54 protein-coding genes, 1 tRNA gene and 2 riboswitches (2 of these 57 running past the window's edge) are annotated in these 55,734 nt (G+C 66.9%); of the genes, 18 read left to right on the top strand and 37 right to left on the bottom strand.

What is annotated here, in order from left to right:
- The 13 genes from AC4EEO_RS14820 to AC4EEO_RS14880 all read right to left on the bottom strand — a co-directional run.
- Positions 1-52, bottom strand: partial view of a ribose-5-phosphate isomerase gene (locus AC4EEO_RS14820; protein WP_018762183.1) — the start only. The gene continues 443 nt to the left of window position 1, outside the view; the window shows 52 of its 495 coding nt (coding positions 1-52); the start codon lies at positions 50-52; its stop codon lies beyond the left edge, outside the window.
- A gap of 12 nt (positions 53-64) precedes the next feature.
- Positions 65-1,786, bottom strand: coding sequence for a dihydroxyacetone kinase family protein (locus AC4EEO_RS14825; RefSeq protein WP_491339175.1), 1,722 nt, complete (start codon positions 1,784-1,786; stop codon positions 65-67).
- Positions 1,787-1,828: 42 nt separating this feature from the next.
- Positions 1,829-2,827 carry a sugar phosphate isomerase/epimerase family protein gene (locus AC4EEO_RS14830; RefSeq protein WP_491339176.1) on the bottom strand — a complete coding sequence of 333 codons (999 nt, stop codon included), beginning with the start codon at positions 2,825-2,827 and terminating at the stop codon, positions 1,829-1,831.
- 141 nt (positions 2,828-2,968) lie between these two features.
- On the bottom strand, positions 2,969-3,658 hold the full coding sequence (locus AC4EEO_RS14835) for a GntR family transcriptional regulator (protein WP_491329370.1): 690 nt from the start codon (positions 3,656-3,658) through the stop codon (positions 2,969-2,971).
- A gap of 118 nt (positions 3,659-3,776) precedes the next feature.
- The gene (locus tag AC4EEO_RS14840; protein WP_491339177.1) at positions 3,777-4,553 is read right to left on the bottom strand and encodes an SDR family NAD(P)-dependent oxidoreductase; all 777 of its coding nucleotides are present in this window, start codon (positions 4,551-4,553) and stop codon (positions 3,777-3,779) included.
- Between the two features lie 9 nt (positions 4,554-4,562).
- A complete protein-coding gene (locus AC4EEO_RS14845; RefSeq protein ID WP_491339178.1) occupies positions 4,563-5,912 on the bottom strand; it encodes an MFS transporter in 1,350 nt (449 codons plus the stop codon).
- Positions 5,913-6,128: 216 nt separating this feature from the next.
- A complete protein-coding gene (locus AC4EEO_RS14850) occupies positions 6,129-6,860 on the bottom strand; it encodes a FadR/GntR family transcriptional regulator (protein WP_018762177.1) in 732 nt (243 codons plus the stop codon).
- 172 nt (positions 6,861-7,032) lie between these two features.
- A complete protein-coding gene (gene sucD / locus AC4EEO_RS14855) occupies positions 7,033-7,935 on the bottom strand; it encodes a succinate--CoA ligase subunit alpha (protein WP_491339179.1) in 903 nt (300 codons plus the stop codon).
- A gap of 10 nt (positions 7,936-7,945) precedes the next feature.
- Positions 7,946-9,115 (bottom strand): ADP-forming succinate--CoA ligase subunit beta, encoded by a 1,170-nt coding sequence (sucC, locus tag AC4EEO_RS14860; RefSeq protein WP_018762175.1) that lies wholly within the window; start codon positions 9,113-9,115, stop codon positions 7,946-7,948.
- A 224-nt stretch (positions 9,116-9,339) separates the two neighbouring features.
- Entirely contained in the window at positions 9,340-10,017 is a 678-nt protein-coding gene (locus tag AC4EEO_RS14865; RefSeq protein ID WP_491340430.1) for a hypothetical protein, read from the bottom strand.
- 60 nt (positions 10,018-10,077) lie between these two features.
- The gene (locus tag AC4EEO_RS14870) at positions 10,078-10,626 is read right to left on the bottom strand and encodes an NAD(P)H-dependent oxidoreductase (RefSeq protein ID WP_018762173.1); all 549 of its coding nucleotides are present in this window, start codon (positions 10,624-10,626) and stop codon (positions 10,078-10,080) included.
- A 51-nt stretch (positions 10,627-10,677) separates the two neighbouring features.
- On the bottom strand, positions 10,678-11,679 hold the full coding sequence (locus AC4EEO_RS14875) for an alcohol dehydrogenase catalytic domain-containing protein (protein WP_133832513.1): 1,002 nt from the start codon (positions 11,677-11,679) through the stop codon (positions 10,678-10,680).
- 13 nt (positions 11,680-11,692) lie between these two features.
- Complete coding sequence (locus AC4EEO_RS14880; RefSeq protein WP_491339180.1) at positions 11,693-12,370, bottom strand: NADPH-dependent F420 reductase; 678 nt, start codon at positions 12,368-12,370, stop codon at positions 11,693-11,695.
- 121 nt (positions 12,371-12,491) lie between these two features.
- Between AC4EEO_RS14880 and AC4EEO_RS14885 the strand changes: the two genes are divergently transcribed.
- Complete coding sequence (locus AC4EEO_RS14885) at positions 12,492-13,073, top strand: TetR/AcrR family transcriptional regulator (RefSeq protein ID WP_043424075.1); 582 nt, start codon at positions 12,492-12,494, stop codon at positions 13,071-13,073.
- A gap of 57 nt (positions 13,074-13,130) precedes the next feature.
- On the opposite strand, the gene pcrA is transcribed toward AC4EEO_RS14885, so the two are convergent.
- Together pcrA and AC4EEO_RS14895 are read right to left on the bottom strand one after the other, a co-directional pair.
- Positions 13,131-15,617, bottom strand: coding sequence for a DNA helicase PcrA (pcrA, locus tag AC4EEO_RS14890; protein WP_491340431.1), 2,487 nt, complete (start codon positions 15,615-15,617; stop codon positions 13,131-13,133).
- Positions 15,618-15,700: 83 nt separating this feature from the next.
- Positions 15,701-16,531, bottom strand: a complete 831-nt coding sequence (locus tag AC4EEO_RS14895; protein ID WP_133832515.1) for an inositol monophosphatase family protein — start codon at positions 16,529-16,531, stop codon at positions 15,701-15,703.
- Between the two features lie 32 nt (positions 16,532-16,563).
- Between AC4EEO_RS14895 and AC4EEO_RS14900 the strand changes: the two genes are divergently transcribed.
- Positions 16,564-17,190: a hypothetical protein gene (locus AC4EEO_RS14900; RefSeq protein WP_133832516.1), complete on the top strand. Its 627-nt coding sequence runs from the start codon at positions 16,564-16,566 to the stop codon at positions 17,188-17,190.
- Here the strand turns inward: AC4EEO_RS14900 and AC4EEO_RS14905 are convergent.
- The gene (locus tag AC4EEO_RS14905; protein WP_491339181.1) at positions 17,187-17,954 is read right to left on the bottom strand and encodes a DUF998 domain-containing protein; all 768 of its coding nucleotides are present in this window, start codon (positions 17,952-17,954) and stop codon (positions 17,187-17,189) included. The genes AC4EEO_RS14900 and AC4EEO_RS14905 overlap by 4 nt on opposite strands.
- A gap of 82 nt (positions 17,955-18,036) precedes the next feature.
- Between AC4EEO_RS14905 and AC4EEO_RS14910 the strand changes: the two genes are divergently transcribed.
- From AC4EEO_RS14910 to AC4EEO_RS14920, 3 genes are all read left to right on the top strand, one after another.
- Positions 18,037-18,109: transfer RNA gene (locus tag AC4EEO_RS14910), tRNA-Arg, on the top strand.
- Position 18,110: 1 nt separating this feature from the next.
- Entirely contained in the window at positions 18,111-18,596 is a 486-nt protein-coding gene (locus AC4EEO_RS14915; RefSeq protein ID WP_491339182.1) for a DUF6314 family protein, read from the top strand.
- Positions 18,593-19,015 (top strand): NUDIX hydrolase, encoded by a 423-nt coding sequence (locus AC4EEO_RS14920; protein ID WP_491339183.1) that lies wholly within the window; start codon positions 18,593-18,595, stop codon positions 19,013-19,015. The genes AC4EEO_RS14915 and AC4EEO_RS14920 overlap by 4 nt, the downstream gene beginning before the upstream one ends.
- Here the strand turns inward: AC4EEO_RS14920 and AC4EEO_RS14925 are convergent.
- Both AC4EEO_RS14925 and AC4EEO_RS14930 read right to left on the bottom strand, forming a co-directional pair.
- Complete coding sequence (locus tag AC4EEO_RS14925; protein ID WP_491329362.1) at positions 19,012-20,925, bottom strand: ABC transporter ATP-binding protein; 1,914 nt, start codon at positions 20,923-20,925, stop codon at positions 19,012-19,014. The genes AC4EEO_RS14920 and AC4EEO_RS14925 overlap by 4 nt on opposite strands.
- 2 nt (positions 20,926-20,927) lie before the next feature.
- The gene (locus AC4EEO_RS14930) at positions 20,928-22,589 is read right to left on the bottom strand and encodes an ABC-F family ATP-binding cassette domain-containing protein (RefSeq protein WP_491339184.1); all 1,662 of its coding nucleotides are present in this window, start codon (positions 22,587-22,589) and stop codon (positions 20,928-20,930) included.
- Positions 22,590-22,841: 252 nt separating this feature from the next.
- Between AC4EEO_RS14930 and AC4EEO_RS14935 the strand changes: the two genes are divergently transcribed.
- Positions 22,842-23,573 carry a hypothetical protein gene (locus tag AC4EEO_RS14935; RefSeq protein WP_018762161.1) on the top strand — a complete coding sequence of 244 codons (732 nt, stop codon included), beginning with the start codon at positions 22,842-22,844 and terminating at the stop codon, positions 23,571-23,573.
- Complete coding sequence (locus tag AC4EEO_RS14940; protein ID WP_018762160.1) at positions 23,570-24,304, top strand: hypothetical protein; 735 nt, start codon at positions 23,570-23,572, stop codon at positions 24,302-24,304. Before AC4EEO_RS14935 ends, AC4EEO_RS14940 begins: the two co-directional genes overlap by 4 nt.
- A 210-nt stretch (positions 24,305-24,514) precedes the next feature.
- Here AC4EEO_RS14940 and AC4EEO_RS14945 read toward each other — a convergent pair whose 3' ends face one another.
- The 9 genes from AC4EEO_RS14945 to AC4EEO_RS14985 all read right to left on the bottom strand — a co-directional run bounded on the left by AC4EEO_RS14945 (position 24,515) and on the right by AC4EEO_RS14985 (position 35,717).
- Entirely contained in the window at positions 24,515-27,547 is a 3,033-nt protein-coding gene (locus tag AC4EEO_RS14945; protein ID WP_491339185.1) for an alpha-mannosidase, read from the bottom strand.
- A 98-nt stretch (positions 27,548-27,645) separates the two neighbouring features.
- Positions 27,646-28,530 carry a formate dehydrogenase accessory sulfurtransferase FdhD gene (gene fdhD / locus AC4EEO_RS14950; protein ID WP_285318437.1) on the bottom strand — a complete coding sequence of 295 codons (885 nt, stop codon included), beginning with the start codon at positions 28,528-28,530 and terminating at the stop codon, positions 27,646-27,648.
- 50 nt (positions 28,531-28,580) lie between these two features.
- Entirely contained in the window at positions 28,581-30,032 is a 1,452-nt protein-coding gene (locus AC4EEO_RS14955) for a molybdopterin molybdotransferase MoeA (protein ID WP_491339186.1), read from the bottom strand.
- A complete protein-coding gene (locus AC4EEO_RS14960; RefSeq protein ID WP_491339187.1) occupies positions 30,029-31,033 on the bottom strand; it encodes an NTP transferase domain-containing protein in 1,005 nt (334 codons plus the stop codon). The genes AC4EEO_RS14955 and AC4EEO_RS14960 overlap by 4 nt, the downstream gene beginning before the upstream one ends.
- A 42-nt stretch (positions 31,034-31,075) precedes the next feature.
- Positions 31,076-31,576, bottom strand: a complete 501-nt coding sequence (locus tag AC4EEO_RS14965; protein ID WP_018762155.1) for an HNH endonuclease — start codon at positions 31,574-31,576, stop codon at positions 31,076-31,078.
- Between the two features lie 268 nt (positions 31,577-31,844).
- Entirely contained in the window at positions 31,845-32,612 is a 768-nt protein-coding gene (locus AC4EEO_RS14970) for an NlpC/P60 family protein (protein WP_018762154.1), read from the bottom strand.
- Positions 32,613-32,774: 162 nt separating this feature from the next.
- Entirely contained in the window at positions 32,775-33,452 is a 678-nt protein-coding gene (locus AC4EEO_RS14975) for a C40 family peptidase (protein ID WP_491340432.1), read from the bottom strand.
- A gap of 70 nt (positions 33,453-33,522) precedes the next feature.
- Positions 33,523-33,704, bottom strand: a riboswitch (cyclic di-AMP (ydaO/yuaA leader).
- A 128-nt stretch (positions 33,705-33,832) separates the two neighbouring features.
- Entirely contained in the window at positions 33,833-34,654 is an 822-nt protein-coding gene (locus AC4EEO_RS14980) for a M23 family metallopeptidase (protein ID WP_491340433.1), read from the bottom strand.
- 12 nt (positions 34,655-34,666) lie between these two features.
- Positions 34,667-34,897: riboswitch (cyclic di-AMP (ydaO/yuaA leader) on the bottom strand.
- A 118-nt stretch (positions 34,898-35,015) separates the two neighbouring features.
- Positions 35,016-35,717 (bottom strand): iron-dependent transcriptional repressor DtxR, encoded by a 702-nt coding sequence (locus tag AC4EEO_RS14985; protein ID WP_018762151.1) that lies wholly within the window; start codon positions 35,715-35,717, stop codon positions 35,016-35,018.
- Positions 35,718-35,989: 272 nt separating this feature from the next.
- Between AC4EEO_RS14985 and serC the strand changes: the two genes are divergently transcribed.
- Positions 35,990-37,120, top strand: a complete 1,131-nt coding sequence (serC, locus tag AC4EEO_RS14990; RefSeq protein ID WP_491339188.1) for a phosphoserine transaminase — start codon at positions 35,990-35,992, stop codon at positions 37,118-37,120.
- A gap of 75 nt (positions 37,121-37,195) precedes the next feature.
- Here the strand turns inward: serC and AC4EEO_RS14995 are convergent, their stop codons facing one another.
- Positions 37,196-37,720 carry a DUF3027 domain-containing protein gene (locus tag AC4EEO_RS14995; RefSeq protein WP_491339189.1) on the bottom strand — a complete coding sequence of 175 codons (525 nt, stop codon included), beginning with the start codon at positions 37,718-37,720 and terminating at the stop codon, positions 37,196-37,198.
- Between the two features lie 6 nt (positions 37,721-37,726).
- Entirely contained in the window at positions 37,727-38,110 is a 384-nt protein-coding gene (locus tag AC4EEO_RS15000; RefSeq protein WP_018762148.1) for a cold-shock protein, read from the bottom strand.
- Between the two features lie 222 nt (positions 38,111-38,332).
- On the opposite strand from AC4EEO_RS15000, the gene AC4EEO_RS15005 reads away from it, so the two are divergent.
- The 3 genes from AC4EEO_RS15005 to AC4EEO_RS15015 are packed head-to-tail and all read left to right on the top strand — an operon-like array spanning position 38,333 to position 42,714.
- Positions 38,333-38,566, top strand: coding sequence for a hypothetical protein (locus AC4EEO_RS15005; RefSeq protein WP_026264694.1), 234 nt, complete (start codon positions 38,333-38,335; stop codon positions 38,564-38,566).
- Between the two features lie 10 nt (positions 38,567-38,576).
- A complete protein-coding gene (locus tag AC4EEO_RS15010) occupies positions 38,577-41,054 on the top strand; it encodes a helicase-associated domain-containing protein (RefSeq protein ID WP_491339190.1) in 2,478 nt (825 codons plus the stop codon).
- A 13-nt stretch (positions 41,055-41,067) separates the two neighbouring features.
- Positions 41,068-42,714: a DNA repair helicase XPB gene (locus AC4EEO_RS15015; RefSeq protein WP_018762145.1), complete on the top strand. Its 1,647-nt coding sequence runs from the start codon at positions 41,068-41,070 to the stop codon at positions 42,712-42,714.
- A gap of 21 nt (positions 42,715-42,735) precedes the next feature.
- Here AC4EEO_RS15015 and AC4EEO_RS15020 read toward each other — a convergent pair whose 3' ends face one another.
- Both AC4EEO_RS15020 and AC4EEO_RS15025 read right to left on the bottom strand, forming a co-directional pair.
- The gene (locus tag AC4EEO_RS15020; RefSeq protein WP_109863863.1) at positions 42,736-43,605 is read right to left on the bottom strand and encodes an FHA domain-containing protein; all 870 of its coding nucleotides are present in this window, start codon (positions 43,603-43,605) and stop codon (positions 42,736-42,738) included.
- Positions 43,606-43,610: 5 nt separating this feature from the next.
- Positions 43,611-43,868 (bottom strand): hypothetical protein, encoded by a 258-nt coding sequence (locus AC4EEO_RS15025; RefSeq protein WP_026264693.1) that lies wholly within the window; start codon positions 43,866-43,868, stop codon positions 43,611-43,613.
- Positions 43,869-44,033: 165 nt separating this feature from the next.
- On the opposite strand from AC4EEO_RS15025, the gene AC4EEO_RS15030 reads away from it, so the two are divergent.
- The 4 genes from AC4EEO_RS15030 to AC4EEO_RS15045 all read left to right on the top strand — a co-directional run bounded on the left by AC4EEO_RS15030 (position 44,034) and on the right by AC4EEO_RS15045 (position 47,225).
- Positions 44,034-44,534 carry a DUF427 domain-containing protein gene (locus AC4EEO_RS15030; RefSeq protein WP_491339191.1) on the top strand — a complete coding sequence of 167 codons (501 nt, stop codon included), beginning with the start codon at positions 44,034-44,036 and terminating at the stop codon, positions 44,532-44,534.
- Between the two features lie 73 nt (positions 44,535-44,607).
- Entirely contained in the window at positions 44,608-45,318 is a 711-nt protein-coding gene (locus tag AC4EEO_RS15035; protein WP_018762141.1) for a response regulator transcription factor, read from the top strand.
- A 2-nt stretch (positions 45,319-45,320) separates the two neighbouring features.
- On the top strand, positions 45,321-46,835 hold the full coding sequence (locus tag AC4EEO_RS15040) for a sensor histidine kinase (RefSeq protein ID WP_026264691.1): 1,515 nt from the start codon (positions 45,321-45,323) through the stop codon (positions 46,833-46,835).
- Positions 46,836-46,937: 102 nt separating this feature from the next.
- The gene (locus tag AC4EEO_RS15045) at positions 46,938-47,225 is read left to right on the top strand and encodes a WXG100 family type VII secretion target (protein WP_018762139.1); all 288 of its coding nucleotides are present in this window, start codon (positions 46,938-46,940) and stop codon (positions 47,223-47,225) included.
- 4 nt (positions 47,226-47,229) lie between these two features.
- Here AC4EEO_RS15045 and AC4EEO_RS15050 read toward each other — a convergent pair whose 3' ends face one another.
- Complete coding sequence (locus AC4EEO_RS15050) at positions 47,230-48,345, bottom strand: ribonuclease HI family protein (RefSeq protein ID WP_133832527.1); 1,116 nt, start codon at positions 48,343-48,345, stop codon at positions 47,230-47,232.
- Between the two features lie 273 nt (positions 48,346-48,618).
- Here AC4EEO_RS15050 and AC4EEO_RS15055 point away from each other — a divergent pair, with 273 nt between their 5' ends.
- On the top strand, positions 48,619-49,929 hold the full coding sequence (locus AC4EEO_RS15055) for an ABC transporter substrate-binding protein (RefSeq protein WP_491339192.1): 1,311 nt from the start codon (positions 48,619-48,621) through the stop codon (positions 49,927-49,929).
- Between the two features lie 80 nt (positions 49,930-50,009).
- On the opposite strand, the gene groL is transcribed toward AC4EEO_RS15055, so the two are convergent.
- From groL to AC4EEO_RS15080, 5 genes are all read right to left on the bottom strand, one after another.
- Positions 50,010-51,644, bottom strand: a complete 1,635-nt coding sequence (gene groL / locus AC4EEO_RS15060) for a chaperonin GroEL (protein ID WP_018762136.1) — start codon at positions 51,642-51,644, stop codon at positions 50,010-50,012.
- Between the two features lie 289 nt (positions 51,645-51,933).
- Positions 51,934-53,196: an ABC transporter substrate-binding protein gene (locus AC4EEO_RS15065; protein WP_491339193.1), complete on the bottom strand. Its 1,263-nt coding sequence runs from the start codon at positions 53,194-53,196 to the stop codon at positions 51,934-51,936.
- The gene (locus AC4EEO_RS15070; protein WP_123059240.1) at positions 53,193-53,399 is read right to left on the bottom strand and encodes a cold-shock protein; all 207 of its coding nucleotides are present in this window, start codon (positions 53,397-53,399) and stop codon (positions 53,193-53,195) included. Before AC4EEO_RS15070 ends, AC4EEO_RS15065 begins: the two co-directional genes overlap by 4 nt.
- 162 nt (positions 53,400-53,561) lie before the next feature.
- Positions 53,562-54,194, bottom strand: coding sequence for a LytR C-terminal domain-containing protein (locus tag AC4EEO_RS15075; protein WP_491339194.1), 633 nt, complete (start codon positions 54,192-54,194; stop codon positions 53,562-53,564).
- 51 nt (positions 54,195-54,245) lie between these two features.
- On the bottom strand, positions 54,246-54,575 hold the full coding sequence (locus AC4EEO_RS15080; protein WP_018762132.1) for a DUF3263 domain-containing protein: 330 nt from the start codon (positions 54,573-54,575) through the stop codon (positions 54,246-54,248).
- 129 nt (positions 54,576-54,704) lie between these two features.
- Here AC4EEO_RS15080 and AC4EEO_RS15085 point away from each other — a divergent pair, with 129 nt between their 5' ends.
- Both AC4EEO_RS15085 and AC4EEO_RS15090 read left to right on the top strand, forming a co-directional pair.
- Positions 54,705-55,481 (top strand): uracil-DNA glycosylase, encoded by a 777-nt coding sequence (locus AC4EEO_RS15085; RefSeq protein ID WP_491339195.1) that lies wholly within the window; start codon positions 54,705-54,707, stop codon positions 55,479-55,481.
- 9 nt (positions 55,482-55,490) lie between these two features.
- A protein-coding gene (locus AC4EEO_RS15090) for a siderophore-interacting protein (protein WP_018762130.1) crosses the window boundary here: on the top strand, positions 55,491-55,734 show its start. It continues 596 nt past the right edge of the window; the window shows 244 of its 840 coding nt (coding positions 1-244); it begins with the start codon at positions 55,491-55,493; its stop codon lies beyond the right edge, outside the window.

Below are 55,734 nucleotides of genomic sequence, written 5' to 3' on the forward strand. Positions count from 1 at the left end.
CTTCGTCATTGCCGACGACGATGCGCCAGCCGGTTGGGGATTGCTCAGTCATAACGGTTCTCCTTCAGTGGCTTTCGATGGTGGCGGCGTAATCGGCCACCCTGCGGGCGATGAGGCCAAAGGACACAGCACCGGGGTCCGGGTGGCCCAGGCTCTTTTCGGCCAGCGGACGGGCCCTGCCCTTCTTCGGGCTGAGGCCGGCTGTCTCATCAGCGGCTTTTGCTGCCGCCTCCGCTGCCGCACTGAGGCTTGCAGCCAGGCTGCCGCCGTCGTCTATTGCCTTGGCGAAGGTTTCGGCGAACGGAAGCAGCGCATCCACCATGGTCTTGTCCCCGGCTTCCGCCTTGCCCAGGGTGACAATGGCGTCGCGGAGGGCGTTGACGGCCGCGGTCGCGTCGGCGGCCGTGTAGGCGTCCTTGCTGCCCAGCGTCCTGCCGACGGCGGTGACGGCCGCGCCCCAGAGGGCCCCGGAGGTACCCCCGGCCCGCTCGGCCCACTGCTCCCCTGCCGCCGCAAGGACTTCCTCCAGGCCGGCGCCGCCGGCGTGGGATTGCTCCGCGGCGGCTACGGCAGCGTCCACGCCGCGCCGCATGCCGATGCCGTGGTCGCCGTCCCCGGCGATGGCGTCCAGCTTTCCCAGGGCGTCTTCGTGTTCGACGACGACGGCGCGGGCCTCCTTCAGCGCGTCAACCGCGGTGGCTGCCAGGGCGGTTGAGGCCGGGGTGGCGGCCAGCGAAGTGATGGCTGCCGCCTCGGCCAGGGATTCGACGGCCCGGGCCCGGCGGCGTGCCAGGTTGCCCTTCCGGAAGGCCGGCGTGTCAGCGGGGGCGGCCCAGAACTTCTCCAGCTCGGCGTCAAGCCAGAACAGCGTGAGGGACAGGCCGGACATGTCCAGGCTGGTGACCAGCTCACCGCACTCGGGCTCGACGATCTCCAGTCCGGCCTCGGTGAGCAGGGCTTCGATCCTGCCGAACAGCAGGAAGAGTTCGTCGTACTTGACGGTCCCCAGGCCGTTAAGGATGGGTACTACCCGCTGGCTTGCGGTTTCGGGCTTGTCCTTCAGCAGGCCGTCCACCAGCAGCTTGGCCAGTTCACTGGCGGTGGGAAGCGGCTGCTCGGAGATGCCCGGTTCGCCGTGGATACCCAGCCCCACCGACATCATGCCTTCGGGCACGGTGAAGAGGGGCTCTGCTGCTCCGGGAAGGGTGCACCCCGCGAACGCCACGCCCAAGGAGCGGGTGTGGTGGTTCGCCTTGGTGGCAAGCCGCTCCACCTCGTCCAGGTCCAGTCCGGCTTCTGCCGCCGCGCCGGCAACTTTGAAGACCGTGAGGTCGCCGGCGATACCGCGGCGCTTTCCGACTTCTTCGACCGGTGCGCTGGCGATGTCGTCGGTGACCAGCACGGTCCGGGTCTGGATGCCTTCGGCGTTCAGCTTGTCCTGGGCCTGGCCGAAGTGGAGGACGTCGCCGGCATAGTTTCCGTAGCTGAGGAGGACGCCGCCGCCGGTCTGGGCTGCCTTGGCAACGCGGTAGACCTGCCCCGCGGAGGGGGAGGCAAACATGTTGCCGCAGGCGCTTCCGGCGGCGAGCCCGGCCCCCACCAGGCCGGCGAAGGCGGGGTAGTGGCCGGAGCCGCCACCGATGACCACTGCCACCTGGTTCTCGGGAGTTTCGGTGGAACGGACAACACCGCCGTCGACACGCGCCACATACTGGCGGTTGGCGGCCACGAAACCGTCGAGGGCGTCGTCTGCGAACTGCGCTGGATCGTCAAATATCTTTGTCATGATTCCTCGTTGAACCCGTTGGATCGGTTGGGAGCCGGCCGGCTAGCGTGCAGGGACTGCCGCGGGGGTTTGCCGGCCCTGCGCCACCAGGCTGGTGCCCAGGGCGTAGCCGTCGCGCTTGGGCAGGACCTGGCGCCGGAGGTACTCCTGGTTGGCGGCGGTGACGCTCAGGCCGTCGCCGCCGTAGTGCTCCGTGCAGATGATGCCTTGGAAGCCGACGGAGATGGCGAACTGGAACGCCTCGCGGTAGCTGATGAGGCCTGATTCCATGGGAGCCGGCATGGCGACGTACTGGTTGCGGGCCTGGTTTTCATCGCGGATGTAGTTCTTGACGTGCCAGTAGTTGGAGTACGGCAGGGTCTTGTGCACCAGCTCCCGCCAGTCTTCGATGGGGCGGTGCAGGCGGATCAGGTTACCCAGGTCCGGGTTCAGCCCTACGTTGGGCAGGTCGATGTCCTGGACCAGCTGCACGGAGGAATCGCCGGTGCCCAGGTACGTGTCCTCGTACATCTCCAGCGACACCAGGAGGCCAAGTTCGGCGGCGTGCTTGCCCACTTCGCGGATACGGGTGACGGCGTTGTTCCAGCTTTCCTTGTCCCCCACCGGGTCTTTGTGGCCCTCGACGGTCCAGAACCACAGCTGCTTCCGCTGCTCGGGGGTAATGGCCTGGTGCAGCCCGATCGAGACAACCTCGCAGCCAAGCTGTGCTGCGGCGTCGAGCGTGCGGTGGGTGTAGGCAAGGTTTTCTTCCCAGTTGCCTTCCTCGATCACGCTGCGGCGGATGGCCGAGATGGAGGGAAGTCCGAGGCCGGCGGCCGTGGCAGCGGCTTTCAGCTCGTCCAGCCGGGCGCTGGAAAGGTCGCCGGGGCGGACCCAGCTGTCGGTGAGGTCGGCATTGGTGAAACCGGCGTCGGCGACTTCTTCGAAGACCTGCTGCCAGTCTCCGGCAGGGGCGTCCTGGACGGCGGTTCCGTCCGGCCGGGTTCCGGGGAACTGCAGCAGGGCAGCGGCGATGGGCCAGTTTTCAGCGGTGTACGGCATTGTCACTCCAGATCATGAATCGCATTTCCTATAGGATCTATGCTGTTCGACGACATTGTCAAGGGGTCTTGTGGAGGCCAATGGGCCATGAGGTGGCGACCGGGGGCCGCGGGGCCGCCAGGACAGCGCCGGGCGGTGCTGCTAGTTCCGCACTTCGCTGTCGTGTTGCGAGCGCTGCTTGACGCCTTCGATGTGGTCGATCATCTTCTGCCGGGCAAGCTCGGCGTCGCCGGCTTCAAAGGCTTTCAGGATCTCCGTGTGCTCGGCAATGGCGTAGTCGGCGTCCGTGACGCCCAGGCCCCCGAAGAAACGGAAACGCTGCACCTGGCCACCAAGGGCGTTGTACGCGGACAGCAGGAACTGGTTGTTCGCCGATTCGGCGATCATGCGGTGGAAGCGTTCGTCCGCTTCCCAATAAGCGCGGAACTCGGCGAACGATGGGCCGCGGGGCGCCGCTTTGAGGTCCTCGATGGCCTGCTGGAGCCGCCCGGTGAGTTCCTGGTTCGCGTGTTTGCAGGCCATGAAGGCATTGGCCGGTTCGATCACCAGCCGCGCGTCCATCAGGTCTGCAAGCTCTTCCGGAGAGAACAGGGGCGCCACCCGGTATCCGCGCAGGGCCATCCGCCGGACCATACCGGTGGCTTCCAGCCGCGCGAGCGCCTCACGGACCGGGGTCGGGGAAACGTCCAGTTCCCGGGCCATGCCATCAATGCTGACGGGGGTGCCGGCTTCCAGCCGGCCGTCCATCAAGGCACCCAGGAGCGCCTCGTAAACGTGGTCGGCGAGGACCTGCCTGCTGACGCCGCCCGAGGCCTGGTTTTTGGTTGCCATGTAGAAATCCTATAGCCGGTGAACTGGCGGGAACGCTGCGGAGCCGGGTGTCCCCGGGCACACCCACGCCGGTGCCGTGCGGCCGCCACGCCGCACGGCACCAGTCCCGGCTGCGCGGTCAGGAGACCTGCAGGCCGCCGTTGATGTCGTAGGTGGCCGCAGTGATGTAACCGGCGTCCTCGCCCAGGAGGAAGGCGATCAGGGCACCCACTTCTTCCTTGGTTCCCACCCGGCCCATCATGATGCCCTCCGACATTTGGGCTTTCCGCTCGTCGGTCAGCGTGCCGCCCATGATGTCCGTGTCGATCGGGCCCGGCGCGATCGCGTTCACGGTGATGTTGTGCTCGCCCACTTCCCGGGCCAGGGCACGGGTGAAGCCCAGGATTCCTGCTTTGGAGGCACTGTATGCCACTTTGGAGTAGGTGCCGCCGCCGCGCTGGGCGGAGATGGAGGAGATGCTGACGATCCTGCCCAGTCCGCGTTCGATCATGCCTTTGAGGACGCGCTGGGACACGATGAACGTGCCGCGCATGTTGATGGCGAAGACCTTGTCCCATTCCGCCACCGTGGTCTCCATGAAGGGGGTGGGCGAACTGATTCCGGCCAGGTTGACCAGTGCCACGATGGGCGGAAGGGCCTGCTCGATCTCCGTGATGGCCCGGTCCACGGATGCTTCGTCCGACACGTCGGCCCCCACGCCGATCGCTTTGACCGCCCGGCTGGAACCGATTTCGGCGGCTGCCGCCTGGGCGTCCTCGGCATTGATATCCAGGATCGCGATGGACCAGCCCTCGCTGGCCAGCCGGTCAGCCGTGGCTCGGCCGATGCCGCGCGCCGACGCCGCACCGGTCAGGACGGCCGTGCGTTCCGCGGGGAAGATGTGCTGTGTGGTCATGGGGGTCTCCTAGTGGGTTTCGGGGGCAGGCACGGTGGCTCCGGGGGCGGAGGCACCTTCGGGCCGCTTGCGTGCGTAGAGGTAGGTGGCGGCGGCGGTCACGGCCAGGCAGGCGGCCAGGAACACCAGGCCGGTCTGGCTGTTCCCCGTGGCGTCCTTGAGGATGCCCACGATGTAGGGGGCCACGAAGCCGCCCAGGTTGCCAAGGGAGTTGACCATGGCAAGGCCCGCTGCGGCCGCAGCGCCGGTGAGGGCGGCCGACGGCATGGCCAGGAAGGGTGCGATCGCCGAGTAGATCCCCATGGCGGCGAGCGTCAGGAAGACCATGGCCAGCACGGCATTGACCGGGAGCAGGTACCCGGCGCCCAGGAGGCCGACGGCGGCGAGCACCATGCTCATGCTGGCGTGCCACACACGGTTGCCGGTGCGGTCCGAGCGCTTGCTCCAGAAGTAGACGAACACGGCTGCGATGGCGTAGGGGATGAAGACGATGAATCCCACCTGGGTGGAGTCGAACGTACCAAGCGCCTTGACGATGGTGGGCAGCCAGAGCCCCAGGCCATAGATGCCGCAGACCAGGCCAAAGTACAGCGCCGAGTAGGCGATGGTGCGCGGGTCCTTCAGGCCGGCCAGGAAGTTGTGGTTGCCGGACTTCTGCTTGTCCGCCAGTTCCGCGGCCATGGTCGTAGAGAGCCATTCGCGCTCCTCCGGCTTGAGCCACTTGGCGTGTTCCGGGCGGTCCGTCATGACGAAGGGCGTGATGATGCCCAGGATGATGGCGGGGATGCCTTCAAGGATGTAGAGCCACTGCCAGCCGTGCAGGCCCGCGACGCCTTCCAGGTTCAGGAGCATGCCGGAGACGGGAGCACCGAGGGCGTTGGAGATGGGCTGGGCCAGGATGAAGATGCCAAGCACAGTCACGCGCTGCGCCGCGGGGAACCACAGGGTCAGGTAGAAGAGGATGGCCGGGAAGAAGCCGGCCTCTGCCGCGCCGAGCAGGAAGCGGATGATGTAGAAGGTGGCTTCGCCGTTGACCAAGAACATGGCCGCGGCGAAGATGCCCCAGCTGATCAGGATGCGGGCAATCCACTTGCGGGCGCCGTAGCGGTACATGCCGCCGTTGCTGGGGATTTCCAGCAGGGCGTAGCCCAGGAAGAAGATGCCGGCACCCAGGCCATAGGCAGCCTCGGTGAGGCCGATGTCGCCCTGCATGCCAAGCTTGGCGAAGCCGACGTTGTTCCGGTCGAGGTAGGCGATGAAGTACAGAAGGACGATCAGGGGCATCAGCCGCCGACGGACCTTGCGGAGGGTGGTCTCGCCCAGTTCGCTGAGTGCGGGGGCGGCGGTGCGGGAGCTCATCGCTGGCCTCCCGCGGTGGCGTGGGGACCTTTATGAGGGGAATGCGCGCACATAACGACTCCTTTGGCTGGCGGCATTTCGGGGGATTTTGATATCAGATGTCTGATGTCTGACTGCGATTCTAGCCACAGGGAGATGTGGGCGTCAACACATGCGGGAGGCTGCCCGCGGGCGGCAGGGAGAACGGCGTGCAACCCGGGTTTCACCCGGCAGTGCCTAGCGGGCAGTCGCGCCGTTTCGGCTCGAGACGGCGAGGTAGTTCTCGTAGTCCTCGAAGGTCTGGGTGATGTGGGCGTCCATTGTGGAGCGCGCCGTGGCAGGATCGCCCTCGGCGATGGCGGCAAGGACCATTTTGTGGTGGTGGATGGCGTGGCGCTGCACGTCGGGGAAGGCTGAGGTCTCGCGGCGCATGGCATACAACAGGGTGGAAAGCTGGCCCAGCAGGGCGGGGACAAACGGGTTGCCGGACGCGCGCAGCACGGTGTCATGGAACGCGATGTCGGCCACGGTCAGGGCATCGACGTCTCCGGCATTGTGCGCCGCTTCCATCTGCTCCACGCTCTCCCGCAAGGCTGCAAGGTCAGCCGGGCGATGGCGGGAGGCGGCGAGTTCCGCCGCACCGGTCTCCACCATCCGGCGGACCTCGAGCAGGCGAAGGGCCACCTGGTCGGAGGCTACTCCCCTGGAGGCCGCCTGCATGATGGCGTCCATGCCGGTCCAGCGTTCGGGCGGGTTGACGAATGTTCCGAGGCCGCGTTTGACGTACACCACGTTCTGGGCCTTCAGCACTTTCATGGCCTCCCGGGCCGTCAGCCTGCTGACCCCGGATTCCTTGGCGATGTCCGCCTCCGGCGGCAGGGCGTCGTCGGCCTTGATCTCCCCGCTGAGAATGTGCTCAAGGACCTTGTCCACGACGACGTCAACCAGCGTGCGCCGCGCCTCTGCCATCCTGCTCCCCTGCCTGGGCACCGTGGCCCCTCTTGCCCTTCAACCCTACTCGACGCAGGGAGTGCGGCGACGTCGGTTACGAGACCCGCTTAAACGCCGAACGCGGGGCCACTGCCCCGCCCGCCCCATCAGATGGGGCGGGCGGGAGTGGCCCCGCGCTGAGTGCAAGTCCCTAGAGGGCTGCGAAAACCTCGCGCAGCAGCTTGGCGGTCTCGGACGGCGTCTTGCCGACCTTGACGCCGGCGGCCTCGAGGGCTTCCTTCTTGGCCTGGGCGGTACCGGCGGAACCGGAGACGATGGCGCCTGCGTGGCCCATGGTCTTGCCTTCGGGAGCCGTGAATCCGGCCACGTAGCCAACAACCGGCTTGGTGACGTTGGCCTTGATGAAGTCGGCAGCACGCTCTTCGGCGTCGCCGCCGATTTCACCGATCATCACGATGGCCTTGGTCTCGGGGTCAGCCTCGAACGCGGCCAGGGCGTCAATGTGGGTGGTGCCGATGATGGGGTCGCCGCCGATGCCGATGGCGGTGGAGAAGCCCAAGTCGCGCAGTTCGTACATCATCTGGTAGGTCAGGGTGCCGGACTTGGAGACCAGGCCGATCGGGCCCTTGCCGGTGATGTTGGCGGGGGTGATGCCCACCAATGCTTCGCCGGGGGTGATGATGCCGGGGCAGTTCGGGCCGATGATGCGGGTGACCTGGTTGCCGTCGGCGTCCACCCTGGACTGGGCCAGCGCCCAGAATTCGGCGGAGTCCTGGACGGGAACGCCTTCGGTGATGACCACGACCAGGCCGATGCCTGCCTCGATGGCTTCGACGACCGCGTTCTTGGTGAAGGCCGGCGGCACGAAGACGATGGAGACGTCGGCGCCGGTTTCAGCCATGGCTTCCTTGACGGTGCCGTAGACGTTGATTTCCCTGTCACCGTGCAGGACCGTGGTGCCGGCCTTGCGGGCGTTGACGCCGCCAACAATGTTGGTGCCGGCCTTGAGCATCAGGGCGGTGTGCTTGGTGCCTTCGCCGCCGGTGATGCCCTGGACGATGACCTTGGAATCCTTGTTGAGGTAGATAGACATGGTGCGTCCCTTACTTAGCTGCGTTGGCGAGCTCGGCGGCCTTGTCGGCGCCCTCGTCCATGGTGGCGGCCAGGGTTACCAGCGGGTGGTTGGCCTCGGTGAGGATGCGGCGGCCTTCCTCGACGTTGTTGCCGTCAAGGCGGACTACCAGCGGCTTGTTCGCGGAGTGGCCCAGCTCGGCCAGCGCGCCAACGATGCCCTTGGCGACGGCGTCGCAGGCGGTGATGCCGCCGAAGACGTTGACGAACACGGACTTGACCTGCTCGTCGCCCAGGATGACGTCCAGGCCGGCGGCCATGACCTCGGCGGAGGCTCCGCCGCCGATGTCCAGGAAGTTGGCGGGCTTGACGTTGCCGTGGTTTTCACCGGCATAGGCCACGACGTCGAGGGTGGACATGACCAGGCCTGCACCGTTGCCGATGATGCCTACTTCGCCGTCGAGCTTGACGTAGTTGAGGTCCTGCGCCTTTGCCTTGGCCTCAAGGGGGTCTGCAGCATCCTTGTCCTCGAGCTGCGCGTGCTTGGCGTGCCGGAAGCCGGCGTTCTCGTCGAGGGAGACCTTGCCGTCCAGGGCGACGATGTCGCCGGCGCCGGTCTTGACGAGGGGGTTGACCTCCACCAGGGTGGCGTCTTCCTTCTTGAAGACATCCCAGAGCTTGAGGATCACGGCGGCGACCTTGCCGCGCAGTTCCTCGGCGAAGCCTGCGGCTGCGACGATTTCGTCGGCCTTGGCCTGGTCGATGCCCACGGCGGGGTCGATGGCGATCTTGGCCAGCGCTTCGGGGCGTTCGACGGCGAGCTGCTCGATTTCCATGCCGCCCTCAACCGAGCACATGGCCAGGTAGTTGCGGTTGGCCCGGTCCAGCAGGACGGAGAAGTAGTATTCCTCGGCGATGTCTGCACCCTGGGCGATCATCACCTTGTTAACGGTGTGGCCCTTGATGTCCATGCCCAGGATGTTGGTGGCGTGCTCAAGCGCTTCGTCGGCAGACTTTGCGACCTTGACGCCGCCGGCCTTGCCGCGACCGCCAACCTTGACCTGTGCCTTGACAACAGTCACGCCGCCGATCTTTTCGGCAGCTGCCTTTGCTTCTTCTGGGGTGTACGCCACGATGCCGGCAAGCACGGGTACACCGTGCGCCTCGAACATATCGCGCGCCTGGTATTCAAACAGGTCCACGGTTTAGTGTCCTTCTACGTCGAAGTAGTTTCTGTACAGTCGGACACCATCGGAAGGACGATGACCGGGCTGCGGATTGCACGCACCGGCGGCCTGTCTGGAAACGAGCCACGCGGCGTAATGCTCCATGGGGAACTCTAGTCCTTTGGAGCGGCCGGGCCGTCCCAGAGTACCTCTTATGTGAGTAAGCACACTATTCTATGGGGCGTAGAAAAACCGCGGATTTACGGGGTTTTTGAGGCCCCTGCCTGCGGCGGGGCGGTGCTTTTGTCCGGTCCGGGAATCAGCTCGTAACGTTCAGTTGAAACGAAGAATCCGACGCCGGCGGAGACGTTTCCGCACGCCACACCGCCGTTGTAGGCCGAACAGCGCAGTCCGTTGCGCTCCAGGTTCTGCCCGTCGGCAAGCACGGGCAGCTGCGTCAGCGGTCCTGCCTTGTTTCCCTTGGGTCCGTAGGTTGCCTCCATGGTCGTCACGCCGGAACGGCACTCGCCGTAGCGTGCACTGTCCGGCGCCAGCAGGGCTGTGCCGCCGAGGTAGCCCAGGTGGGTTCCTGCGCAATCGTCCTTGATATCGGCGGCTTTTGGCGCCGGATAGGCGGCCAATTCACAGTGGGCCACGGGGACGATGGGCAGCTTGTTGTTGGCCGCGTTGCTGTAGCTGTTCTGCTCGTACGGCAGGTTCAGGTGCTCTCCACGGGCGGAGGTCAGCGAGCAGGCGACGGTCCGGTCGGCGGAAATGAAGGAGAGGACATCGCCGCCGCTGGAGAACTGCTTCGCGTCGGCCAGCGGCGCGTTCGCCAGCTGCTCCATCGGCGGCCGCGGAGGCGGCGGGACATAGGAAGGGTCGCTGGTTGTCACCGAGCATCCGGTGCCGGCCATCAGGAATAGGGCAGCGAGCATCCCCCACGCAGTCCGTCGCATGGCCTCCATTATGCCCCGCCGCCGGCAGACGGGGCGCGCTCAGCTGCCTGCTGTTGCAGGCACCGCGGAGAGCAGGTCCCGGTATCGCCGGGAATGCGCCGCCAGTTGTTCCGGCGTCGCCCCATGCGCCCCGTGCAGGACCACGGGCTCGGCCATGTCCAGCCCGCAGAGGTGTGCGGTGGCCTCCAGGGGCCGCAGCAGCTCGGCCATGGTGAAACGGTTGTGGCCTGCTGGGGAGTACGAGGATTCCGGTCCCCCGGTTGAGGTGACAAGCTGCAGGCGCTTCCCGTGCAGCGCGTCCCCACCGGCGCCGTAGGCAAAACCGCGGGTGAGCACCTGGTCCATCCATTCCTTCAGCAGTCCGGGAACGGAATACCAGTGCCAGGGAAACTGCAGCACGATGGTGTCGTTTTCCCGCAGGTACCGCTGTTCCAGCTCGGCGTCCACGCGACGGTCAGGGTAGAGGGACGCCAGGTCCCGGACTGTGACACCATCAAGGTCCCCGATGGAGGCGGCGAGATGGGCGGTGACCCGGGATCCTGCCAAATCGGGGTGGGCAACGATGACAAGGGTGCGTTGGTTGGTCATGGAGAGTCCGTATGTCCTTCCGGTGCAGCTTCGGGTTCCGGCGCCAGGGGCCTAGTCATTGGTCAGGACGACGCGGAAGCGCGCCCGGCCGGACATCATCCGGTTGAAGCCCTCGGCTGCCTGCACGAGCGGGTAGGTTTCGATCATGGGGCGCACCCCGGTCATCGCCGCGAAGCGAAGCGCGTCCTCGGAGTCTTTCGCCGTCCCGGAGGCATGCCCGGCGATCGAGCGGCTGCCGCCCACGAGGAGGCCGGCGTCAACCGGGACTGGTTCGTGCGGGACGCCAAGGACCACGAGCCGGCCACGGGCCGCGAGCCCCGGAACGGCGGCAGACATCGCATGGGCGTCGGTGACGGTGGCGAGGACGACGGCGGCACCGCCGAGGCCCCTCAGTTCCGCGGCGACGTCGGAACTGAGGCTGTCAACGTAGTGGTGGGCGCCGAGGTCACGGGCAAAGGGTTCCTTTTCGGCGCCGCGCGCAATGGCGACGGTTTCGAATCCCATCCTGGCCGCGAACTGGACACCGAGGTGTCCCAGGCCACCCAATCCAAGGACGGCAACGAGGTCTCCCGGTCGGGCACCGCTGTGGCGCAATCCATTGAAGGTGGTGACGCCTGCGCACATCAACGGAGCAGCTTCAGCAAGCGTGAGTGCGTCGGGGACGGCAGCGAGGGCATCAGCCGGGGCAAGGACGTACTCCGCATAGCCACCATCGGCAGTCAGCCCGGTGATTTTTCCGGCCTCGCAGGAGATGAAATCCCCACGCCGGCATGGGTCGCACTGGAAGCACGCCCCGCCGAACCATCCGACGCCCACGCGCTGGCCGGGCGCCCACCGGGTCACACCGTCGCCCACCAGCTCGACGGTTCCGGCGACCTCGTGGCCGGGGATGCGCGGGTAGGAAGACGCCATACCTGCTCCGGGCATGGCATCACTGTGGCAGATGCCGCTGGCTGCGACCTTGATGAGTACATGTCCGTGGGGAACTTCCGGGCGATCGGTTTCAGCGAGCTGCAGGCTCGCGCCCGGAGCGGTGATGTGGACGGCTTTCATGGTGGTTGTCCTGTCAGCGGACGATCTTGAAGTTGAAGGCAGGCGTTCCGAGTGCGCCCCACAGGCGGAGCCAGACGGGCAGCAGCATTTCGGTTCCGCGCGCCGTGGTGATGTCGCCGAGGTCGATGACGTCCTGGTGGCCGAAGTCCTTCAGGAGTCCGGTGACCACGGCCTTGGCTTCGGCGTCGTTGCCGGAGACGAAGACTGATCCGGGGTCGGACAGCTGTCCGGGATAGGCCATCAAGTCCGCGTTCATGGTGTTGAGGGCCTTGACGACGCGGGCCGCGGGGAAGGCCCGCTGGATTTGCTCGGCCAGGGAATCGGTGTCCTTGACGAAGAGGGTGGGAGGCATGCCGTTGCTGAAGTCGAGCGGGTTGGCGATGTCCAGGACCACCGCGCCGTCGAGGTTTTCCGGGCCGACCTGCTCCAGCACCTCGAGCGATGCACCGCCGTTGGTTGCGTTGACGATCAGCCCTGCGCCTTCCGCCGCATCCGAGAACCGTGCCACCTTGATGGCCGGGTTCTCAGCGGCCCAGGTCCCAAAGGCCGGGTTGCCCATGGCGTCAGCTGCGGTCCGGGACATGGCGGCCGCGGGGTCGCGGGTGCCGATGGTGACGGAATGGCCGAGCTCCGCGAGGCGTGCGGCAATGGTCCGGCCAACCATTCCGGTTCCAAGTACTGCTGTCTTCATGGTGTTCTCCTGGTGATGGCGGGGCCGCCATTCAATGTGACGGATCGTTCCCAAGTTTGTGACGGATCGTTCCGTCTGTCAAACTGGGTCAGTCGGTATCGGAGCACACTGGAGGAGAATTGTGGCGCGCAGGACGGCTGAGGAAAACCGGCGCAATGTACTTGGGGTGGCCACGCGGCTGTTCTACGCCCACGGCATACGGGCCGTGGGCATGGACACCGTGGTCAAGGAGTGCGGGGTGGGCAACGCGACCGTCTACCGCCAGTTCCCCACCAAGGACGCCTTGGCCACGGCTTATGTCCAGGGCCGGGCAGACGCCTGGTTCGAGCGCATGCGTGAGGCCGCCGGCGGGCAAGGATCTCCGCAGGACAAACTGATTGCCGTGTTCGACATACTGGCCTCCGACTGCGCCGGAAGCAGCTACCGGGGGTGTCCCATGCTGAACACCAACACGGAGTTCCCCGACGGCGTGCACCCGGCCCACCTCGCCGCGGTCGCCCACAAGCAGCAGGTCCGCGACTGGTTCCACACCCTGGCGGCCGAGGCAGGGGCCGAGGAACCTGACCGGCTCGCCGAAGAACTCCTCATTGTCCTCAATGGCGCCTACGCCACGGCCGCGGTCCTGGACGGCGCGGTGTATGGGTCGCGTGCGGTGGAGATGGCCCGCCGCCTGGTGGCCGCGTCCTGCCCGGCCCGCAGTTAACGCCGCAACGGTGGATGCTCTTGGCGGCAGCCCGGGCGTCCGCCCGCTCGTCCGCCCCTAGGCGTCGAGCTTGGTCAACGGCGCGTAGCGCAGCAGCAGGCGCTTCTCGCCGACGTCGAACTTGACCTTGGCGACCGTCTTGTCCCCCGCCCCTTCGAGCGCCAGCACCGTACCGTTTCCGAAGCTGGTGTGGTTGACCTTGTCCCCCACGCTGACGGCAATGATTTCCTTCTGCGGTTGCACCCGGGTCTTGGCAAGGAACGCCGGAACGTCGGCATTGAACCCGGCGGAAGAATCCGCCGCCGCTCCGCGGGAGGTGCCGGCGCCCCAGAAGGACCCGCTGTAACGGCCGGACCCGATGGAACCGCCGCCGGCCCACGACTGCCGGCTGGTGCCCTCACGTTTCCACTCAAGGAGCTCTGCGGGAATCTCCTCGAGGAACTGGCTGGCTGGGTTGTACTGGCTCTGGCCCCACATGCTGCGGACCTCTGAGCGGGTCACGTACAGCCGCTTGCGGGCACGGGTGAGTCCCACGTAGGCAAGCCGGCGTTCCTCTGCCAGTTCCTTGGGATCGGTGGCGGATCGCTGGTGCGGGAACAATCCATGTTCCATGCCAGTGAGGAACACCACCGGGAATTCCAGGCCCTTGGCGGTGTGCAGGGTCATCAGCGTGACCACGCCGAGACGCTTTGCCTCGGCCACGGCGGCATCGATGTCCGCGCCGGGGGCGTCCGGGATTTGATCGGCGTCGGCCACCAGCGAGACTTGCTCCAGGAACGCGGCCAGGCTGCCTTCCGGGTTCTCCTGTTCATATTCGCGGACCACGGCAACCAGTTCCGCCAGGTTTTCCACCCGGGATTCGTCCTGGGGATCGGTGCTGGAGCGCAGCGCGGCCAGGTATCCGGTCTGTTCCAGGACAGCTTCGAGTGCGGCGGCGGCGCCGGACCCCACCGCCACTTCGGCGAGGTCGTCCAGCATCTTCACGAAGCCCAGGACGGCATTGACGGACCGGGTGGCCATCCCGGGTGCCTGGTCGGCGCGCCGGGCGGCTGCCATGAAGGAGGTCCGCTCACGCTCGGCCAGCGCTGCCACCGCACCTTCGGCGCGGTCGCCGATGCCGCGTTTGGGTTCGTTCAGCACCCGGCGGAGATTGACGTCGTCGTCCGGGTTCACCAGGACCCGAAGGTACGCCAGGGCGTCCTTGATTTCCTTGCGTTCGTAGAAGCGCGTGCCGCCCACCACTTTGTAGGGCAAGCCCACGCGCACCAGCACATCCTCAATGGAGCGGGACTGGGCATTGGTCCGGTAGAAGATGGCAACATCACCGGGCCGCAGGTTGTCTTCGTCCTGGAGCCGGTCGATTTCCTTGGCGATGAACTGCGCTTCGTCGTGCTCGTTCTCGCCCACGTATCCGATGATTTTGTGGCCTTCGCCCTCGGCCGTCCAGAGCCGCTTTTCGGGCCGGTTGGGGTTGCGCGAGATCACCGAGTTGGCGGCGCTCAGGATGTTTTGCGTGGAGCGGTAGTTTTGCTCCAGCTTGATGGTCCGGGCTTCCGGGTAGTCCTTTTCGAATTCCACGATGTTGCGGATGTCGGCGCCGCGGAAGGCGTAGATGGACTGGTCGGAATCGCCCACCACGGTCAGTTCCGAGGCGCCCGGCCCTTCGCCCACAATTTCGCGTACCAGCGCGTACTGGGCGTGGTTGGTGTCCTGGTATTCGTCCACCAGGACGTGGCGGAACCGGCGGCGGTAGGACTCTGCCAAGGCCGGGAAGGCACGGAACATGTAGACGGTTTCGGCGATGAGGTCATCAAAGTCCATCGCGTTGGCCTGCCGGAGGCGCTGGGTGTAACCCTTGTAGACGTCCGCAACGGCGTGCTCGAACGGATCGTTGTAGTTGGCCTCGGAGGCAAAGGAGTCGGCGTCGATGAGCTCGTTCTTCAGCGCGGAGATCTTGTGCTGGATGGCTTTGGGCGCGAACTTCTTCGGGTCAAGATCCAGGGCCTTGGAGACCTGGGTGACCAGCCGCAGGGAGTCGGCGGAGTCGTAAATGGAGAAGTTCGATTTCAGCCCGACGTTGGCCGCCTCCTGCCGCAGGATGCGCACGCAGGACGAGTGGAACGTGGAGATCCACATGATCTTGGCGCGTCCGCCCACCAGCGCTTCGATGCGCTCCCGCATTTCGGCGGCCGCTTTGTTGGTGAAGGTAATGGCCAGGATTTCGCCGTGGTGGGCTCGGCCGGTGGCGATCAGGTAGGCGATCCGGTTACTGAGCACGCGGGTCTTGCCTGATCCTGCACCGGCGACGATCAGCAGCGCCGGGCCTGCGTGCTTGACCGCCTCTTCCTGCTGCGGGTTCAACCCTTCCAGCAAAGCTGCGGCATCCGGGCGGTGGCCCCGGGAATGCCCTTCCGGTGCCTGTCCTGCGCGCACGCCTCCCCCGCCCCCGGGGACCGCAACGGCGCCTTCGGAGGGCGACTTGGTGCGGGCGGTGGTGGCGGGAGCGGCCTTGAACGGCCCGTCAGAGTATGGGTCAAACAACATATCCATGGTGCCTACAAGTCTAGGCGGTGGGACTGACACCGCCTTCCAGGCTGTGGATTACGGGCTGTGTTGCCGCGGTGGCGCTACGCCACCGAGCCGGACTCGAGGGCCGCACGAAGCTCGCGGACCGCCGTCGTTCCTCCGGCCAGGAACCACTCCAGGCCATTGACCCGGACGGTGTCCACGGCGCCACCGGCTGCCCGGACAATTGCCTTGCCCGGCAACCAGTCCCACTCCGGGCAGCTGTGCTGGAACCAGCATCCCAACTGGCCGTCCGCCACCCGGCCAAGGTCGCAGGAACCCGAGCCCAGCATGCGGAGGGACGCTGCGGACGTTGCCGCGGCGTGCCACGGCATGGCGCACAGGGGATCCATCAGCCACGTGGGGTGGATGTAGGTGGCGGCGCCGAGTTCGGCCACGGGAGTGGTGTTCCGCTTGCCGCTGTCGTCGGCGAAGACGGTGAGCGCTTCGCCGTTGCGGGTGGCAGGCCGGTCCCGGCCGCCGACCCAGAGTTTGTCCTCCTCCGGCTGGAAGACGGCGCCGAGCAACACGTCGGCGGAATCCTTGAGCGCTATGGCTGAACACCAGTAAGTGGAGCCATGCAGGAAGTTGTAGGTGCCGTCCACGGGGTCGATCACCCAGGTCCGGCCGCTCGTTCCCTGGACGGACGCGCCCTCCTCGCCCAGGATGCCGTCGTCCGGCCGGCAGCGCCGCAATTGCTCCAGCACGTAGGCCTCCGCGGCGTGGTCGGCCGCAGTCACCACGTCCGAGACGGAGGTCTTCTGTTCCGATTCCAGGCCGGCCATGCGCATGAGGAGCGCCAGCTGTCCTGCTTCACGGACCAGCGCCGCCGCCAGCTCGTAGTCGTCCAATGCGGGGTCAAGAACAGCTGCGCTGTGTCGGCCAGTGGTCATGGGTTCAGTTTATGGGGCGGGATAATGGTGCCATGGCCAAAACCCCTGCCCAGCGGATCAAGAAGCACGGCGCCAACGCGGTTGTGCCGCAGCATCACCTGCCACCGGTGGTCAACCCCTCCACCGCGCGCACGCCGGAGAAGGCGCAAGGCAACAGCAACCTCATTGTCATTGCCGGCGTGGTGGCCAGCCTGTTCCTGTTCTGGTACCTGCACCTGCTGACCCTGACCCAGATGACGCAGCTCTCCCAGGAGATGGCCATGCCGGATTCTCTGGTGGGCGGCTTCGATGCCGGCTACATCAGCCGTCTGCAGGAGGTCATGGACAGCGACGCCCTGGGCCAGCTGAGCTACGTCCACAAGACCGCGGGGACGCTCTTCCCGCTGATTTTTGGCTTTACCTGGCTTCTCCTCATCGGCACCAACGTGGCGCGGAAGGCGCTCCGCTGGGCATTGTGGGCTTTGCCCATGCTGTTCGTGGTGGTCCGGTTGGGCGGCAACGTGGCCATTGACGCCATGATGGCTTCCAGCGGACCCGACGCCGGCCAGGTTGGCCTGGCGTCCGGCCTCACCGTTGCCGGCTGGGTACTTTTGGTGCTGAGCCTCCTGGCCGGGGCCGCGGCCGTGTTCCTCAACAGGCGGGAACGGAAAGAGCGTTAGGCAGCTGCTGCCCTGGCGCGCGCCGCCCGCCGTTCCTTCCGGTGCCGCCGCACCCGCTGCGCAATGACCAACCCGGCGGCGGCCATGCCCACCGTCACCGGATAGCCCATCAGCCGTTCCAGCGTGCCGGGCTCGGGCACGTCCATGCGGGTCAGGCCGCCGGTCGCCACGGCCGCCAGCGACACGCCTCCGCAGACCATCAGGAACCACGCCATGCCGGTCTGCCGCCGCCACAGGATGCCCAGGACCAGCAGGGCACACCCGCCGGCCAGGAAGTAGGTTATGGCCCCCACGTAATGCAAGGGTGAGCCGGCGTCTTCCGGGACCAGGCCCACCACCACGGTCCCTGCCCCCGCGGCCCCGGTCAGCACCCGCACCCACACGGCGGCCAGCAGCGGCCTCCGGTGTGCATGGTCAACCCGGGCACCATGCCGTGCCGCGACGCACAGCAACCCCGAGCTCAGCAGCACCGCACCCAGCAGCAGTCCAAGGCCCTGGAGGACGAACGAGCCGTTCATCAGCCAGTTCAGCGGCGAGCACACCTGCCGCCCGGCATGGACGCCGCAGTGCAGCGCACCAAGGTCGCTGATGTAGCCGGTCCGGAGGTCATACGGACGCGGGCCGGCCCAGGCGATGGCCACCACCGCCTCGGCGAGGAAGTACTGCAGCACGCTCAGCACGGACCAGGCACCGATGTAGTGCCGGGTGGACGCGGTGTCCGGCAGGTAGGCGGCAGCGGGAGCGGCAGTCGGGGCTGGACTCATGCTTTGAGCGTAGTACGGCCCGGCACCTTGTATGCTTGTAACCGTGTTCGGACCAGCCGGCCCCGCCGGTTGCCGAATGCCCGCCCTCGTAGCTCAGTGGATAGAGCACGGCTCTCCTAAAGCCGGTGTCGTTGGTTCGATTCCAATCGAGGGCACTTGAACCTCAGTTCCCGGCAGTCCCGCCTTCGCGCCTACCTCCTGGGCGCCCCGGCGGACAATCCCGCCGCCCCGGAGCGGCCGGGCCGCTGGCGGGTGGAGCGTGACCTGCTGGACAGGTCGGACGGCACCCGCGGAACCTTTACCGGCGTCGTGCTCTACACCCCAACGGACGACGACGGCCTGGCCCTTCGAGAGGAAGGCACCATGCGCTGGCCTGCTTTCACCGGTCCCGCCTCGCGGGAGTACGTGCTGAAGGCGTCCCCGCGGCCGGACGCCCTGGACGTGTTCTTTCCGGATGGCCGCCCGTTCCACCGGATGAGCTTTACCCCTGACGCCAGCCAGGACGCGCACTGGTGCGACCCCGATACCTACCGCGTGACCTACACCTGCCTTGGCCCTGGTTCCTTCACCTACAGCTGGGACGTGACGGGCCCCCGCAAGGACCTGCTGCTGGTCTCACGCCTGGTCCGGGAGGAGCCGTGAAGGATCGCATTGTGGTCTCCGCCGTCTGTGTGTTCGATGACGCCGGGCGGCTCCCGACCGTCCGGAAACGCGGCACGGCCATGTTCATGCACCCCGGCGGCAAACCGGAGCCGGGTGAAACCGCCGTTCAAGCCGCAGCCCGCGAGCTGGCCGAGGAGGTGGGGATCGTGGTCCCGCCGCAGGAGCTGGAACTAATGGGGGTCTGGGTGGCCGATGCCGCCAACGAGGCCGCCACCGACATCGAGGCAACCGTTTTCCTCGCCCCGGGTACCTGGCAGGCCAACCCGGCCGCCGAGATCGCCGAGATCCGTTGGCTGGACTACGCCGGGAGGGACGGCGCATCCCTCCCGGCGGACCTCGCACCGCTGCTCACGGACCACATCCTCCCCGTGCTGGCCGCGCGGCCGCTCCGCCGCTAGAACTCAGGGACGGCTTCCTCCGCGACGGCGGTGGCTTCGGCGAACTGGGTCCGGTAGAGCTCCGAGTAGCGGCCGCCCGCGGCCAGGAGCTCGGTATGGGTTCCGCGTTCGACAATCCGGCCGTCTTCCACCACCAGGATGGCGTCGGCGGCACGCACGGTGGAGAGCCGGTGGGCAATCACGACGGCGGTCCGGCCCTCGAGCGCGGCGCCCAGGGCCGCCTGGACGGCGGCTTCATTCGTCGAGTCCAGTGCTGCGGTGGCCTCGTCCAGGATGACCACCCGCGGCTGGGCGATCAGCAGGCGCGCGATGGTCAACCGCTGGCGTTCACCACCTGAGAGCCGGTAGCCCCGCTCCCCCACCACGGTGTCCAGTCCGTCCGGCAGGGACCGGATCATGCCTTCAAGCCGCGCCTGCCGGAGCACGTCCCACATGTCCTTCTCGGTGGCGTCCGGCCGGGCCAGGCGCAGGTTGGAGGCGATGGACTCGTGGAACAGGTGCCCGTCCTGGGTCACCATGCCCAAGGTGTCGCGCAGGGAATCGAAGGTGGTGTCCCGCACGTCCAGGCCAGACCCCGGCCTGGTACCGCCCAGCCGCACCGCGCCCGAATCGACGTCGTACAGCCGTGACAGCAGCTGGGCGATCGTGGACTTGCCCGCCCCGGAGGAGCCCACCAGTGCCACCGTCTGGCCAGGCTCCACCCGGAAACTGATGCCGTGCAGCACTTCCTCGCCGCCGCGGGTGTCCAGCGTTGAGACTTCTTCGAGCGATGCAAGGGAGACCTTGTCCGCCGACGGGTATGCGAAGCGGACGTTGTCGAATTCGACCGACACAGGACCGGCAGGCACGGGCACGGCGTCCGGTTTCTGCTGGATGAGCGGCATCAGGTCAAGGATTTCAAACACGCGTTCAAAGCTCACCAGCGCACTCATGACCTCCACCCGGGCGTTGGACAGCGCCGTAAGCGGGGCGTAGAGCCTGGTCAGGAGCAGCGCCAGGACCACCACGTCACCGGGCGCCAGTTGTCCGCCAAGGGCAAGCCAGCCGCCCAGGCCGTACACCAGGGCCAGCGCCAGTGCGGACACCAGGGTCAGGGCCGTGACGAACGTGAACTGCAGCATGGCCATCCGGACGCCGATGTCGCGTACGCGGCCGGCCCGGGCGGCAAACTCCCGGGACTCTTCGTCCGGGCGGCCGAACAGCTTGACCAAGGTGGCACCCGGTGCGGAGAACCGCTCCGTCATCTGGGTGCCCATGGCGGCGTTGTGAGCTGCGGCTTCGCGGCGCAGGTCTGCCAGTTTGGAGCCCATGCGCCGGGCCGGGATCAGGAAGATCGGCAGCAGCACCATGGCGAGGACGGTCACCAGCCAGGACCGGTTGAGCATTACGGCCAGCGTCAGGATCAGCGCCACCGAGTTGCTCACGACGCCGGAGAGGGTTCCGGCGAAAGCGGACTGTGCCCCGATGACGTCATTGTTGAGGCGGCTGACCAGGGCTCCCGTCCGGGTGCGGGTGAAGAAGGCAATGGGCATCCGCTGCACGTGGTCGAAGACCCGGGTGCGCAGGTCAACGATGACGCCTTCGCCGATGGTCGAGGACAGCCAGCGGGTCAACAGGCCCACCCCGGCCTCCGCGACGGCGACGATGGCGATCAGGACCGCCAGCCAGATCACCGTGCCGGCGGCGGCCTTGGCGATGATGGCGTCAACCACCTGGCCGGCGAGTACCGGGGTTGCGACGGCAAGGATCGCCGCGACGATGGAGGACAGCACAAAGGCGATGAGCTTGCCCTTGTGCGGGGCGGCGAAGGCCAGCACCCGTTTCAGGGTTTCCTTGGAGAACGGCTTCGAGCCGCTCTTGGCGGTGCTGATGTTATAGAGCGAGCTCCAGGCCACGCGGTCCATGCTCATGGTTATTTCTCCTGGCTTGCAGTGTGGTGGAGCTCCTGGACCTTGCCGTCTTCCAGGTGCCACCGTGAGTCGAGCCGAACATTTTCGAGCAGCCTGCGGTCGTGGGTGACCAGCAACAGGGCGCCGTCGTAGCTTTCCAGGGCCTCTTCCAGTTGCTCAATGGCGGGCAGGTCCAGGTGGTTGGTGGGTTCGTCCAGGACCAGCAGGTTCACCCCGCGGGCCTGGAGCAGCGCCAAAGCTGCCCGGGTCCGTTCTCCGGGCGACAGGGAATCCACGCTCCGGGACGTGTGGTCCGCCTTGAGGCCGAACTTGGCCAGGAGGGTGCGGACGTCGGCGCTGTTCCAATCGGCCAGGACGGCCTCCACGGCGTCGCCCAGGGGCCGGGCACCGTCAAGCAGCCCGCGGGCCTGGTCGATTTCGCCGACGGCGACGGAGGCACCCATGGAGGCTTCGCCGTCGTCCGGTTCCTGGGTGCCCAGCAGCAGCCGCAACAGGGTCGACTTCCCGGCGCCGTTGGGCCCGGTAATCCCGATGCGTTCCCCGCCGTTGAGCTGGAGGTTCACCGGGCCCAGCGTGAAGTCCCCCTGGCGGGCCACCACCCCGCGCAACGTGGCGACGACGGCGCTGGAGCGGGGTGCCTGGCCGATGCTGAACTGGAGCTGCCACTCCTTGCGGGGCTCCTCCACCACGTCCAGCCGGGCGATGCGGGACTCCATTTGCCGGACCTTTTGGGCCTGCTTCTCCGAGGACTCCGTGCTGGCGGCGCGGCGGATCTTGTCGTTGTCCGGGCTCTTCTTCATGGCGTTCCGGACGCCTTGGGAGCTCCACTCGCGCTGGGTCCGTGCACGGGACACCAGGTCTGCCTTGGTGGCGGCAAAGTCCTCGTACTTCTCGCGGGCGTGCCGGCGGGCCACCGCGCGTTCCTCGAGGAAGGCGTCGTAGCCGCCGTCATAAACGGCCACGCTGTTCTGGGCAAGGTCCAGCTCGACCACGCGCGTCACACAGCGGGCCAGGAACTCACGGTCGTGGCTGACCAGCACCACGCCGCCGCGAAGCCCCTGGACGAAGTTTTCCAGGGTGGCCAAACCGGCGAGGTCCAGATCGTTCGTGGGCTCATCGAGCAGCACCACGTCGAACCGGCTCAGCAGCAGCGCGGCAAGGGCGACCCGGGCGGCCTGGCCGCCGGACAGTCCGGTCATCAGCGCATCCGGGCCGGCGTCCAGTCCGAGGTCGGCGAGCGCAGCCGGAATGCGGTCATCGAGGTCCGCAGCGCCGGAGGCCATCCAGCGGTCGAACGCCCGTGAGTAGGCATCGTCGGCCCCGGGTTCGCCGGAACCCAGGCCCTCCGCGGTGGTTTCCATCTGCCGAGTCGCTTCCGCGCAGCCGGTCCGGCGGGCAATGTAGCCGGCCACGGTCTCCCCGGAGAGGCGTTCGTGCTCCTGCGGCAGCCAGCCAACGAAGGCGTCGGCCGGGGCCAGGCTGATCGAACCGTCCTGCGGCTGGTCCACGCCGGCGAGGAGGCGCAACAGGGTGGACTTCCCGGCGCCGTTTGCTCCCACCACCCCGACGACGTCGCCCGGGGCGACCGTCAGCGAAAGCCCGGAGAAGAGCACACGGTGGCCGTGGCCGCCGGAAACATCCTTGGCAACGAGGGTTGCAGTCATTGATTCGTCCTTTCGCCACTGCCCGGGCAGCCAATATGCGGCCGGCGCAGCAGCGGTTACGGGGCCGCGGTGCCGCTGGGGCTGCAGGACATAGAAGAACCCGCTGGTCCGGACTTGGGGGGTGTACGGACCAACGGGCTCGACCATCAACTATAGACGAATGTGGGGCGCGGGCAAAATCCGCGGCACGGGTCCGGGCCGGCCGGCACGGTAAAGTTATCCACACCACCAACGTTCTGCAGAGGGCTTTCCATGACCATTCCCGCCAAGGCGTTTCAACGCTGGCTGCAAAGCATCGCACCCGATGCCAGCACTGCGGACGTCTGCCGGGTTTCCGGGATCAAGCGCACCACCCTCGCCCAGCAGCTGGTCCGGGGAAAGGTGGCCGTCCACACCGTGGTCAGCATCAGCCGCGCCTATCACGCGAATCCGGTCGCTTCGCTGGCCGTCTTCGACGATTACCGCGTCCTGGCCGGCCCACCCCACCCGCCGACGAAGTGTGAGCTGGTAAGCCAGATTTCCACGCCCGATCTCCTGCGGGCCCTCCTGTCCCGGTCCGCCATGGACCCTGCCCCGGGAGCTGCCGCACCCGCCCTGGGCCCGGCCCCGCACGCCACTTCGGTGAAGAACTGGGTTGATGCGATCGACGACGGCGAGGTCCGGCAGCGAGTGTCGGCCAGCACCGGGGTGGCTCCGCAAAACTATTCAGCCCAGCTGACGGCCAACCGGCTCTCCCCCGAACTCGCCATGGCCACCGCCGTGGCGGCGGGGGTGGGCCCCGTGGGCGGCCTGGTGGCGACGGGACTTGTCACCGAGGAGGAAGCCGGCTGGCCCGCGGGGGCCCGGCAGGCCGCACTGGACAGCCTCTCCGACGGTGAACTCACCGTGCTCGCGGGAGACCGGCTGCAGGCCCTGGGCAAAGTGCTGCGCCGGCATGAACATGACCAGGCGCAAACGGAAAAAATATGGGAGAACCTGGGATGATCGAGACTCTCCAGTGGAGCACGCTGGCCATTTGCGGCCTCGTCGCCGCAGCACGCATTCCCAGTGCCCTCCGCGGCGAAAACCGTTCCCTGTTCGGCATCTTCGCTCTGATGACGCTTGCCATCCTCTTGAGCATCCAAGGCCCTTACCTCGTCATCGACCAGGCGATGGGCGGAATCAACCTGGCCAACCTGCTGCTGCGCTTCGTCGTCTTCGGCGCCATCTTCTTCCTGGGCATCCGCGTCTCCAGGGGCTTCGGGGCGGACGGCGCCTACCGGCTGATCACGGGAAAGACCGGGCTCATGGTCCTGCTCACCATCTCCGCCGTAATGGTTGCCCTGTTCCTGCTGATGGACACGTCGGGCTCCTCCGCCGGCTTGATGGCCATTTCCGCCAAGGGCGGACGCAACTCCGCCCTCGTCGAGTATTACGGCGCCGCCGGCCGGGCGTACCCCGCGTTCGTTGCACTCGCCCTGGTTCCGCCGATGGTGCGCGCAGTGCGGGAACGCCTGCCCCTCCTGGTGCGGATTGCCGCCGGATTGCTGGCACTGGGCGGGGCAGCCGTTGCGCTGACCCTGCTCTTTCCCTTGATCCCGCCGTCGATGAGCGCGGCGGAATTCATCATCAATTACTCGGCAGTCCTCTGCTACGTCGTCGGCCTGGCCCTGATCTGGACAGCCCGGATCGTCAACCGGCATTCGGGGTCCCGAAAGACATCTACCGAAATGTGACCTTTTCCGCTTTCACAAAATCATTAGCGTGTGACACAATCATGAATGTGTGAAGGCGGGCGGACCAGGCGCTTTTGAACGGGGATAAATTCTGAATCGCCGGGACGTCCAAGATGCCTTCGCACACATTGGGGGGATGAGTGGTGGCGGATCGTTGGGGACCGCCCCCACTCAGCCTGTTTAAGGGCTCTGTACCGGGCCGTGCAGGTGCTATTGCCGGGTGAAGCGCAGGGTGACCAGCTGGAACGGCCGCAGGCTGAGTACGGCCCCGCTTCCGTCCGGATCAACTCCCGGCGCGTCACCTGCCCGCTCCAGCAGGTCGGTGGCCACCACTCCACTAACCGGGAAATTGGCGGTGATACGCCCGGCTGAGCGCTGGCCCAGGGACTCATAGAGCCGCACCACCACATCGCCCGAACCGTCCTGCGCACACTTGACCGCTTCGACCACCAACGCAGGATTGCTGACCGTGAACAAAGGCTCCACCGGCGCCGCACCGCGAACCAGCCGGGGCGCCAGGTTGGTCCGGTACCCCTCCTCGATGGCGTCCGCAATGCCGGCGCCCGGGCGGATGGACACGGTCAATTCGTGGCGGCCGCGGTCGGCGTCGGGGTCGGGGAACTTGGGTGCCCGCAACAGGGACAAACGCACCGTCGTGGTGGTTCCCCCGTCGGTGTCCCTGACGCTCCTGCCCACATCATGGCCGTACGTGGAAGAGTTCGAAACTGCCACCCCATAGCCGGGCTCGCCCACGTGGATCCACCGGTGGGCGCAGATTTCGAACTTGGCGGCCTCCCAGGAAGTGTTGGTGTGGGTGGGCCGGAAGACATGGCCGAACTGGGTTTCCGCTGCGGACCGATCGGCCCTCACATCCAAGGCGAAGCCCAGCTTGAGCAGCTTCTCCCGCTCCTGCCAGTCGACGGTGGTGGTGATTTCCAGTGAGGGGCTGCCGGGCGCCAGGGTGATGCGCTGCGTGAGCGGCGAGGTGCCTGCCAGCCGGTCCACGACGACGACGGCGGCCGCCCCGTCGGTGGACAGCCGGACCGATTCCGCGTGCCGCAACGGTGTGACGTTCCGGCGGTAGAACTCGTCGATGTCCCAGGCATCCCATTCGTTGGGCGTGTCCCGGTGCAGCTCCAGCAGGTTGCCGCGCTGGCCGGGGGCGATGGCCTCCCGGCCGGTGGCATGGTCGCGGAGGGAGACCAGCAGCCCGTCGGCGTCCACCACTGCGCGGATGATGCCGTTGTCCAGGATGCAGCAGTCGCCGTCCCGGGTGGCCTGTACGGCGTCCGTCGCGGCCACGGGCGTGGCCGCGGCGAACGCCGGAACACCCTGCCGCGCGTGCGGAGCCGCGTTGAGCAGGAACTCCTGTTCGCCCGCACCCAGCATGGCTGATCCCGCCTGGCCAATGATTGCTTCGAGGGCGGTGTCGATGGCCCGGTAGTTCCGCTCGGCATCCTGGTGCACCCAGGCAATGGAGCTGCCCGGCAGGATGTCGTGGAACTGCTGCAGGAGCACCAAGTGCCAGAGGCGCCGGAGTTCAGCGGCGGGGTAGTCGTAGTCGCCGCCGGTACGGACCGAAGCCGTGGCGCACCACAGCTCCGCCTCGCGCAGCAGGTGCTCACTGCGCCGGTTGCCTTTCTTGGTGCGCGCCTGGCTGGTGTAGGTGCCGCGGTGCAGTTCCAGGTACATCTCGCCCACCCAGACGGGCAGCCCCTGGTAGTCGTCCTCGGCCTGCCGGAAGAAGCTCTCCGCCGACCCGATCCGCACCTTGGGCGAACCTTCAAGGTCCCGGGTGCGGGCCGCGGCAGCCAGCATTTCCCGCGTGGGACCGCCGCCGCCGTCGCCGTAGCCAAACGGCACCAGGGACACGGTGCCGCGTCCGTGGTCCCGGTAGTTGCGTTCTGCGTGGGCCAGGTCGCGGCCGCTGAGGTCCGAGTTATAGGTGTCCACCGGCGGGAAGTGGGTGAACAGCCGGGTGCCGTCGATCCCCTCCCAGTTGAAGGTGTGGTGGGGCATCCTGTTGGTCTGGTTCCAGGAGATCTTCTGCGTGAGGAACCAGCGGCTGCCTGCCGCTTTGACGATCTGGGGAAGCGCCGCGCTGTACCCGAACGAGTCCGGCAGCCAGGCTTCCCTGCACTCGATGCCGAACTCGGAAAGGAGGAAGCCCTTGCCCTCCACGAACTGCCGGGCCATCGCTTCGCCGCCGGGCATATTGGTATCCGATTCCACCCACATGCCGCCGACCGGAACGAACTGGCCGGCGCGCACCTTCTCGCGGATCCGCCCGAACAATTCCGGGTAGTACTCCTTGATCCAGGCCAGTTGCTGCGCGGAGGAACAGGAGAAGACAAAGTCCGGGTTCTCGTCCATCAGGGCCACGACGTTGGAGAACGTCCTGGCGCACTTGCGGATGGTTTCGCGGACGGGCCAGAGCCACGCCGAGTCAATGTGCGCGTGCCCGGTGGCCACCAGCTGGTGGGCGGAGGCGTACGCTGGCCGGCGCATGACCTCGGCGAGGGCCTCACGCCCTGCCGCCGCAGTCCCGGCGACGTTGTCCGGGTCCATGACGTCCATCATGCGTTCCAGCGCCCTGAGGATCTCGTGGCGGCGCGGCAGTTCCAAGGGCAGCTGTTCCATCAGGCCCGACAGGGTCCAGATGTCCTGCTGGAGTTCCCACACGCACTGGTTCAGTTCGGCGATGGCGATGGTCCCGAGCCGGTACTGCGGCGCTCCGCCGGCTGTTGCCTTGTCGCCGAGCGGAGTGGCCGCGAAGGTCCAGCCCTGCGCCATGTCGGGGTTCGCAGCGGCCTCCACGTAGAAGTCCACGGCCATGCCGCTGCCCAGGAGCTTCAGCGGGATGTGCTGGTTGCGGGGTGAGATTGCCTTGATGATGGACCCGTCTGAACGCCAGGCGATTCCCTCGCACTGGAATCCGGGCGCCTCCGTGGTGAACCCGAGGTCAACCACCACCTCCACGGTGGTGTCCGGGCCGCCGCCCCACGATTCCGGCACCTCGCCCTGAAGCCGCAGCCAGGTGGTCCCCCACGGCTTGCCCCAGGGCGCACCGTGTTCCTGCGGCTGGAACTGCTGCCGCATCGCTTCCAGCGCGGGGACCGGCTCGCCGGGAACTTCCCAGCTGCTCAGGGCAAGCGGAACCGTCCTGCTGTAGACGGCCGGGGTGATGCGCTCGCGCACAAACCTTGCCAGGCGGACTTCCGTGATCCTGCGGTCGTCATGCAATATTGGTCCTCTTTAAGCTTGGAACTGGATCATTGTGTCCATTCGATGGACAAATCTACCCGTTGGCTTCGCGGCATCCAACCCCTCGAGCCGGACGTTCACCCCTGAGCCTGCGGGACGGCGGCTTCCGGTCGCAGGATCCGGGTTTCACCGGAGTAGACGTTGAAGCTCGAGCCCCGGCTGAAGCCCGCCACGGTCAGCCCGTTGGCCTCGGCCAGCTCCACGGCAAGGCTCGACGGTGCGCTGACGGCGGCCAGGACGGGTATCCCGGCGAGGGATGCCTTCTGCACCAGTTCGAAGGACGCCCGTCCGGACACCTGCAGGATTGTGCCGGTCAGCGGCAGGAGGCCTTCGCGCAACGCCCACCCCACCACCTTGTCCACGGCGTTGTGCCGCCCCACGTCCTCGCGCAGGCACAGGAGGCGCGGCTCGCCGTCGTCCCCAATCCTGAAGAGGCCCGCGGCATGCACTCCGCCGGTATCGTCAAAGAGGCGCTGGGATTTCCGCAGCAGCCCGGGCAGCGACGCCAGGACCTCCGCATCGACTCTCAGCGGATCCGACTGCGGGCTGAAGTGCGAGGACTTTTGGACCGCATCGATGGAGTCGGTTCCGCAGATGCCGCAGGAGCTTGAGGTGTAGACCTTACGCCCGGTATCCGGAACCTCGACGTCGGGCCGCAGCTGGGCCTCCACCACGTTGAACGTCTGGACGCCGTCCTCGTCCTCGCCGGCACAGAATCGCAGCGATACCAGTTGCTCCGGAGCCCAGATGACGCCCTCGGACACCAGGAATCCGGCCACGAGGTCAAAGTCGTCCCCGGGAGTCCGCATGGTCACCGAGTAGGAAAGCCTGCCGAGCCGGATTTCCAGCGGCTCCTCCACCGCGAGGACGTCTTCGCGGTGGCGGACCGGGTACTCCAGGGCGCCCGGCGATCCATCCAGTACGAATTTGTGCACCTTTCGGCGCTGGGTTACGCGTCCCATGTTCCAGCCTGCCTCGTCATGACTCCATCATGGCACTTTCGGCGCCCGGCTCAGTCCAGCAGCGCGCTCCAGTCGACGGGGCCGCTGGGTGCGGGCTTGCCCTTGGGCTGCCCGGTCCGTCCGGCGGTTCGGGGCTTGGGCTTGGCCGCCGCGTCCGCGGGCGGCGGGAGGGGCGGCCCCCAGGGCAGTGCGAAGGCCGGCACCGGCTCCCCCAGTTGCACGCCGTGCGGCGGTACCACCAGGACGCCGTCGGCGGCAGCCAGTCCCCGCATCATTCCCGGTCCTGTGTGCTGGGCCGGCGACGCCATGCCGTACAGCAGCCGGAACGGCATCAGCCGGGTGCGCCCCGGGTCCGGTTCGATCATGGTGCCGCACGGCACCTCCTGGACGGCGGGCATGGCGGCGTGGCCCAGCGCTGCGAGGAGTGGTGCGCCCACAGTGGACAATGCCATCATGGCCGCGAGCGGGTTGCCCGGGAGGCCCAGGACAAAGCGGCCGTCCGGAAGTTCGGCAAGGACGGCGGGGTGCCCCGGACGCATGGCCACGCCGTCGATGACCAGCCGGCCGCCAAGTTCAGCCACGGCCCGGCGGAAGTGGTCGGTCCCGGAGCGCCCGGTTCCTCCGGTGGTAATGACGACGTCGGCCGGCAGGTCCGGCGCGTCCGGCACCTCCGGCACAACGTCCTCGAGCGCCGCAAGCCATTCCTCGTAGGAGTCGCCGATTCGCTGCTGGCCGCCCGGTATGCCACCCAGCATCGCCACGACGTCCTGCAGCTGGGGCCCAAAGGTATCCCGCACCTTGCCCGGATCGGGGGTTCCTGAGTCCACCACCTCGGAGCCTGTCAGGACGAGGCGCACCACGGGCTTTCCCTGAACCTGGAGTTCATCGTGTCCGGCCAGTGCGGCCAGTGCCAGGTGTGCGGGGTTGAGGTCCACGCCGGCTTTGACCAGGACGTCCCCTTCCAGGGCCTCTTCGCCCGCTTTCCTGATGTGCTCACCGGCGCGAGGTTCCCCCGGGCGCGCCTTTCCTCCGGCCATCAGCAGCGGGAGTCCCTCGTCGTCCGTGGCCAGGACCGCATTCTCGGTCCTCAGGACCGCTTTGCCTCCGGCCGGGATCAGGCCTCCCGTAACGATGATGCTTGCTTGGTGCGGGGCAAGGCGGTTCCCGGGGTCCACCGGAATCCAGGGGCCGCTGCCGTTGACCGCCCAGCCGTCCATGGCTGAGGACGCATAGTGCGGCATGTCCTGGAGTGCCAGGATGTCCTGGTCGAGCCTGCGGCCGAGGGCCATGCGCAGCGGCACGGGCCCTCCCGGGATCGGGGTGGCCGCATCGAACGCAGCCTGCCGGGCTTCTTCCCAGGTGTGCGCCAGGTGGTGCCCGCTGGTTTCAGCCTCCGGTTCCGTGGTTTCCGGTCCAGGTGTTTCGTGCCCGGCGGTCCCCTGTGGTGCTTCGGGCTCGTCGGCAGGTGGGACCTCCGGCCAGTCGCGGGGTTCTGCCGTCATTCGCCGGGGGTCCCGGCGGCAGCTTCATTCTCGTAGTCGGCAGCCAGGGACCGTGCCACGGCCATCGCCGCTTCCATGGACACCGTGTCCATTTCCCTGCCCGGTGCGGCAGCCAGCCCCGCGGCGAATCCTGCGATGAACGTGGTGAGTGGAGCAGCCGGCCGGACCACGGCGTGGGCTGCGACGCCGGCAAGGGACAGCACTGCGTTCACGTCCACCTGGACGTCCTCCAGCTTGTATGCCTGGAGCAGGGCCCTGCACCATTCCTCCAGCGTCTCGTCCTGGCTTTTCACGACTTGCCTCCCACGTTGGCTCCGCACGTTTTGGTCAAAGTCTTCACGCTGGCTCCCGGCGGCGATCCCCAGCGTGGCAGCATCACCCCACGTATCCACGTCGGCAGTGGACCCGGCTGGGACTGTGACAAGCTGCACGTCCAGATTAGCAAGGAGGGACCTCACGGAGCCGTTGACCAGGGCGTCCCGGCGGGACAACTCACCGCACGATCTTTTTAACTCATCAGTGTTATATATGGCTGCCAGCGGCTGTTCCCTGCCGTCGGCCGAGCGGGCCACGGCGCCCCGGCCATCGCCCGCAGCTGCCACCGCGTCCCGGAGCATCGCCACCGCCCGGGCTGCCAGCGGCATGTCGCAGGCGAGAACCAGAGTGAAGGGCGCCCCTCCCCCAAAGGTGGCAAGGGCATCTAGGCCGGCTGAGATCCCGGCGGCAGGACCGGCAAACCTCGGCTCCTCCCGGCAGGACAGGACGCCTGGCGGCAGGGCCTGGGCGGGCCCGGCCTCATCGGCAGCCCCGCGGGACGGAGGGCCGCCGGCGGAAACGTCGCCCACAACAACCGTACGGCGGGCACCGGCAGCGGCGTCAAGGGTCCATGCCAGGAGGGTTCTTCCCCGGAGGACCAACGATTGCTTGGGTACTCCACCCAGCCGTGATGACCGGCCGCCCGCCAGGATCAGGGCGTCAAAGATCAACGGGTCCGTTTGCACCCACCCAGCCTAGCGAACAGCAACCGGCCTGGAAGCCGCTTGTCAGGCGGCGCGCTCGGGAAGCAGGAATGGATCCCAGGCGGGGGTTGGCTTCTCCAGTTCCTTGATCTGCCAGATGGTTCCGTGCGGCGGCTCCGGCACGAAGCGCAGGGTCCATCCCATCTCGCCGGGGGTATGGTCACCCTTGACGTTGTTGCACCGCAGGCAGGCAGCCACGAGATTCTCCCAGGAATCGGCTCCGCCCCGCGATTTTGGGTGGACATGGTCGATTGTGTGCGCTGCCTTTCCGCAATATGCACACTTGTGCCCGTCACGTCGAAGCACACCACGGCGGCTGACGGCCGTTGAGTGGTTGTACCGCGGGCGGATGTAGCGGTTGAGGAGGATCACGGACGGGCGGCCCAGGACGTCAGTGGGGCCCACCACGGGATCATCCCCCTCGGCCACCACGCTCGCCTTGCCTGTGAGCACAAGCACCAGCGCCCGGCGGAAGGTGATAACCGCCAGCGGTTCATATCCAGCATTCAGAACGAGAGTGCGCATGCACGTACCTCTTCACGGCCGCACCCGTCAGGGGCACGAGGGCCGGCTGCCCTCGGCATGTCCGGGCTATGGATCGACATCACAAGAGTAAACAGAGAATTGCAATATCAGGTAATCGGTATACGCGGAGGCCGGATCCCCACCCCGGTGGCGGGAGCCGGGATGCACGCAGAATGGCGGGAGTTAAACGGGAAAAGACCCCCGCCTCAAGGGCAGGGGTCCTTCCGGGCACATCTTATGCGGCGCCGCGTGCGGCGGGCGGCAGTGGTTACCGAACGTGGATGAAGACCGGTCCGGAGCCAACGTTGGCGCTGAACACAACGGTGTCGTTGCCGTTGAAGCCGCCGTGGACGGCCATCCCGTTTCCGGCGTAGACGGCGATGTGGGCCATTCCTCCGCCACCGTCGGCGTAGTAGATGAGGTCGCCGGGCTGGGCCTGGGATGCGGACACCCTGTCACCCAATGACAGGTAACCGGCGGGCCAGTCGTGGAAGTGGATGCCGACGGCAGCCAGTGCGTTGGTCACCAGCATGGTGCAGTCCTGGTGTACGCCAAGCTGGGCGTAGGCAGCGGACAGGATGGCAGCACCCTTTCCGCTGGCGGAAACCTGGGCGGCGGGGGCAGCCGTGGCATCGGCAGTTGCAACCTTGGCAGTCACCTTGGGAGCGGCAACGGCCTGGGCAACGGGAGCGGGAGCGGCTTCCTGCACCGCAACCTCGGGCTCGGGAGCCGGTGCCGGAGTGGTGGTAACTGCCGGCTTTTCGAAGCTGATGGCAATGGTGGAAGCCGCTGAGATCGGAGCGTCGACGGCGGATTCAACTTCCATGGCGGATGCCGGAGCCGAGTCGCGCTTGACGTTGGTGTCGGCTGCGTTGGCTGCGATGCCGCTGGTCAGGACCAGGCCGGAAGCTGCAGCGATTACTGCAGCCTGGCGGCCCATGCCGCCGGCGTTGTCGCTGACAGCCTTGGCAATGATCGCGATCGAGTTGGTTTTGGTGACCTCGGCGCGGTGCCGTGCGGTAGCACGAGTCGTCATCAGTTCTCTCTTTCGTTTTCCTCTGGACCGCGGTGGCCTGTCCGAGGGGGTTGGATGCGCCGGCATCTTGGGGGTACGCCGGCGCGTCCCGAACGGGGATGTTGGTTTCTAGCGAAAAAGCTTTGGGCAAAGAAATAGCCCTTGGAGCGTGGAGCCCAAGAACTACTTGTTCAGGTGGTAGTACGTGGAAGTACCGGTGGCTGCGGGAGAGTGGAGCATGGTTCCCTGCGACGGGTTGAGCGCGCTGATCATCATGCCGTTGCCGACGTAGATGCCGACGTGTGCGCCGCCGTTCTGGACCACGAGGTCGCCCGGCTGGGGGGTGGAGGTGGGGGTCATGATGCTCCACGCGTTCGTGCGGGGAATGCTGATTCCAGCCTGCGCGTAGACCCACTGAACGAAGCCAGAGCAGTCCCAGCCGTTGGGGGTGGTGCCGCCCCAGACGTAGGGGTGGCCGATGCCGGTGTAGGCGATCGCGGCGATACCCGAGGTGGCTGCGGACGAAACGGCTTCCACTGCCTGTCCGGCCTTGGACGCCTCCTGGCCGGCAGTGGTGGCGGTGCGGTCCGCGGACGCGGTGGACTGGGTGCGCACGGTTTCCACCTTCGGGGCGGCGGTGGTCTTGACCGCCGGACGCTCGAAGGAAACGGTGGCCGTGGGGGCCGCGGTGACAGCAAGGGCGGTCTGCGCGGAACCGGACTCCGTGGAGGCCGAGATGCCGGCAGTGGTGTCCGCGGCGTTGGCCGGCAGGCCCATGCTCAGGATGAGGCCTGAAGCCGCTGCCACAACGGCAGCCTGGCGGCCCACGGTCCCGACATTGGCGCTTACGGCCTTGGACATGGCGTCCAAGGGGTTGGCGCGAACCGTTTGCGCACGGTGGCGCGCAGAATTATGGCGTGAAGACACGAAGGTAGCCTCTCCCAATGCCTGCGAGGTGAGCTGTCGGATTCGGATGGGAGTCACCCGGCCACTTCGCTTCCTGGGAAGCTCATGACTTAACCCCAAGGCCTTCCAGAACGCAGAAGGCCAAAATTGGTTCCCCCGCCCCTGCCAGACGATGAAATGCGAACGGACCTTGAGCGGTGGCAGAGTTAGGCAATCCACTCAAGAGCGTCAACTTCGGAAAAGTTGACGCGAGTTAGACGGTACAGCAGTTTTGCTTCAATGTCACATTCAGGTCACGGCGGGTCACGGCGATCTGGGAGTGCGCAATCAAACGGTTACAGCCAGCCCATCGGATCGACCACTTCGCCGTTGACCTGAACTTCGAAGTGCAGGTGGCAGCCGGTGGACGCCCCGGTGGTCCCGCTCAACGCCACGACTTCGCCGCGGGAGACCGTTTGGCCCACCTTGACGTTGAAGGACGAGAGGTGGTTGTACGTGGTCTCCAGGCCGTTGCCATGGTCGATCACCACCCGGTTTCCACCGCCGAACTGGTGCCAGCCGGCGAAGGTCACGGTTCCTGTTGCGGCTGCCAGGACGGACGTCCCGCACTGTGCCACAAAGTCCTGTCCGCGGTGGAAATCTCCGGTGCCGCCGGTGATTGGGCTGACCCGGTAGCCGAAGGGCGACGCGGTCACGAGGGATGCCAGCGGCGCGGCCAGGGTCCCGGCGGAAGCCGCACGCGTTACTGATCCGGCCGACTGGGCGCTCAGCAGTTGCTTCAGCTTCCCGTCGGGGTCCGCCTGCGTTACGACGGCTGAGCGGCTGAAGTCGATCTGGGCGCCTACATCCGCGGAAATCTGGGGCTGGGGGCTGACTGCGGAGGCGGCCTGGGGCGCGATTCCGGCCGCATCCGTCGCCATAACGGGGCTGGTGGCGGGCATGGTCACCGTGAGCACCAGGCCGGTGGCGGCGAGGGCGATGCCGGCCTTTTGGCCGATGCCGCTGGCCGCGGCAAAGTCGGTGATTTGCCGGAACGGACCCCGGCGGCGGCGTGCATCCCGTTGCGGGTCGCGGGGGCGCTCCGCGGCGGCTACTTCGACAACCCGGGCTGCCTCAGGGGGGCCCGCCGCGCGACGGCGGCCCCGGGAGGTCTGCATGGTCAAGAAGGGTTCCTCTCTGGAATAGCCTGCGGAGTTAGCTGTCGGATTCGGGTCAGAGAGATCAAAGACCCGGTCCGTCATGGGCAAACTTCTACACAGGGGTATTCCCGGAAGAATCCTTCACTGGAGAGGCTTGCTGCTGACGGACTTCACCCCAAGGCAGTCCCCCGCTGCCGGTTGTGGTTCCCCCGCCTCTGCCAGTAACGACTCGTACACCTGGCCCGCTGGCAGAGCTCGGCTCCGGATCAGGTAACGCTTAAGTATCAACGCTGGGTTCCACTATAGGGGCTTAAGACCCTAGGTAACAATTCCGTTATCTTTGCGTGGAATCCCCCGGGTGGGGTATGGAAACGCGGCGTCAGGCCTGGTTCACGGCGACGAAAACGTGTGCCGCCACCTCGGGAGGCAGCTCCAGCGCGCCCTCGATTCCCGCCACCCGTACCGAAATGTAGTCACCGACGCGTTCCAGGGAGACAGACGCGCCGGGCCGGATACCGCCCTCGTCGAGCTGGGTCAGCAGTTCCGGCTCCACCTGGATCGGTTCCGCCAGCCGGCTGATGGTCACTGCCGATTCAGGCCCGTAGGCCTTCATTGCCTCCACCAGGCTGATGGCGCCGTCGCCGAACCCGGGTCCGGGCTGTCCGCCCAGGGCGGCAAGGCCGGGGATGGGATTTCCGTAGGGCGACTCCGTGGGGTGGTCCAGCATCTCGTAGATGCGCCGCTCCACCCGTTCGCTCATAACGTGTTCCCAGCGGCAGGCTTCGTCATGGACATAGGCCCAGTCCAATCCGATCACGTCGGCCAGCAGGCGCTCGGCCAGCCGGTGCTTCCGCATGACCTCAGTGGCACGCTTGCGGCCGGTGTCGGTCAGTTCCAGGTGCCTGTCACCGGAGACGACGACCAGGCCATCGCGCTCCATCCGGCCGATGGTCTGGGAAACGGTAGGCCCCGAGTGGCGCAGGCGTTCGGCGATACGGGCCCGGAGGGCAACGATGTTCTCTTCCTCAAGCTCCAGGATGGTCCTGAGGTACATCTCCGTAGTGTCGATCAGATCCGTCATCCAGCTCAGCTCCTCGAGCGCAGTACCTTGCGTTGTCCCACCGTATCGCCTCTTCCCGCGACGTAGTCCGGGGAAGAGTTTAGCCTATTTTGATTTAGTCCGAATAGGGCCTGCCGCCTGCGGCGTCTCATTGGCTGGACATTGGCGCCGCCCGCTCCCGCCACCCTGCGCGCTTCAGGCAGAATTGGGGAAGGTTTGCACTGCAGCCATGGCCGGCTCCCGGCCACCCACCACCCGGACCACAGCTTTCGTCCCCGCCGAATGGAGCACCTGTGAGCGACACCAGCATCACGATTCCCGCCAACCTCCTGCCCCAGGACGGGCGCTTCGGGGCCGGCCCCTCAAAGGTCCGGCCGGAACAGATCGATGCCCTGTCCGCTGCGTCGAAGACTATCCTCGGCACATCCCACCGGCAGGCTCCGGTCAAGAACCTGGTGGGCTCCGTACGCGAAGGACTCAGCCAGTTCTTCCGTGCTCCCGAGGGCTACGAGGTGGTCCTCGGCGTGGGCGGCTCCACCGCGTTCTGGGACATCGCGAGCTTCGGCCTCGTGTCCAAGAAGGCGCAGCACCTGTCCTTCGGGGAGTTTGGCTCCAAGTTTGCCTCCGCCACCAACAAGGCGCCGTTCCTGGAAGCGTCCTCGATCATTAAGTCTGAGCCGGGCACCCGTCCTGCAGCGCAGGCGGAGGCGGGCGTGGACGTCTACGCGTGGCCACAGAATGAGACCTCCACGGGCGTCGCCGCCCCGGTCAAGCGGGTGCCGGGCGCCGACAAGGACGCCCTGGTCCTGGTGGACGCAACCTCCGCTGCCGGCGGCCTGGACGTCGACATTGCCGAAAGCGACGTTTACTACTTCGCCCCGCAAAAGAATTTCGCTTCCGACGGTGGCCTTTGGCTCGGCCTCTTCTCCCCCGCCGCCCTGGAGCGCGCTGCCGCCATCAAGGCAAGCGGCCGCTGGATCCCGGACTTCCTGGACCTCCAGACCGCCATCGACAATTCACGGCTGAACCAGACGTACAACACCCCGTCGCTGTCCACCCTGGTAACCCTTGACGCCCAGGTCCAGTGGCTGAACGCCAACGGCGGCCTGGACTTCGCCTCTGCCCGCACCGCCGATTCCGCCGGCCGCATCTACAGTTGGGCTGACGCCTCGGAGTTCGCCACCCCGTTTGTGGCCAACCCGGAGGAGCGCTCCAACGTCATCGCCACCATCGACTTTGACGAGTCGGTGGACGCGGCAACGGTGGCGAAGGTCCTGCGCGCCAACGGCATCGTGGACACCGAGCCCTACCGGAAGCTGGGCCGCAACCAGCTGCGCATCGCCACCTTCGTCGCCATCGAGCCCAACGACGTCTCGGCACTGCTGTCCAGCATCGACTATGTAGTGGGCGAGCTCCGCAAGTAGTCCAGGCACACGCGAAAGGCGCCGCCCGGGATAACCCCCGGACGGCGCCTTTCGCGTGTGGCGGAAAATTCTCGCCTAGTCTTTTGGCTCCGCGGCGCCGGCGGCAGGCTCCGCGTCGTCGTCGGCAGCCTCTTCATCCCCGGGCGCCTGCTCCGTTGCGGACGGCTCTTCCTGGCGGGCTTGTTCGGGATCCTGCTGCTGCTCGTCCTCGGGGCGCACGCGTTCGGCCCACGGCACCCACTCCGGGGCGAGGATCGATTCTTCGGACGGCAACAGGCCCAGCTCATCGACGGTAACCACCTTGGAGCGGGAGTTGCGGGTCAGCACCGCGTACCACTTCCAGCCGCCGTAGCCGGCCAGCCGGGACTCGAACAAGTGCGTGACCAGCCGGTCGCCCTCGCTTTTGGCACCAAGGTGCGGCCCGATGGTGGCAGCGGGCGTGATGCCCTCAACCGCGGCCCGTGCAACATCGACGGCTGCTGCCAGGAACGCGTCAGGCTTGCCCGTCCGCCATACCGGAACCCCGGCCTTGCGCTTTGGCGCAGCCTTGGCAGCTTGCTCCTGTGGAGCCACGCCCGGTTGTTCAGCTTGGGGGTTCATCGGCGCCTAGACGTCCAGCTCGTCGGCAACCTTGCGCAGGGCGGCCGCGATTGCCTTGCCCTTGTTGCCGTCCGGGTACTTGCCCTTGGACAGCGTCCCGGACAGGTTGTCCAGGACGGTCACCAGGTCCTGGACCAGCGGCGCGAGGTCCTTGGCGCTGGGACGCTTTGCTTTGGCAATGGACGGGGTCTTGTCCAGCACCCGCAGGCCCAGTGCCTGGGCGCCCTTGCGGCCGTCCGCGACGCCAAACTCCACGCGGGTGCCGGCTTTGAGCTCCGTTACACCCTCGGGCAACGACGACTTGGGCAGGAAGACCTCCTGGCCGTCCTCGCCCGCGAGGAATCCAAAGCCCTTGTCCTTGTCATACCACTTGACCTTGCCGGTAGGCACGTAATCAACCTTCTTCGTTCTGCTGTCATGAGACACGGCCAGGTGCCACCGCGTCCGCATTGTTGTGCGGGTTCAAGGTATGGCCCTGCAAACCGTGTTGGTCTGTATGCTTCAAGGTTATCCTGCCGCATGCCCTAATCATGCTTCCGGCCGTACTGTTCCGCCCCGGGCGCAAGCCCGGGGCTTTAGCGGCACGCCGGACGCCGCTGTAGCGTTACCTCCATGACACCCTTGCGTTTCCGCCGGCCCCTGATGGTGCTTGCAGCTGTTATTGCCCTGCTTTCCCTGGTAGCGGTGGGAACGGTCATGGCGCTTGCCTTCGCGGGGTCCGTCGCTCCCACCTGGGTCACGTACTCAGCGCTGTACGGCCTCCCGGTGGCCTTCATCCTGATGCTCCTGCTGGTCCTCGATGGCGTGGCCGCCCGGCGGCGGGCGGGAAGGCGGGAGCCGCGGTAACGTTGGACTGATGTCCCTCATTCGTGCGCTCGGCAAGGACCTGGAGGCACGCAGCGACGATTCGTTGCGGGCACTGTTCGCCGCGCGGCCGGACCTGATCTCCCCCTCGGTGCCGGATTTCGCGGCACTCGCAGCGCGGGCGAGCTCCCGGGTCAGCGTCCAACGGGCCCTTGAACGGCTCAACCGGCCCCAGATGCAGGTGCTCGAAACCCTGCATCTGTGCACCAACACCGACACCGGCCACAGCGCGTCCGCGGAAAGCCTGCAAAAACTGGTCCGGGGTTCGTCCCTGGCCACCATTCAACAGATCCTTGGCACCTTGCAGGAACTTGCCTTGGTGCACCCGGCCGCACCACCGCACGGCTCCCCGCCTGCAGCGTCCGGACATGTCTTCTACCTCCCGGCGGGCGCCCTCAAGGACGTGGTGGGAATCTACCCGGCCGGACTGGGCCGCAGCTACACGGAACTGGTGCGCCTGCAGCCGGCGTTCGCCCAACGGGCAGTACCGCTGGTTGCCGAACTGCACCGCAGCGGCTTCGCCGTCCACGAGGCCACGACCCCCATGGACGCGGCACTGGCCCTCCAGCACTGGACATCATCTCCGGAGCGGCTGCGGGACATCCTCGCCGGAGCCCCGGAACGGACGACGGCGCTGCTCGCCAGGTTCCGGAACTGGGCCATGGGTGCCGTCCCCCAGGCGCAACGGAAAGCCTCGGTCCTGACGGAACCGGCCGACGTCGGCCCGGTGGACTGGCTCCTTGCCCGCGGCCTGCTGGTCCCGCTCGACGCCGCGCACGTCGAATTGCCGCACAGCGTGGGGCTGGCGCTCCGCGGCGGTGCCATCATCGACGACTTCACCCTTGCGCCGCCCGTCCCCGAGCTCGGCCGGACCACCGCAGCGCTGCGAAGGAACGCGGCCCTGAGCGCGATTTCGGAGACCCTGAGGCTCGTCTCCGAACTGCTGCATGCCGTCCGGGACCAGCCGCTGGCCACCTTGCGCAGCGGCGGGGTGGGGGTACGCGAAATGCGCCGGCTCTCCGAACAGCTGCGGATCGACCAGGGCGCGGTGGGGCGGCTTCTTGAACTGTGTGGCCTGGCAGGCCTGATCCGCCTCGACGTCGACTCGTCGTGCTGGGTGCAGCCGCCCCAGCTCGAGTGGCTCCTCCTGCCGAGGCAGGAACAATGGCTGTGGTTGGTCAACGCCTGGCTGGCCAGCGAGCGCGTCCCCTCGATGGCGGGCCAACCGGTCAGTACATCGCCCGGCACACCTGCTGCCCGGCCCGCGTCCGGCACCACCATCGCCGCGCTGTCCGCCGGAGCGCAGCGGCCCGATGCCCCGGTGGTCCGTAAACGCATCCTGGAAATCCTGCATGAACTCACGTGCGAGGCATCCGCCCCGGACGGGGCCGCCCCGGTACTCGATGCCGCCGCGGTCCTCCAGCGGGCGGAATGGTCACAGCCGCGGATGGCAAGGCGGTTCAGTTCCCTGATCCGCGGCGTCCTGGCAGAGGCCGAACTGCTGGGCCTCGTGGGATCCGGCGCGCTGAGCCAGCTCGGAAGCGCTTTCGCCGAAGACAATCCCGACGCCGCCCTTGCCATCCTTGGCGAGCACCTCCCGGCAGCGCTGAACCACGTGCTGCTGCAGGCGGACCTTACCGCCGTCGCGCCGGGCTACCTGGCCCCCGCGCTCACGGAAAAACTGCTGGTCATGGCCGATGCCGAAGGGCAGGGCCCGGCTACCATCTACCGGTTCTCCGCCGAGTCCATCAAACGGGCGCTCGACGACGGCTACGACGCCCCCGCCCTGCTGAGCTTCCTGCGTGAGCACTCGGCCACCGCAGTGCCGCAACCGTTGGAGTACCTGGTGGAGGACACCGCCTCCCGGCACGGCAGGCTGCGTGTGGGCCAGGCAGCGAGCTTCATCCAGAGCGACGATGAGGCGATGCTCGCCGGACTGCTGGCCGGCCCGAAAGCGGCGCAGCTTGGACTGGTCCGGCTTGCCCCCACCGTCGTGTCGTCCTCCGCCCCGCAACGCGACGTTGCCGCCGCGCTCCGCAGCCTGGGCCTGTCCCCCTCGGTGGACGGCACCGAGCCAGCCGGCCACCTCCGCCGCGCTGCCTCCGCGCAGGAAAGCCTCCGCCCTGTCTATACCGCTCCGCGGCTGGCGCCTGCGGCGGAGGACGTGGATGCCCAGCTGCACCTGCTGCGGCAGTCGCGTGACGCCGTCGGACACTCCCCGGGACCTGCCGCGGGCATTGAAGCCGCCACGCAGCTGGGGCTGGAGGCGCTGCAGCGGGCCATCCGGCTGAAGCAGCGGATCCACATGAACGTGGTGGACAGCCTGGGGAATGCCAGCATGGAAGTGGTTGTTCCGCTGTCTGTCAGCGGAGGACGGGTCCGTGTGTTCGATCCCGCCAAGGAAACTGAACGGGTCCTGTCCGTCCACCGCATCATCGATATCGAAGCCGCCGAGGAACTGCGGCAGTAAAGGACTTCCCCGCGTGACCGACGGACCCTTGATCGTCCAAAGCGACAAAACCATCCTCCTCGAAGTGGACCACGAGCTGGCCACCGAAGCGCGGCACGCCATCGCGCCCTTCGCCGAACTGGAACGGGCTCCCGAACACATGCACAGCTACCGGCTGACCCCGTTGGGACTGTGGAACGCACGCGCCGCCGGGCTGGATGCGGAAAAGGTACTGGATGCCCTGCTGAAATACTCGCGTTTTCCGGTTCCCCATTCGCTGCTGGTCGACGTCGCGGAAACCATGTCCCGGTACGGCCGGCTGCGCCTGGAGAAAGACCCGCGCCACGGTCTGGTAATGCGGACCGACGACTACCCCGTGCTCGAGGAAGTCATCAGGGCCAAGAAGATCGCGCCCCTGCTGGGGCCTCGGATCGACGGCGAAACCGTGGTGGTGCACGCATCCCAGCGCGGCCAGCTCAAGCAGCTGCTGCTGAAGATCGGCTGGCCGGCCGAGGACCTGGCCGGCTACGTAGACGGAACCCCGCACCTGATTTCGCTCCACGAGGACGGCTGGAAGCTGCGCCCCTACCAACGACTGGCCAGCGAAAACTTTTGGGCGGGCGGCAGCGGGGTGGTGGTATTGCCCTGCGGTGCCGGGAAGACGCTCGTGGGGGCCGCGGCCATGGCCACAGGTTCCACCACCACGCTCATCCTGGTCACCAACACCGTTGCCGCGCGGCAATGGAAGGACGAACTGATCAGGCGCACCTCGCTCACGGAAGAGGAAGTGGGCGAATACTCGGGCGCCATGAAAGAGGTCCGTCCGGTCACCATTGCCACCTACCAGGTGCTCACCACCAAGCGCGGAGGCATCTATCCGCACCTGGAACTGGTGGACGGCCACGACTGGGGGCTGATCATCTACGACGAGGTCCACCTCCTGCCGGCACCGATCTTCAGGATGACGGCCGACCTCCAGGCCCGCCGCCGCCTTGGGCTGACGGCCACCCTGGTCCGGGAGGACGGGCGCGAAGGCGAGGTCTTCAGCCTGATCGGACCCAAGCGCTACGACGCGCCCTGGAAGGACATCGAGGCGCAGGGCTACATCGCGCCGGCGGACTGCGTCGAGGTTCGCGTCGACCTGCCGCAGGACGAGCGGGTTGCCTACGCCATGGCCGATGACGCCGACAAGTACCGGCTGTGCGCCACCTCCGAATCCAAGACGCAGGTGGTGGAGCAATTGGTGGCACGCCACAGCGGCGAGCAGCTGCTCGTGATCGGGCAGTACATCGACCAGCTGGACGAACTCGGCGAGCGCCTGCAGGCACCGGTGATCAAGGGCGACACCTCCGTGAAGGTGCGCCAGAAGCTCTTTGACGCCTTCCGCGCCGGTGAGCTGCAGACCCTGGTGGTGTCCAAGGTGGCCAACTTCTCGATCGACCTGCCCGAAGCCTCGGTGGCCATCCAGGTATCGGGCTCCTTTGGGTCCCGGCAAGAGGAGGCTCAGCGGCTCGGGCGCCTGCTGCGGCCCAAAAAGGACGGCCGGGCTGCCAGGTTCTACTCGCTGGTGGCCCGCGACACCCTGGACCAGGAGTTCGCCGCGAAGCGCCAGCGGTTCCTGGCCGAACAGGGGTACGCCTACCGGATCATGGACGCCAAGGACGTGGAGGCTGCCGGATAGGGTCCGGCAGCTTCCACACCGTCAGCTCACGCCGTAGGAGCTGTCGCGTTCCATGGTTCCAGTGCGCGGATCGAACTGCGGACGCTCGTAGGCCAGTTCGCCGCCGCTGCGGCCGCCGTAAGGGCGGCCGTGGTCTGCGAATTCTTCCCGGAAGAACGCAAGGCACCATTGGCCCATCTGCATCCGGGCGCCGGTCCTGAGCAGGGAAGGACCGGAGGTGGCAACGCTTCCGCTGACGGGGCCATGCGGCACCAGGACATACTCATCCTGCTCGTCGTGCCTGATCTCTGCGTGCAGCCCCTCCAAGCCCTCAAGCCTGATATCGGACTCCGGGCTGCTGCCGATCGTGGTGACCTCGCCCGCCAACGCCACTTCACGCGGGATCTGGCCGGTCCAGGTGGTTGCGTCCTGGACAAAGATGAGCCGTGGCCGGCCGCTCCCCCGCGTGTAGTGGGTGGTGGTGATGCGGCGGGGAATACGCCGCCGCACCGTGGGGAGCAGTGGCAACGGCGTCGCCGGCGGAAGAAGGGGAATGCCGTTTGGCCGGCGCCGTCCCTGCCGGAGGAGCGGCAGGAGGGTTCCGAGTTTCCCGAGCTTGATATGCGGGGACCTGGTGACGAGCCGCTGCGATGCAGGACTCTCCACGGCTCCCAGGCTGATGAGGTTGCCCTGCGGACCGGAGATGTGGACACTGATGCCTTTCCTGGCCAGTACCTCGGCCAGGGGCTTCACTTCGTCCAGGGACGGGAGCCCGCCTCCCGACAACGGGGCCAGGTCCGCGAGTGATACCGTCAGCTCCGTGCCGGCGGCCTTGGCGCTTCCCCGGGTGACCGCCCCGGACTCGTCCGAGAAGGAGAAGTCAAGGTCCACATCCAACCGGTACTCAGCCATGTCTGTCAGCCGCGGTTCAGATCGGATCCGGCGGCATCCTTGTCGCTGGTGGTGACCCGCAGGCTGCCGTTGAGCTTCCAGGTGGCCCGCGGCGCGTCAGGACCAATGTCGCGGGGCACCTCGATGGTCATGTCCACGAACTGGTAGTTGATGGCAGCACCCTTGCCGGTGAGATACGACCACATTTCCTCCGCCAGGTCAGCCCAGTCGCGGATGCTGCGGTCCGTGGATGTGGTGTTTTCAGATGCGCTCAGATCAGTCATGATGGTCAATCCCTTCACATGGGTCAGGAGCGATGGAACCCTGGAATCAACACTGTATTCCCGAGGCCCTGACGGCGGAAGAGATCGGGCGCTGAACGTTCTCACCCTGATTTCGGTTCCCGCCGGAGTGTGCCGCACGCCACGGATCCGGGGGACACTGGATGTATGAGCATACGCATCATTCCCGCCGTCCCCGGGCCAGGCCAGGAATCGGTCTGGGACTACCCCCGCCCGCCCCGGATCGAACGCAATACCGAACACATCAGGATCTTCCTGGGCGGTGAACTGATCGCCGACACCACCGAGTCGCTGCGCGTCCTCGAGACCAGCCATCCGCCGGCCTACTACCTGCCGCGGTCGGCGTTCGTGCCTGGCTCGCTGGAACCGGCGGCAGGCAGCAGTTTTTGTGAGTTCAAGGGGTCCGCCGAGTACCTGACCGTGCGCGGCGGCGGGGAGGAAGCCGAGGGGGCCGCCTGGTCCTATCCGGAACCGTCGTCCGGATTCGAGGCCCTGGCAGGCCGGGTGGCCGTCTACGCGGGCAGGATGGATTACTGCGAGGTGGACGGTGAACGCGTGCTTCCGCAGCCAGGCCGCTTTTACGGCGGCTGGATCACCCAGCGGATCGTAGGCCCCTTCAAAGGGGAGCCGGGAACGATGGGCTGGTGAACACAAGCGCACCACCATCATGCTCACAACGAATATCCAGACAACTCCCAGAGACTGGGAGCATGATGGGAGCATGAACAAGAACGGTCCCGAAGCCAGGCTGCTCGTCGTCGATGACGAACCCAACATCCGTGAGCTTCTCTCCACGTCCCTCCGGTTCGCAGGCTTTGAAGTTGTCTCCGCAGCCAACGGGCGCGACGCGCTCGCCGCCGCGGACACCCAGGCGCCTGACCTGGCCGTATTGGACGTCATGCTCCCGGATATGGACGGGTTCACCGTTACCCGCCGCCTGCGCGCCGCCGGAAAGCACTTCCCTGTCCTTTTCCTGACAGCGAAGGACGACACGGAAGACAAGGTGACCGGCCTGACCGTTGGCGGCGACGACTACGTCACCAAGCCGTTCAGCCTCGATGAGGTGGTGGCCAGGATCCGCGCGGTGCTGCGCCGGACCCAGCCCCTGCTGGATGACGACGCGATCATCCGGGTTGACGACCTTGAGCTCGACGACGACGCCCACGAGGTCCGCCGCGGCGGCACGGTCATTGAACTTTCCCCCACCGAGTTCAAGCTGCTGCGCTACCTCATGCTCAACCCCAACCGGGTCCTGTCCAAGTCCCAAATCCTGGACCACGTGTGGGAGTACAACTTCAACGGCGATGCCTCCATCGTGGAGTCCTACATTTCCTACCTCCGGCGGAAGGTGGACATCGATCCCGAAGCCCCGGCCCTGATCCAGACCAAGCGCGGCGTGGGCTATGTGCTGCGGACGGCTGAAAAGCGCTGACCTTGTTGAAGCGGTGGAAGTCGGCCTCGCTCAGATCGCAGCTGGTGGCCATGATCATGGCCCTGCTCATCGTGGCCCTGACGGTCACCGGCGCCGTCACCCTCACGTTGCTGCACAGCTACCTCCAGGGCCAGGTGGACGACAAACTTAACGCCGCCGTCGACTCTGCCCGGCAACAGCGCTCGTTCACGCAGTTGCAGGCGCCCAGCCCCATTCCCACCGACTATTCGCTGATGCTCTTCGCCCCCGGCGAGCAGCCGTACACGTTCGGCGGCGACCCCGACGACCATCCGGACATCTCGTCCATCACTGTCGAGCAGGCCCAGGCCCGGCAACTTGCCCCGTTCCAGGTCCGCGGGACGGACGGGCAAAGCTGGCGCGTGGTGGCGGTGACCGTCCAAAACGGCCAAACAACTGCCGTGGTGGTCATCGGGCTGCCCCTGGCGAGCGTGGACGACGTCCTCAAGCACGCCACCCTGGTGGTCACCGGGGTGGGCCTGCTAACGCTGCTGCTGGCCTCCCTCATCGCGAGCTGGACAGTATCGCGCGCGTTCCGGCCGCTGGCACGGGTGGAGAAGACCGCCGCAGCCATCGCCGCCGGTGACCTCTCCCGCCGCGTTGAGGTGGAGAATCCTGCCACCGAGCTGGGCCGGCTGAGCAGCTCACTGAACGCCATGCTGGCCCACATTGAGACCGCATTTGCGGCCCGGACCGCGTCCGAGGCCAGGATGCGCCGCTTCGCCGCGGACGCCTCCCATGAACTCCGCACACCGCTGGTGACCATCCGCGGTTTCTCCGAGCTTTACCGCCATGGCGCCCTGTCCACGGACGAGGACGTGGCCACCGCGATGGGCCGGATCGAAAGCGAAGCCAAGCGCATGGGTTCCATGGTCGAGGACCTGCTCCTGCTGGCCCGCCTGGACGAGCAGCGGCCGTTGCAGCAAAAGCCCGTGGACCTGCAGCTGATCGCCCACGACGCCGTGGTGGACACCCAGGCCAGCGACCGCTCCAGGACCATCTCGCTGGCCGGCCTCAACGGCGGCCCGGCCACGCCTGCCCCGGTGCTTGGGGACGAGGCCAAGCTGCGCCAAGTGGTGGGCAACCTCGTGGGCAACGCGCTGCGCTACACCCCGGACGGCAGCCCCATCGAACTGGCCGTGGGAGTCCGCAGCACTAACGGTGAGGCCCGTTCCATCATCGAGGTACGGGACCACGGGCCCGGCATTTCGGAAGAGGACGCGGCCAAGGTTTTTGAACGGTTCTACCGTGCCGATACGTCCCGCACCCGGGAGACGGGCGGCAGCGGCCTGGGCCTGGCCATCGTGGCCGCCATCGTGGGTTCGCACGGCGGTTCAGTGCGGGTGGAGAAGACCGACGGCGGCGGGGCCACGCTGGTGGTCAGCCTGCCGCACCGTGACGAAGCACCCGCGGATGACGCAGCGGGTGCGGAGGAAGCGGCGGAGGGCGGCGCCGCCCAGCGTGGCGCGGGCAGCGGCAGCTCGGTTATCCACATATAGAGCTCAGGCCATGACTCCGCCCCGCGCGGCTTCCTAGGCTCGTCTCATCAGCCCGGAACCGCCGGGCCGGAGGCGCCTCCCGCCGTACCGAAAGGCATAGCCATGAGCATCATTTCCGTCGACACCGAGCTACTGCAGCTGAAGTCCGCGAACGTACAGTCAACCGTGGACAGGATCAGCGCTGACGTCCAGGCCATGAAGCGTGGCCTGGACGAGCTGCAAGGCTCGTGGCGCGGTGCGGCGGCCAGCAACTTCCAGGCGCTGGTCACCGAGTGGACCATCACCCAGGGCCGGGTGGAAGCGTCGCTGGCCTCCATCAACGCGGCCCTGGCCTCCGCCGCGGCCACGTATGCCCAGGCCGAGCAGGGCAACGCGCAGCGGTTCAGCTGACAGGTCAGGCTTCCGGGGTTCCTTGATGGAACCGCAGCCGCCACCGTTCGCCGTCGAGGACCCACAACGAGCTTCGCAGTGTGGTGCCGGCGCGGGCAAAGCTCCGATACGTCAGCAGGACAGCACCGGGGCCAATGCGCTCAGCGCCCAGAACCTCGATGTCGGTCCTTTCTCCGGGGTCCTCTTCGAGGGCCATCATCATGGCGTCCCGGGTCCACACCCTTCCCGAGCTGCCGATTTCCATGAAGTCCGGGTGGAGGAGGACTGCTGTCCGGCCAATGTCGCCGCGCACCAGCGGGCCCAGCAGTTCACGTTCGAGTTGCTCCACCAGGGCCTCGGGCGCGACCGCACCGGCCTGCTGCGCTGCCTCCGCATCCTCCTGGGCTTCCGTGTCCAATTCGCTGAACAGGTCAAGCTCGTCATAAGCCGATACCGGCTGGGGCATGGCCCGCTGTTTGCCGTTTCCCGCTGCAGGACCTTTTTGGCCGGCCGCTGCCGGGCGGCTGTCCGCACGGGTTGGGCCTGCCTCCGGGCGGCCGGCGGCGGCCGGGCGGGCGGGCGCAGGGGCGGGGATGTCGAGGGTGGCCGGCTGGAGGCCACTGCCGGCCTGAGGCTGCGCCTCAAAGCTGTGCCCGGAGGCGCCCGGATGGTGCGCCCCCGGAAATCCCGGACCAGACCGGGCGGCCACGCCCTGCTGGTAGGCGGTTGCCGCGGCCCGGGCGCGTTCATCGGCGGCCTCGTTCAGGCTGTGGCCGGCATGGCCCTTGACCCATTCGAAGGTATACGTCCGGCCTGCCAGTTCGCGGTCCAGTTCCTTCAGCAGTTCAACGTTCAGGACCGGCTTCCCGTCAGCTTTGCGCCATCCCTTGCGCTTCCACCCGGGCATCCATTTGGTAATGGAGTTGATGACGTACTGGCTGTCACAGAGGATGCGAAGGTCCTCCCCCGGAAGATGCGCGGTGGCCCGCAGCAGATCCAGGACAGCCATCAGCTCCCCTTGGTTATTGGTGCCGTGGGGCCAGCCGCCGGCCCGCCAACAGTTGTCATCCACGTACCAGGCCCAGCCGGCCGGCCCCGGGTTTCCCAAGGCCGAACCGTCAGCCGCTGCAGTAATCGTCACCGGTCCATCCTGCCAGAAGCCAACGACAATGGGCCGCCGCCGTAGCGGCTCAAAGGCCGCCCGGCGGTACCCCGGACGAAGTGCTGGTCCCGCAAGCGCCGGGGCAGCCGGCCCGAAAAACAGCTCAGAAAACGTTTACTGAAACTCTTGACGCAACCCTTCCGCTCACGAAACAATCGCAGAATCACAGTGAGAAAGCGCTTTCCCGCAGAGTCGGGCACCCGCAACGACGTGGGATCGACCCAGCGGCGACAAAATCCGGAAGGAACATCAATGACGAGTCCAGTCTTCAGCCGGCGCAGTTTCCAGCTCGGCGCCGCCACCTTGGCCTTTTCCCTGCTGGCGACAGGCTGCGGAGCTCCCGGCAGTTCCGGGGACAACGCGCAGGTGACCCTGCGGTTCGCATGGTGGGGCAACGAGTACCTGAACGCACAGACCCAGAAGGTCATCGCCGCGTTTGAAGCATCGCACCCGAATATCAAGATCAAGGCGGAGCCGGGCGAATGGGCCAGCTACTGGGACAAACTGGCCACGAAGACAGCTGCCAATGATGCACCGGACGTCATCCAGATGGACCAGAAGTACATTGCCGAATACGGCGGGCGCGGGGCGCTTATGGACCTGTCGAAGCAAAGCGGCATCGACACCTCGAAGCTGGACAAGGAGGCCTTGGCCTCCGGCCAGTATGGTGGCGCCCAGTATGGTCTCAGCACCGGCCAGAATGCCTACGTCATCATGGCCAACACCAAGGTGTTCGACGCTGCAGGCATTCCGCTGCCGGACGACAAGACGTGGACGTGGAAAGACTTCACGGACACCGCAGCCAAGATCAGCGCCGCTGGTGGCGGGAAGAGCTACGGCGCCGCCTATGGCAGCAACGAAGCAGACCTGATCATCTGGCTGCGCCAGCACGGACAGGACCTGTACACGGGTGACGGCGGGCTCGGTTTCGAGACGGCCACCGCCGCGTCCTTCTGGGCACGGCTCAAGGACCAGCGGGACTCCAAGGCCAGTCCCCCTGCCACCATCGCCACCGAGGACGCCGGCGCGGGGCTGGAGGAGAGCCTGTTCGGCACCAACCGGGTGGCCATGGCCTGGTGGTGGACCAACCAGCTGGGCTCCCTGGAGTCCACCACGGGCAGCAGCATCAAGATGCTGCGGGCCCCGAGCATCAGCGGCGCATCGGCCGGCAACGGGATGTACTACAAGCCCACCATGTTCTGGTCGGCTTCGTCCCGGTCCAAGCACCCGCAGCAGGCGGCCGAATTCATCGACTACCTCACGAACAGTCCGGAGGCCGGCGGCATCCTGATGACGGACCGCGGTGTGCCCACCAACAGTGCGATCGTCGCGGGCATTACTCCCTCGCTCAAGCCGGCCGACACCACGGTGGTGGGCTTCCTCAAGGACATAGCACCGGACGTCAAGGGCGCCCCGCCGGTCCCGCCCGTGGGTGCGGGAAGCGTCCAGAACGTCATCAAGCGCTACACGGATGAAGTACTGTACGACCGCCTGACACCGCAGGCAGCCGCGGACGCCTTCAAGAAGGAAGTCGAAGGGATGCTGGCTTCCGCCAGGAAGTAGCCTTTGGAACATAAAAATGCGGCCCCCTCCCAAGGAGGGGGCCGCATTTTGTGTCAGCGGGACAGGTCCCGGCAGTGGGCTTAGAAGCCGCCCATGCCGCCCATGCCGCCCATGTCGTCTCCACCGGCGGGAGCAGAAGCCTTCTCGGGCTTGTCTGCCACTACGGCTTCGGTGGTGAGGAACAGGCCGGCGATGGACGCCGCGTTCTGCAGCGCAGAGCGGGTGACCTTGACCGGATCATTCACGCCGGCTGCCAGCAGGTCGACGTACTCGCCGGTGGCTGCGTTCAGGCCGTGGCCTGCGGGCAGGCCGCGGACCTTGTCGACAACCACGCCGGGCTCGAGGCCGGCGTTGAAGGCGATCTGCTTCAGCGGGGCGTCAATGGCAACGCGGACGATGTTGGCGCCCGTTGCTTCGTCGCCGGAGAGCTGCAGGTTGGCAAATGCCTTGGCACCGGCCTGGATGAGGGCAACACCGCCACCGGCGACGATGCCTTCTTCAACCGCAGCCTTGGCGTTGCGGACGGCGTCCTCGATGCGGTGCTTGCGTTCCTTGAGCTCAACCTCGGTGGCGGCACCGGCCTTGATGACTGCAACGCCGCCGGCCAGCTTGGCCAGGCGTTCCTGCAGCTTCTCGCGGTCGTAGTCGGAGTCCGAGTTCTCGATCTCGGCGCGGATCTGGGATACGCGGCCGGCGATCTGGTCGGCGTCGCCTGCACCCTCGACGATGGTGGTCTCGTCCTTGGTGACAACAACCTTGCGGGCCTGGCCCAGCAGTTCGAGGCCTGCGGTCTCGAGCTTAAGGCCGACTTCCTCGGAGATGACCTGGCCGCCGGTGAGGACGGCGATGTCTGCCAGCTGTGCCTTGCGGCGGTCGCCGAAGCCCGGGGCCTTGACGGCAACGGACTTGAAGGTGCCACGGATCTTGTTGACGATCAGGGTGGCCAGGGCCTCGCCCTCGATGTCTTCGGCGATGATCAGCAGCGGCTTGTTGGACTGCATGACCTTTTCGAGGACAGCAACCAGTTCCTTGACGTTGGAGATCTTGGAGTTGACGATCAGGATGTACGGATCCTCGAGGACCGTTTCCTGGCGCTCGGCGTCGGTGACGAAGTAGGCGGAGATGTAGCCCTTGTCGAAGCGCATGCCTTCGGTGAGTTCAAGCTCCAGGCCGAAGGTGTTGGACTCCTCGACCGTGATGACGCCTTCCTTGCCGACCTTGTCCAGGGCTTCGGCGATGAGGGCACCAATTTCGTCGTCACCGGCGGAGATGGAGGCGGTGGCCGCGATCTCTTCCTTGGTTTCGATTTCCTTGGCGGAGGCCAGGAGTTCGCGGGTGACGGCTTCAACGGCCTTCTCGATGCCGCGCTTGAGGGACAGCGGGTCGGCTCCGGCGGCAACGTTGCGCAGGCCTTCCTTGACCAGCGCCTGGGCCAGCACCGTCGCAGTCGTGGTACCGTCGCCGGCGACGTCGTCCGTCTTCTTGGCAACTTCCTTGACCAGCTCTGCGCCGATCTTCTCGTAGGGGTCGTCCAGCTCGATCTCCTTGGCGATGGAAACACCATCGTTGGTGATCGTGGGGGCGCCCCACTTCTTTTCGAGGACGACGTTGCGTCCACGCGGGCCGAGGGTGACCTTAACGGCGTCGGCGAGGGTGTTCAGGCCACGCTCAAGGCCGCGGCGTGCCTCTTCATCAAATGCAATGATCTTGGCCATAACGGCAGTAGTCCTTTCGGGACAGTCGTTAAGAATGAACCTTCGCTGCAGTGCCCGCGACGGACGATCCTTCGACAGCGGCCTCTGTATGCCTCCGCCTGGGGATCTCACTGAAGTGAGGTGTTTCTTTCGCTCTTCGACCGGTGCCTTGCGCGGCCGGCCGGAACCGGGCGTTGCTTAGCAGTCGGTACGTCAGAGTGCTAACTCCATAATTAGCACTCCCCCGGTGAGAGTGCAAGCGAAAAGACACCGGAGGGGCTGCTGGCGGCGGTCGCTTCGCCGAGGGCGATCAGCCCTGATGTCCGGCTGTCTCCCGGCCGCTCGGAGTGGGCAGGTTGTCCGGCCCGTATGTAAAGACGGAGAAGGACGCCACGGTGATATCCCCGTTCGCGTCGAAGGCAATGGGGCCCGACTCGCCGTCGTAATTGATGTCCGGGCCGGCAGCCAAACCGCCCAGGCACGCCTTGTAGGTCACGCACGGCGCAGCGGCCGTTCCGGCGCCTGGTGCCGCTGTTCCGCCCGATACCGGGATCAGGTTGGCGGCGATCGAGCGGCCGGCGTCGTCCTGCGCGCGGGCCGCTGCCAGCGCGGCCAGGGTCACGGCGTCGTAGGTCTCGGCAGCGTAGGAGACGTCCTTCAGCGACGGGTCCACCGCCAGGAGTTTTTGCTGGAAGGCGGCGGAAGGCAGCTGTCCCGGTACCACCGCGCGGGCGCCATCCAAGACCTTGGAACCGAGGCCTGAGCCGTAGCGGGCGAAAGCGCCGTCGCTCATGACGATGCGTGAACCGCCAACGCCGGTACCGTTCAGCGCGGCCAGTGCGCCTTGGGCGCCCTCACGGGCTATCAGGACGACGGCGTCCGGCTTGGCTTTGGCGATGGAGCTTGCCGCCGCGGCGTCCCCGGTCGTGAAGCCGGCACCGGGAAGGACGCTAAGCCCGGACTGCTTTGCCGCTTCCGTGACGGCGGCCTGCAGGTCCTTGCCGTAGGTGCCTTCCTGGTACAGCACGCTGACGGTGGCAGCCCCGGCGTCCTTGGCGAGTTTGGCCAACACAGGCCCTTGCGCGACGTCGGCCGCCGCGGTGCGGAAGTAGTAGCCGCCGCTGGCCATTCCGGTCAGGCCGGCAGCGGTGTTGGCCGGGGAGATGAGCGGTATGTGCGCGCGGGACAGGACGCCTACGGCTGCCTCCGCATGGCTGGAGTCGGTGGGTCCGATGACCACGTCCGCCTTGGCGGCGAGCAGGGCTTTTGCCTGCCCGGCGGTGTCCTGTTCCAGGTGTGCGGGCAGCAGTTCGACGGGACGGCCCTTGTGTCCCCCGGCTGCGTTGATGTCCTGGACGGCCAGCTTGGCGGCGGCGAGCTGTGGCTGGTTCAGGAAAGCGTTGCCGCCGGTGTTGTCCAGGACCAGGCCCACCCGGAGGACGCCGTCGCCGGATGCCTCGGCGGATTCCACCCGGGCGTTTCCGCGTGTCCCGGAGCAGGCTGTGGCGCCGAGAACGGCTGCCAGGGAAACGGCCAGGGCAGTGCGGACGGCGGGACGGTGCTTCGGCTTCACTCGGCGGGCCGGACGTTTTCCGCCTGCGGGCCCTTGTCGCCCTCGCCGACCTCCAGCTGCACCCGTTGTCCTTCCTCAAGGGCCCGGTAGCCTTCGCCCCGGATCGCAGACCAATGGACAAAGATGTCATCACTGGAGCCGTCAACGGTGATGAAGCCGTAGCCTTTTTCAGCGTTGAACCATTTGACGGTTCCCAGTGCCATGGTGACCAACTCTTTTCCGTTGCGGCCGGGTGGGCCGGTGCTGTTGCGTGCAGCCCCGCGGGCCGTGGCCTGGAATCACTCTAGCCAAAGGCCGCCACGGGCCGCAGGCTGCGGCAGGCCCCGGGCCGGGAACGTTATGCAGGCGTAACTGAGGCCGGCCGGTTACCGGTACCCGGGGCCCAGGACCACCACGAGCGGCACCTGGAACTCGGTGCTGCTGACGACCGTGGGGATGTTCAACAGTGCGGCGAGCTCCTGGGCACTGGCCAGTTGCTGGGGACCGGCGTAGTAGATCACGGAGGATTTCTGCGGTGCGCCGGACCAGTTGCCTACCTGTCCGAGCTTCCAGCCGTCAGCCTGGACTGTTCCGCCAATGCGGCTGGCCAGCCCGGCGGTACCGGCCGCGTTGTAGACGGCCACTGCCTGCGTCCGGTCGACGACGGCCTGCTGGGTGGCCGACTGCGTCGGCTCCGGGCTGCCGCTTGGGGACGGCCCGGCGGTGGCCGAAGGTTCTGAAGCGGCCGGGGGCGTGGTTGCCTGCGTGGTGGACGGGGTGGATCCGGTACCCGCCAACGCGGTGGATTCCACACTGGCAAAGGCCTCGGTTGCCGTGGCGTTGAACCCCAGCTTGGGGAGGATCAGGAAAGACACCAGCCCGATCGCCAGCGCTGCGACGCCCACGGCGAGGATGGGCCACAGCCGCACCCGGGACGGGGCCGAGGCCGTCCGGTGGACACCTTGTCGCGACGCGGCCTCGGGGACCTTGTCGAATTCATCGCGGGCGTATTTGGTCATGGTGGAAGGACATCCTTGTTGATTGCTGCCAGGGTCCCGGCCTGGGGCGTGCTAAGCGTCGGATCCCAGGCGGCGGGCGGTGCGTGCACGGTGGCGCGACGTACGTAGTCTACGCAATCTCTTGACCAGCATGGGATCGTGGGCCAGGGCATCCTCGCGGTCGATCAGGGCATTGAGGAGCTGGTAGTAATGGGTTGCGGAGAGGTCGAACAGCTCCCGGATGGCCTGTTCCTTGGCCCCCGCGTACTTCCACCACTGCCGCTCCAGCGCCAGCATCTGCTGTTCGCGCTCGGTGAGGGAGGAGTCACGGAGCAGAAAATCCGCCAGCAGGGAATTCCGTGGATCCTGCTCCGGCAGGTGTTCCCGGGCCGGTTCCGCCACGGCACACTCCTTCGCTGGTTACGGTAAATGTCTTACCCCCATGCTAGCGGGCGAATCACAGGAGTGTCATTCGGCCCGGCCGTCGACGCACTTTCCCGACCGGCGGGCTCCTGCTGCAAGAATGGACCGATGTTTGAATCGGATGCGTTGTTCGACCTGCAGCAGGACCCGGCGGACGCCACCCGCTTCAGCGACCTGGCCAAGTTGCCCCTGGCGGAGCTCATGGCGCCTGACTGGGCGGCGGCGCTGCAGGGCGTCGAAGCGAAGCTGCGGTCGGTGCTGGACTTCCTTGCCGGCGAAGAGGCGGCCGGGCACCAGGTCCTCCCGCCGCCGTCGAACGTCCTGCGCGCGTTCCGCCAGCCGCTCGCCGGCGTGAAAGTCCTCATTGTGGGGCAGGACCCCTACCCCACGCCGGGGCACGCCGTCGGCCTTTCCTTTTCCGTGGACGCGCGCACGCGCCCGCTCCCCCGCAGCCTGGCGAACATCTACCGTGAACTCGAATCCGACCTGGGCATTTCCCCGCGCGTCCACGGCGACCTGTCCGCCTGGGCGGATCAGGGAGTCCTGCTCCTGAACCGGGTGCTCACCGTCCGGGCGGGGTCCGCCGGCTCCCACCGCGGCAAGGGCTGGGAGGACATTACGACGGCGGCAGTCACGGCAGTGGCCGGACGTCGGGCCGCGGACGGGTCCAGGACGCCCCTGGTAGCCGTCTTGTGGGGCAAGGAGGCGGAGGGGGTAAGGCCCCTCCTTGCCGGTGCGCCCGTCGTCGCCAGCGCGCACCCCAGTCCGTTATCCGCCTCGCGCGGCTTCTTTGGTTCCCGGCCATTCAGCCGTGTGAACGAGCTGCTGCGGGAACAGGGTGCGCCGGACGTAACCTGGGAGCTCCCGCCGGCGCCCCTGGCTTAGGCTTGCCTGATGAGCACTGTCCCCGCCGCCACCAGCGCTACGAAAAACAACCGCCCCCAGGTCAACCTGACGGTACTGCGCAAAGAGCAGTTGTCCCCGCACATGGTCCGGGTCATCGCAGGTGGGGACGGATTCAGGGACTTCGTCAACAACGCATTCGTGGACCGTTATGTAAAGATCGTGTTCCCACAGCCCGGCGTGGACTATCCCTCCCCCCTGGATCTGTGGACGGTCCGGGAAACCATGCCGCGCG

This window comes from Pseudarthrobacter sp. MOO13, assembly GCF_058267655.1.

What these genes read in the sequence shown, in the direction of transcription:
- AC4EEO_RS14955 (WP_491339186.1), bottom strand. Translation starts at nt 30,032, where the DNA reads ATGACGGCAGAACCCCGCGACTGGCCGGAGGTCCCACCTGCCGACGAG.
- AC4EEO_RS15070 (WP_123059240.1), bottom strand. Translation starts at nt 53,399, where the DNA reads ATGGCACTGGGAACCGTCAAATGGTTCAACGCTGAAAAAGGCTACGGC.
- AC4EEO_RS14865 (WP_491340430.1), bottom strand. Translation starts at nt 10,017, where the DNA reads ATGCTCGCTGCCCTATTCCTGATGGCCGGCACCGGATGCTCGGTGACA.
- AC4EEO_RS15035 (WP_018762141.1), top strand. Translation starts at nt 44,608, where the DNA reads ATGAACAAGAACGGTCCCGAAGCCAGGCTGCTCGTCGTCGATGACGAA.
- AC4EEO_RS14900 (WP_133832516.1), top strand. Translation starts at nt 16,564, where the DNA reads ATGGCCAAAACCCCTGCCCAGCGGATCAAGAAGCACGGCGCCAACGCG.
- AC4EEO_RS14840 (WP_491339177.1), bottom strand. Translation starts at nt 4,553, where the DNA reads ATGACCACACAGCACATCTTCCCCGCGGAACGCACGGCCGTCCTGACC.
- AC4EEO_RS14940 (WP_018762160.1), top strand. Translation starts at nt 23,570, where the DNA reads ATGATCGAGACTCTCCAGTGGAGCACGCTGGCCATTTGCGGCCTCGTC.
- AC4EEO_RS15020 (WP_109863863.1), bottom strand. Translation starts at nt 43,605, where the DNA reads ATGGCTGAGTACCGGTTGGATGTGGACCTTGACTTCTCCTTCTCGGAC.
- pcrA (WP_491340431.1), bottom strand. Translation starts at nt 15,617, where the DNA reads ATGTTGTTTGACCCATACTCTGACGGGCCGTTCAAGGCCGCTCCCGCC.
- AC4EEO_RS14870 (WP_018762173.1), bottom strand. Translation starts at nt 10,626, where the DNA reads ATGACCAACCAACGCACCCTTGTCATCGTTGCCCACCCCGATTTGGCA.
- AC4EEO_RS14995 (WP_491339189.1), bottom strand. Translation starts at nt 37,720, where the DNA reads ATGAACCCCCAAGCTGAACAACCGGGCGTGGCTCCACAGGAGCAAGCT.
- AC4EEO_RS15030 (WP_491339191.1), top strand. Translation starts at nt 44,034, where the DNA reads ATGAGCATACGCATCATTCCCGCCGTCCCCGGGCCAGGCCAGGAATCG.
- AC4EEO_RS14845 (WP_491339178.1), bottom strand. Translation starts at nt 5,912, where the DNA reads ATGAGCTCCCGCACCGCCGCCCCCGCACTCAGCGAACTGGGCGAGACC.
- fdhD (WP_285318437.1), bottom strand. Translation starts at nt 28,530, where the DNA reads ATGGGACGCGTAACCCAGCGCCGAAAGGTGCACAAATTCGTACTGGAT.
- AC4EEO_RS14965 (WP_018762155.1), bottom strand. Translation starts at nt 31,576, where the DNA reads ATGCGCACTCTCGTTCTGAATGCTGGATATGAACCGCTGGCGGTTATC.
- groL (WP_018762136.1), bottom strand. Translation starts at nt 51,644, where the DNA reads ATGGCCAAGATCATTGCATTTGATGAAGAGGCACGCCGCGGCCTTGAG.
- AC4EEO_RS14830 (WP_491339176.1), bottom strand. Translation starts at nt 2,827, where the DNA reads ATGCCGTACACCGCTGAAAACTGGCCCATCGCCGCTGCCCTGCTGCAG.
- AC4EEO_RS15045 (WP_018762139.1), top strand. Translation starts at nt 46,938, where the DNA reads ATGAGCATCATTTCCGTCGACACCGAGCTACTGCAGCTGAAGTCCGCG.
- AC4EEO_RS14880 (WP_491339180.1), bottom strand. Translation starts at nt 12,370, where the DNA reads ATGAAGACAGCAGTACTTGGAACCGGAATGGTTGGCCGGACCATTGCC.
- sucD (WP_491339179.1), bottom strand. Translation starts at nt 7,935, where the DNA reads ATGTCTATCTACCTCAACAAGGATTCCAAGGTCATCGTCCAGGGCATC.
- AC4EEO_RS14985 (WP_018762151.1), bottom strand. Translation starts at nt 35,717, where the DNA reads ATGACGGATCTGATCGACACTACGGAGATGTACCTCAGGACCATCCTG.
- AC4EEO_RS14825 (WP_491339175.1), bottom strand. Translation starts at nt 1,786, where the DNA reads ATGACAAAGATATTTGACGATCCAGCGCAGTTCGCAGACGACGCCCTC.
- AC4EEO_RS15055 (WP_491339192.1), top strand. Translation starts at nt 48,619, where the DNA reads ATGACGAGTCCAGTCTTCAGCCGGCGCAGTTTCCAGCTCGGCGCCGCC.
- AC4EEO_RS14930 (WP_491339184.1), bottom strand. Translation starts at nt 22,589, where the DNA reads ATGACTGCAACCCTCGTTGCCAAGGATGTTTCCGGCGGCCACGGCCAC.
- AC4EEO_RS15075 (WP_491339194.1), bottom strand. Translation starts at nt 54,194, where the DNA reads ATGACCAAATACGCCCGCGATGAATTCGACAAGGTCCCCGAGGCCGCG.
- AC4EEO_RS14925 (WP_491329362.1), bottom strand. Translation starts at nt 20,925, where the DNA reads ATGAGCATGGACCGCGTGGCCTGGAGCTCGCTCTATAACATCAGCACC.
- AC4EEO_RS14875 (WP_133832513.1), bottom strand. Translation starts at nt 11,679, where the DNA reads ATGAAAGCCGTCCACATCACCGCTCCGGGCGCGAGCCTGCAGCTCGCT.
- AC4EEO_RS15025 (WP_026264693.1), bottom strand. Translation starts at nt 43,868, where the DNA reads ATGACTGATCTGAGCGCATCTGAAAACACCACATCCACGGACCGCAGC.
- AC4EEO_RS15005 (WP_026264694.1), top strand. Translation starts at nt 38,333, where the DNA reads ATGACACCCTTGCGTTTCCGCCGGCCCCTGATGGTGCTTGCAGCTGTT.
- AC4EEO_RS14935 (WP_018762161.1), top strand. Translation starts at nt 22,842, where the DNA reads ATGACCATTCCCGCCAAGGCGTTTCAACGCTGGCTGCAAAGCATCGCA.
- AC4EEO_RS14835 (WP_491329370.1), bottom strand. Translation starts at nt 3,658, where the DNA reads ATGGCAACCAAAAACCAGGCCTCGGGCGGCGTCAGCAGGCAGGTCCTC.
- AC4EEO_RS14970 (WP_018762154.1), bottom strand. Translation starts at nt 32,612, where the DNA reads ATGACGACTCGTGCTACCGCACGGCACCGCGCCGAGGTCACCAAAACC.
- AC4EEO_RS14905 (WP_491339181.1), bottom strand. Translation starts at nt 17,954, where the DNA reads ATGAGTCCAGCCCCGACTGCCGCTCCCGCTGCCGCCTACCTGCCGGAC.
- AC4EEO_RS15010 (WP_491339190.1), top strand. Translation starts at nt 38,577, where the DNA reads ATGTCCCTCATTCGTGCGCTCGGCAAGGACCTGGAGGCACGCAGCGAC.
- AC4EEO_RS15085 (WP_491339195.1), top strand. Translation starts at nt 54,705, where the DNA reads ATGTTTGAATCGGATGCGTTGTTCGACCTGCAGCAGGACCCGGCGGAC.
- AC4EEO_RS14895 (WP_133832515.1), bottom strand. Translation starts at nt 16,531, where the DNA reads ATGACCACTGGCCGACACAGCGCAGCTGTTCTTGACCCCGCATTGGAC.
- AC4EEO_RS14850 (WP_018762177.1), bottom strand. Translation starts at nt 6,860, where the DNA reads ATGGCAGAGGCGCGGCGCACGCTGGTTGACGTCGTCGTGGACAAGGTC.
- AC4EEO_RS14975 (WP_491340432.1), bottom strand. Translation starts at nt 33,452, where the DNA reads ATGTCCAAGGCCGTAAGCGCCAATGTCGGGACCGTGGGCCGCCAGGCT.
- AC4EEO_RS14980 (WP_491340433.1), bottom strand. Translation starts at nt 34,654, where the DNA reads ATGCAGACCTCCCGGGGCCGCCGTCGCGCGGCGGGCCCCCCTGAGGCA.